The sequence below is a fragment of the Streptomyces sp. NPDC054794 genome (assembly GCF_053611585.1).
Genome location: NZ_JBSHAQ010000028.1, coordinates 1 through 56,794 on the forward strand (window position 1 = coordinate 1; position 56,794 = coordinate 56,794).

Annotated in this window: 50 protein-coding genes and 1 pseudogene (1 of these 51 cut by a window edge); 29 read left to right on the plus strand and 22 right to left on the minus strand. The window is 71.1% G+C overall.

The window, feature by feature from the left end; all coding sequences use genetic code 11:
• Positions 1-144: 144 nt before the first annotated feature.
• Positions 145-1,917: an acetyl/propionyl/methylcrotonyl-CoA carboxylase subunit alpha gene (locus ACWGKT_RS27235; protein WP_356143393.1), complete on the minus strand. Its 1,773-nt coding sequence runs from the start codon at positions 1,915-1,917 to the stop codon at positions 145-147.
• 374 nt (positions 1,918-2,291) lie between these two features.
• On the opposite strand from ACWGKT_RS27235, the pseudogene ACWGKT_RS27240 reads away from it, so the two are divergent.
• A pseudogene (locus ACWGKT_RS27240) lies at positions 2,292-2,774 on the plus strand (hypothetical protein); the annotation flags it as partial.
• A gap of 1,176 nt (positions 2,775-3,950) precedes the next feature.
• Here ACWGKT_RS27240 and ACWGKT_RS27245 read toward each other — a convergent pair.
• The 4 genes from ACWGKT_RS27245 to ACWGKT_RS27260 form a co-directional block, all read right to left on the minus strand.
• On the minus strand, positions 3,951-4,571 hold the full coding sequence (locus ACWGKT_RS27245) for a Maf family protein (RefSeq protein WP_453275784.1): 621 nt from the start codon (positions 4,569-4,571) through the stop codon (positions 3,951-3,953).
• Positions 4,572-4,603: 32 nt separating this feature from the next.
• The gene (gene mmpB / locus ACWGKT_RS27250) at positions 4,604-4,732 is read right to left on the minus strand and encodes a morphogenic membrane protein MmpB (RefSeq protein WP_268835669.1); all 129 of its coding nucleotides are present in this window, start codon (positions 4,730-4,732) and stop codon (positions 4,604-4,606) included.
• 102 nt (positions 4,733-4,834) lie between these two features.
• Positions 4,835-5,044, minus strand: a complete 210-nt coding sequence (locus ACWGKT_RS27255) for an acyl-CoA carboxylase epsilon subunit (protein WP_235459813.1) — start codon at positions 5,042-5,044, stop codon at positions 4,835-4,837.
• Positions 5,045-5,071: 27 nt separating this feature from the next.
• A complete protein-coding gene (locus ACWGKT_RS27260; protein WP_356143387.1) occupies positions 5,072-6,664 on the minus strand; it encodes an acyl-CoA carboxylase subunit beta in 1,593 nt (530 codons plus the stop codon).
• A gap of 110 nt (positions 6,665-6,774) precedes the next feature.
• Here ACWGKT_RS27260 and ACWGKT_RS27265 point away from each other — a divergent pair, with 110 nt between their 5' ends.
• Positions 6,775-7,641, plus strand: coding sequence for a biotin--[acetyl-CoA-carboxylase] ligase (locus ACWGKT_RS27265; protein ID WP_453275785.1), 867 nt, complete (start codon positions 6,775-6,777; stop codon positions 7,639-7,641).
• 161 nt (positions 7,642-7,802) lie between these two features.
• A complete protein-coding gene (locus ACWGKT_RS27270; protein ID WP_453275786.1) occupies positions 7,803-8,927 on the plus strand; it encodes an adenylate/guanylate cyclase domain-containing protein in 1,125 nt (374 codons plus the stop codon).
• Here the strand turns inward: ACWGKT_RS27270 and ACWGKT_RS27275 are convergent.
• Positions 8,924-10,114: a hypothetical protein gene (locus ACWGKT_RS27275; RefSeq protein ID WP_453275787.1), complete on the minus strand. Its 1,191-nt coding sequence runs from the start codon at positions 10,112-10,114 to the stop codon at positions 8,924-8,926. The genes ACWGKT_RS27270 and ACWGKT_RS27275 overlap by 4 nt on opposite strands.
• 591 nt (positions 10,115-10,705) lie before the next feature.
• Here ACWGKT_RS27275 and ACWGKT_RS27280 point away from each other — a divergent pair.
• From ACWGKT_RS27280 to hutH, 3 genes are all read left to right on the plus strand, one after another.
• A complete protein-coding gene (locus ACWGKT_RS27280; RefSeq protein WP_453275788.1) occupies positions 10,706-11,500 on the plus strand; it encodes an enoyl-CoA hydratase/isomerase family protein in 795 nt (264 codons plus the stop codon).
• A gap of 83 nt (positions 11,501-11,583) precedes the next feature.
• Positions 11,584-12,741, plus strand: a complete 1,158-nt coding sequence (locus tag ACWGKT_RS27285; protein ID WP_453275789.1) for a diguanylate cyclase domain-containing protein — start codon at positions 11,584-11,586, stop codon at positions 12,739-12,741.
• Positions 12,742-12,805: 64 nt separating this feature from the next.
• On the plus strand, positions 12,806-14,344 hold the full coding sequence (gene hutH, locus ACWGKT_RS27290; RefSeq protein ID WP_356143456.1) for a histidine ammonia-lyase: 1,539 nt from the start codon (positions 12,806-12,808) through the stop codon (positions 14,342-14,344).
• 54 nt (positions 14,345-14,398) lie between these two features.
• Here the strand turns inward: hutH and ACWGKT_RS27295 are convergent, their stop codons facing one another.
• Together ACWGKT_RS27295 and ACWGKT_RS27300 are read right to left on the minus strand one after the other, a co-directional pair.
• The gene (locus tag ACWGKT_RS27295; protein WP_356143376.1) at positions 14,399-15,196 is read right to left on the minus strand and encodes a hypothetical protein; all 798 of its coding nucleotides are present in this window, start codon (positions 15,194-15,196) and stop codon (positions 14,399-14,401) included.
• A gap of 42 nt (positions 15,197-15,238) precedes the next feature.
• Positions 15,239-15,565, minus strand: a complete 327-nt coding sequence (locus ACWGKT_RS27300) for an LPXTG cell wall anchor domain-containing protein (protein WP_453275790.1) — start codon at positions 15,563-15,565, stop codon at positions 15,239-15,241.
• A 109-nt stretch (positions 15,566-15,674) separates the two neighbouring features.
• Between ACWGKT_RS27300 and ACWGKT_RS27305 the strand changes: the two genes are divergently transcribed.
• From ACWGKT_RS27305 to ACWGKT_RS27330, 6 genes are all read left to right on the plus strand, one after another.
• Positions 15,675-16,019, plus strand: a complete 345-nt coding sequence (locus ACWGKT_RS27305) for a hypothetical protein (protein WP_235455590.1) — start codon at positions 15,675-15,677, stop codon at positions 16,017-16,019.
• Between the two features lie 204 nt (positions 16,020-16,223).
• Positions 16,224-17,486 (plus strand): L,D-transpeptidase, encoded by a 1,263-nt coding sequence (locus tag ACWGKT_RS27310; protein ID WP_453275791.1) that lies wholly within the window; start codon positions 16,224-16,226, stop codon positions 17,484-17,486.
• A gap of 160 nt (positions 17,487-17,646) precedes the next feature.
• Positions 17,647-19,113 (plus strand): ABC transporter permease, encoded by a 1,467-nt coding sequence (locus ACWGKT_RS27315; protein ID WP_453275792.1) that lies wholly within the window; start codon positions 17,647-17,649, stop codon positions 19,111-19,113.
• Between the two features lie 71 nt (positions 19,114-19,184).
• Complete coding sequence (locus tag ACWGKT_RS27320) at positions 19,185-19,868, plus strand: ABC transporter ATP-binding protein (RefSeq protein ID WP_453275793.1); 684 nt, start codon at positions 19,185-19,187, stop codon at positions 19,866-19,868.
• Positions 19,869-20,110: 242 nt separating this feature from the next.
• On the plus strand, positions 20,111-23,419 hold the full coding sequence (locus ACWGKT_RS27325) for a S8 family peptidase (protein WP_453275794.1): 3,309 nt from the start codon (positions 20,111-20,113) through the stop codon (positions 23,417-23,419).
• A gap of 82 nt (positions 23,420-23,501) precedes the next feature.
• A complete protein-coding gene (locus tag ACWGKT_RS27330) occupies positions 23,502-24,272 on the plus strand; it encodes a group II truncated hemoglobin (RefSeq protein ID WP_356143363.1) in 771 nt (256 codons plus the stop codon).
• A gap of 28 nt (positions 24,273-24,300) precedes the next feature.
• On the opposite strand, the gene ACWGKT_RS27335 is transcribed toward ACWGKT_RS27330, so the two are convergent.
• The gene (locus tag ACWGKT_RS27335) at positions 24,301-25,197 is read right to left on the minus strand and encodes a helix-turn-helix domain-containing protein (protein WP_356143361.1); all 897 of its coding nucleotides are present in this window, start codon (positions 25,195-25,197) and stop codon (positions 24,301-24,303) included.
• Positions 25,198-25,367: 170 nt separating this feature from the next.
• On the opposite strand from ACWGKT_RS27335, the gene ACWGKT_RS27340 reads away from it, so the two are divergent.
• From ACWGKT_RS27340 to ACWGKT_RS27360, 5 genes are all read left to right on the plus strand, one after another.
• Positions 25,368-26,411: an NAD(P)-dependent alcohol dehydrogenase gene (locus ACWGKT_RS27340; RefSeq protein WP_356143359.1), complete on the plus strand. Its 1,044-nt coding sequence runs from the start codon at positions 25,368-25,370 to the stop codon at positions 26,409-26,411.
• Positions 26,412-26,505: 94 nt separating this feature from the next.
• On the plus strand, positions 26,506-26,889 hold the full coding sequence (locus ACWGKT_RS27345; protein WP_356143357.1) for a VOC family protein: 384 nt from the start codon (positions 26,506-26,508) through the stop codon (positions 26,887-26,889).
• Positions 26,890-27,100: 211 nt separating this feature from the next.
• Positions 27,101-27,292 carry a putative ATP-grasp-modified RiPP gene (tgmA, locus tag ACWGKT_RS27350; protein WP_235455581.1) on the plus strand — a complete coding sequence of 64 codons (192 nt, stop codon included), beginning with the start codon at positions 27,101-27,103 and terminating at the stop codon, positions 27,290-27,292.
• Positions 27,293-27,306: 14 nt separating this feature from the next.
• Positions 27,307-28,272 carry an MvdC/MvdD family ATP grasp protein gene (locus ACWGKT_RS27355; protein ID WP_453275795.1) on the plus strand — a complete coding sequence of 322 codons (966 nt, stop codon included), beginning with the start codon at positions 27,307-27,309 and terminating at the stop codon, positions 28,270-28,272.
• 31 nt (positions 28,273-28,303) lie between these two features.
• Positions 28,304-28,972: a hypothetical protein gene (locus tag ACWGKT_RS27360; RefSeq protein ID WP_453275796.1), complete on the plus strand. Its 669-nt coding sequence runs from the start codon at positions 28,304-28,306 to the stop codon at positions 28,970-28,972.
• A gap of 46 nt (positions 28,973-29,018) precedes the next feature.
• On the opposite strand, the gene ACWGKT_RS27365 is transcribed toward ACWGKT_RS27360, so the two are convergent.
• From ACWGKT_RS27365 to ACWGKT_RS27375, 3 genes are all read right to left on the minus strand, one after another.
• The gene (locus ACWGKT_RS27365; RefSeq protein WP_453275797.1) at positions 29,019-31,028 is read right to left on the minus strand and encodes a calcium-binding protein; all 2,010 of its coding nucleotides are present in this window, start codon (positions 31,026-31,028) and stop codon (positions 29,019-29,021) included.
• Positions 31,029-31,274: 246 nt separating this feature from the next.
• On the minus strand, positions 31,275-31,988 hold the full coding sequence (gene msrA, locus ACWGKT_RS27370; protein ID WP_356143349.1) for a peptide-methionine (S)-S-oxide reductase MsrA: 714 nt from the start codon (positions 31,986-31,988) through the stop codon (positions 31,275-31,277).
• A gap of 93 nt (positions 31,989-32,081) precedes the next feature.
• On the minus strand, positions 32,082-33,260 hold the full coding sequence (locus ACWGKT_RS27375) for a hypothetical protein (protein WP_453275798.1): 1,179 nt from the start codon (positions 33,258-33,260) through the stop codon (positions 32,082-32,084).
• 163 nt (positions 33,261-33,423) lie between these two features.
• Between ACWGKT_RS27375 and ACWGKT_RS27380 the strand changes: the two genes are divergently transcribed.
• Positions 33,424-34,578 (plus strand): cystathionine gamma-synthase, encoded by a 1,155-nt coding sequence (locus tag ACWGKT_RS27380; RefSeq protein ID WP_356143345.1) that lies wholly within the window; start codon positions 33,424-33,426, stop codon positions 34,576-34,578.
• A 5-nt stretch (positions 34,579-34,583) separates the two neighbouring features.
• Here ACWGKT_RS27380 and ACWGKT_RS27385 read toward each other — a convergent pair whose 3' ends face one another.
• From ACWGKT_RS27385 to ACWGKT_RS27395, 3 genes are all read right to left on the minus strand, one after another.
• Complete coding sequence (locus ACWGKT_RS27385; RefSeq protein ID WP_356143343.1) at positions 34,584-34,832, minus strand: hypothetical protein; 249 nt, start codon at positions 34,830-34,832, stop codon at positions 34,584-34,586.
• 52 nt (positions 34,833-34,884) lie between these two features.
• Positions 34,885-35,391, minus strand: coding sequence for a sigma factor-like helix-turn-helix DNA-binding protein (locus ACWGKT_RS27390; RefSeq protein ID WP_453275799.1), 507 nt, complete (start codon positions 35,389-35,391; stop codon positions 34,885-34,887).
• A 109-nt stretch (positions 35,392-35,500) separates the two neighbouring features.
• Complete coding sequence (locus tag ACWGKT_RS27395) at positions 35,501-36,007, minus strand: MarR family winged helix-turn-helix transcriptional regulator (RefSeq protein ID WP_235455573.1); 507 nt, start codon at positions 36,005-36,007, stop codon at positions 35,501-35,503.
• A gap of 161 nt (positions 36,008-36,168) precedes the next feature.
• Here ACWGKT_RS27395 and ilvA point away from each other — a divergent pair, with 161 nt between their 5' ends.
• From ilvA to ACWGKT_RS27410, 3 genes are all read left to right on the plus strand, one after another.
• On the plus strand, positions 36,169-37,398 hold the full coding sequence (gene ilvA, locus ACWGKT_RS27400) for a threonine ammonia-lyase (RefSeq protein ID WP_453275800.1): 1,230 nt from the start codon (positions 36,169-36,171) through the stop codon (positions 37,396-37,398).
• 222 nt (positions 37,399-37,620) lie between these two features.
• Entirely contained in the window at positions 37,621-38,640 is a 1,020-nt protein-coding gene (locus ACWGKT_RS27405) for an ATP-binding cassette domain-containing protein (protein WP_453275801.1), read from the plus strand.
• Complete coding sequence (locus ACWGKT_RS27410) at positions 38,637-39,437, plus strand: ABC transporter permease (protein WP_453275802.1); 801 nt, start codon at positions 38,637-38,639, stop codon at positions 39,435-39,437. The genes ACWGKT_RS27405 and ACWGKT_RS27410 overlap by 4 nt, the downstream gene beginning before the upstream one ends.
• Before the next feature lie 92 nt (positions 39,438-39,529).
• Here ACWGKT_RS27410 and greA read toward each other — a convergent pair whose 3' ends face one another.
• Both greA and ACWGKT_RS27420 read right to left on the minus strand, forming a co-directional pair.
• Positions 39,530-40,030, minus strand: a complete 501-nt coding sequence (gene greA / locus ACWGKT_RS27415; RefSeq protein WP_356143335.1) for a transcription elongation factor GreA — start codon at positions 40,028-40,030, stop codon at positions 39,530-39,532.
• A 196-nt stretch (positions 40,031-40,226) separates the two neighbouring features.
• Positions 40,227-40,625: a DUF4307 domain-containing protein gene (locus ACWGKT_RS27420; RefSeq protein ID WP_453275803.1), complete on the minus strand. Its 399-nt coding sequence runs from the start codon at positions 40,623-40,625 to the stop codon at positions 40,227-40,229.
• 168 nt (positions 40,626-40,793) lie between these two features.
• Here ACWGKT_RS27420 and mca point away from each other — a divergent pair, with 168 nt between their 5' ends.
• Complete coding sequence (gene mca, locus ACWGKT_RS27425) at positions 40,794-41,654, plus strand: mycothiol conjugate amidase Mca (protein WP_356143452.1); 861 nt, start codon at positions 40,794-40,796, stop codon at positions 41,652-41,654.
• Position 41,655: 1 nt separating this feature from the next.
• Positions 41,656-41,889: a hypothetical protein gene (locus ACWGKT_RS27430; protein WP_235455568.1), complete on the plus strand. Its 234-nt coding sequence runs from the start codon at positions 41,656-41,658 to the stop codon at positions 41,887-41,889.
• A 6-nt stretch (positions 41,890-41,895) separates the two neighbouring features.
• Here ACWGKT_RS27430 and ACWGKT_RS27435 read toward each other — a convergent pair whose 3' ends face one another.
• Together ACWGKT_RS27435 and ACWGKT_RS27440 are read right to left on the minus strand one after the other, a co-directional pair.
• Entirely contained in the window at positions 41,896-45,096 is a 3,201-nt protein-coding gene (locus ACWGKT_RS27435) for a tetratricopeptide repeat protein (RefSeq protein ID WP_453275804.1), read from the minus strand.
• Between the two features lie 32 nt (positions 45,097-45,128).
• On the minus strand, positions 45,129-45,527 hold the full coding sequence (locus tag ACWGKT_RS27440) for a hypothetical protein (RefSeq protein WP_453275805.1): 399 nt from the start codon (positions 45,525-45,527) through the stop codon (positions 45,129-45,131).
• 91 nt (positions 45,528-45,618) lie between these two features.
• Here ACWGKT_RS27440 and ACWGKT_RS27445 point away from each other — a divergent pair, with 91 nt between their 5' ends.
• The 6 genes from ACWGKT_RS27445 to ACWGKT_RS27470 all read left to right on the plus strand — a co-directional run bounded on the left by ACWGKT_RS27445 (position 45,619) and on the right by ACWGKT_RS27470 (position 54,898).
• Positions 45,619-46,197, plus strand: a complete 579-nt coding sequence (locus ACWGKT_RS27445; protein WP_453275806.1) for an ArsR/SmtB family transcription factor — start codon at positions 45,619-45,621, stop codon at positions 46,195-46,197.
• Entirely contained in the window at positions 46,178-48,205 is a 2,028-nt protein-coding gene (locus ACWGKT_RS27450; RefSeq protein ID WP_356143325.1) for a thioredoxin domain-containing protein, read from the plus strand. Before ACWGKT_RS27445 ends, ACWGKT_RS27450 begins: the two co-directional genes overlap by 20 nt.
• A 189-nt stretch (positions 48,206-48,394) precedes the next feature.
• A complete protein-coding gene (locus tag ACWGKT_RS27455) occupies positions 48,395-49,663 on the plus strand; it encodes a glycosyltransferase (protein ID WP_453275807.1) in 1,269 nt (422 codons plus the stop codon).
• A complete protein-coding gene (locus ACWGKT_RS27460; protein ID WP_453275808.1) occupies positions 49,660-51,312 on the plus strand; it encodes an ArnT family glycosyltransferase in 1,653 nt (550 codons plus the stop codon). Before ACWGKT_RS27455 ends, ACWGKT_RS27460 begins: the two co-directional genes overlap by 4 nt.
• The gene (locus ACWGKT_RS27465) at positions 51,309-52,499 is read left to right on the plus strand and encodes a glycosyltransferase (RefSeq protein ID WP_453275809.1); all 1,191 of its coding nucleotides are present in this window, start codon (positions 51,309-51,311) and stop codon (positions 52,497-52,499) included. The genes ACWGKT_RS27460 and ACWGKT_RS27465 overlap by 4 nt, the downstream gene beginning before the upstream one ends.
• Positions 52,496-54,898 carry a galactose oxidase-like domain-containing protein gene (locus tag ACWGKT_RS27470; RefSeq protein ID WP_453275810.1) on the plus strand — a complete coding sequence of 801 codons (2,403 nt, stop codon included), beginning with the start codon at positions 52,496-52,498 and terminating at the stop codon, positions 54,896-54,898. Before ACWGKT_RS27465 ends, ACWGKT_RS27470 begins: the two co-directional genes overlap by 4 nt.
• On the opposite strand, the gene ACWGKT_RS27475 is transcribed toward ACWGKT_RS27470, so the two are convergent.
• The 3 genes in view from ACWGKT_RS27475 to ACWGKT_RS27485 are tightly spaced (at most 33 nt apart) and all read right to left on the minus strand, a layout consistent with a single transcriptional unit that may run on beyond the window.
• Complete coding sequence (locus tag ACWGKT_RS27475) at positions 54,895-55,626, minus strand: Mut7-C RNAse domain-containing protein (protein ID WP_453275811.1); 732 nt, start codon at positions 55,624-55,626, stop codon at positions 54,895-54,897. The two genes, ACWGKT_RS27470 and ACWGKT_RS27475, sit on opposite strands and share 4 nt — an antisense overlap.
• A 33-nt stretch (positions 55,627-55,659) precedes the next feature.
• A complete protein-coding gene (locus ACWGKT_RS27480) occupies positions 55,660-56,289 on the minus strand; it encodes a TetR/AcrR family transcriptional regulator (protein WP_453275812.1) in 630 nt (209 codons plus the stop codon).
• Between the two features lie 5 nt (positions 56,290-56,294).
• Positions 56,295-56,794: the final stretch of an MFS transporter gene (locus tag ACWGKT_RS27485; RefSeq protein WP_453275813.1), read on the minus strand. Its footprint extends 1,084 nt past the window's final position; the window shows 500 of its 1,584 coding nt (coding positions 1,085-1,584); the start codon falls outside the window, past its right edge; its stop codon occupies positions 56,295-56,297.

The following is a 56,794-nucleotide window of genomic DNA, read 5'->3' on the forward strand; positions in this document are numbered from 1 at the left end:
CCCGTTGGCCCTGGGGGGCTTATTACCGTGGGCGTGGTTGCCCGTCGGGCGCCGGTCGCCGGTGGCGGTCCGGCGTGGGAACCGCGGCCCCCCGCGCCCCGGATCTCCGGTCGCGCGGGGCGCCTCGACACCTCTGGTGGTGGGTCAGTCCTTGATCTCGCAGATCGCCGCACCGGACGTGAGGGACGCGCCGACCTCGGCGACGAGGCCCTTGATGGTGCCGGCCTTGTGCGCGTTCAGCGGCTGCTCCATCTTCATGGCCTCCAGGACGACGACCAGGTCGCCCTCCTGGACCTCCTGGCCCTCCTCGACGGCGACCTTGACGATCGTGCCCTGCATCGGGGAGGCGAGGGTGTCGCCGGAGGCGACGGGGCCGGACTTCTTGGCCGCGCGGCGCTTCGGCTTGGCACCGGCCGCCAGGCCCGTGCGGGCCAGGGTCATGCCGAGCGACGCCGGGAGGGAGACCTCAAGACGCTTGCCGCCGACCTCGACGACGACCGTCTCACGGCTGGTGTCCTCCTCCGCCTCGGCGTCGGCCGGGGCGGCGAAGGGCTTGATCTCGTTGACGAACTCGGTCTCGATCCAGCGGGTGTGGACCTTGAACGGCTCCTGCGAGCCCTCCAGCTCCGGCGCGAACGCCAGGTCCTTCACCACCGCGCGGTGGAACGGGATGGCCGTGGCCATGCCCTCCACCTGGAACTCCTCCAGCGCGCGGGCGGCCCGCTCCAGGGCCTCCTTGCGGGTGCGGCCGGTGACGATCAGCTTCGCCAGCAGCGAGTCCCAGGCCGGGCCGATGACCGAGCCGGACTCCACGCCCGCGTCCAGGCGGACGCCCGGACCCGACGGCGGGTCGAAACGGGTGACCGTGCCGGGCGCCGGGAGGAAGTTGCGGCCCGGGTCCTCGCCGTTGATCCGGAACTCGAACGAGTGACCGCGCAGCTGCGGGTCGTCGTAGCCGAGCGCCTCGCCGTCGGCGATGCGGAACATCTCGCGCACCAGGTCGATGCCGGCGACCTCCTCGGTCACCGGGTGCTCGACCTGGAGCCGGGTGTTGACCTCCAGGAAGGAGATCGTGCCGTCGTTGCCGACCAGGAACTCCACCGTGCCGGCGCCGACGTAGCCGGCCTCCTTCAGGATGGCCTTCGAGGACGAGTACAGCTCGGCGACCTGGGCCTCGGACAGGAACGGCGCCGGGGCCTCCTCGACCAGCTTCTGGTGGCGGCGCTGGAGCGAGCAGTCACGCGTCGACACGACGACCACGTTGCCGTGCTGGTCGGCCAGGCACTGGGTCTCCACGTGCCGCGGCTTGTCCAGGTAGCGCTCCACGAAGCACTCGCCGCGACCGAAGGCGGCGACCGCCTCGCGCACCGCGGACTCGTACAGCTCCGGCACCTCTTCGAGGGTCCGAGCGACCTTCAGACCACGGCCACCGCCACCGAAGGCGGCCTTGATGGCGATCGGCAGCCCGTTCTCCTCGGCGAAGGCGACGACCTCGTCGGCGCCGCTCACCGGGTCGGGCGTACCGGCGACCAGCGGGGCACCGGCGCGCTGCGCGATGTGACGGGCCGCCACCTTGTCACCCAGGTCGCGGATGGCCTGCGGCGGCGGGCCGATCCAGATCAGACCCGCGTCCAGCACCGCCTGGGCGAAGTCGGCATTCTCAGAGAGGAAGCCGTACCCGGGATGGATGGCGTCCGCGCCGGACTCGCGCGCGGCGTTCAGTACCTTTTCGATGTCCAGGTAACTGGTGGCCGGGGTGTCACCACCCAGGGCGAACGCCTCATCCGCGGCGCGGACATGCAGAGCGTCCCGGTCCGGGTCGGCGTAGACGGCCACGCTCGCGATCCCGGCGTCCCGACAGGCCCGGGCCACGCGGACAGCGATTTCGCCACGGTTGGCGATGAGCACCTTGCGCACGATTGAGGCTCCCTCCTTGAAACAAGCCGAGTTTAGGGACTGCCGACACGGCACTTCGACCCGTCCCCAATGGTGAGCTTGCCCACACGGAGCGTGATTCGAGGCTCGCTCGACCCGCGAAAGCCCTTGTCGCACCTCGGTACGCAGGACTCTTCCGGGCAACCCTAGCCCTGTGATGTGGTCAAGGTCTCTGTGAGAGCGTGCCGCGCCCCACTCCGTTTCTTTGTTGAGTCCCTACGAATGGCCCAACGATTCTTTGCCTGCGACCGGACCCTTGTCCCGGGGTTTACCCGTTAGTAGCGTTCGCGATGTCTCGAACGTACTTCAGGTAACAGCAGCCGACTCGGGCTGAGGTCGAAAGTGGGTGGGGGCCGGTGGTGCGCAGACCGGTGGCGTGGGTCGTGGCGGTCGTCCTCTTCGTGGAGGGGCTCGGCATCGCGGCACTGAACTGGTTCATGGGGGTGGTGGTCGACCGCCAGGACATGTCCCTCGCCGGCCTCGACCCGGACGTGATGTCGCTGTCGTCGAAGATCGGGGGAGTGGTCTTCGGTCTCTACTTCGCGCTGTGCGGCCTGGTCGCGCTGCTCGTGGCGATACGGAACCGGGCGCCGGCCGGTTTCGGCCGCGTCCTGCTGATCAGCGTGGCGGTGGTGCACGGCCTGCTGGGCGCGTTCGTGTGGGGCCTGGTCGGGTGGCGGGCGTTCCTGTTCATGGTGATCGTGCTGGGCCTCGTCGTACTGCTCCTGATGACGTACGACCGCGAGGAGGGCGAGGCTCGGACGGCCCCCGGCGCGGGTCCCGTGGGCGGCGACACGCCGGAGTCCGCGAAGACCCCCGACGCCGAGGGGACCACCCCGGAGCCCGAGACCGCCGCACAGCCCGACAGCGGCCCGAAGAAGCCTCAGAACGAGGCCGAGGAGCCCCAGGACGACGTCCCGGCCCTGACGGCGGCAGTCCCGGCCACGACGCCCCTCTGAGGACCGCACCCCCGCTCGGGCGAGTCGGCAGCACCGGCAAGCCCGGTGGCGGCCCCGACGACTCCGCAAGGGCCACGCCGATCTTCACTGGGACGGCCCACAAGAACCGGGACGGACCCGAGCCGGACGGCTCCGCCGGTTCCGCGAGGGGGCCCACCGGCTGCCCGGCTGTCGCTCCGGCGGCGCCTGCAACGCCCGGGAGGGGCGCTCCGGTCGTCGCCGGTGGCGTCCCGCAGGGGCTGCCGTGCTGTGGGCGGCCCTGGCGTTTTGTGGGGGTCGCGTCGGTTTTCGCTGGGGCGGCACCCACGGGTCGCGGAGGGGGCGCGCCGGTATTTGCTGTGGCGGCCCTGGCCCTGGCCCTGGCGACTCGCCGAGGACCGTGCCGTTTCCGCTCGGAAGGTCCGCAGGGGTGGGAGAGGAGCCGCGCCCGTGATTGCTGAGGCTGCTCTCGCGACTCAGCGCGGGTGCTGCGCAGTATCGCTCCGGCGGTGCCCGCGACGTTCGTTGTGTCGGCCCCCCGGCACTCCTGAGGATGTTGCCGCGTCATCGCTTCGGTGGTGCCCAGCACGTTCTGCGGGGCGCTCCGATCACCGTTGGGGCGCCCCTCAGGGCGGCGGCCCTGACACAGCCGTGCCTTCTCCGCTGGGGGCGGCCCTCGCGGCTTCGTGACTCCGTGAGGGAGCTGGCCTGTCCTCGCCCCGGCGGGGCCCGCATCGTTCCTGAGGGGCGCTGTGGTGTCCCGCAGGGCTGTTCGGGGAGGGCCTCAGCGTGACTGCGGAGGCGCCGGCAGCCCGTGAGGGGCGCGCCGGTCTTCGCCGGGGCGAGCCGCATGACTTTGTGAGGGTGCGTGAGGGATGTGTCGGTCATCGCCGCGTAGGCCTCGCCCACATCTCCATGAGGCCCGACCTGTCACCGCTCCGGGGCGCCCACAACCTTCCGAGGGGCGCCCGCAACCCACCGAGGCGCCGGGGCGTTGCTGTGGCGGTCCTGACAGGCCATGCAGCCGTTCGGGGGCCGGCCGTCAAGTTTGCGTGGTCCCCTCGGCCGGCGGCGCGGCTACCTGGTCGGCTGGGTCCACAAGTCCGTGATGTCTACGCCCAGTTCGGACAGGAGGCGGCGGACGAGGGGGAGGCTGATGCCGATCACGTTGCCGTGGTCGCCGTCGATGCCCTCGATGAACGGGGCCGAGCGGCCGTCGAGGGTGAACGCGCCGGCGACGTAGAGCGGTTCGCCGGAGGCGACGTAGGCGGCGATCTCCGCGTCGGTGGGCTCGCCGAACCGGACCACGGTCGAGGCGGTCCCGGACACGTACCGCTTGGCCACCGTGTCCCAGATGCAGTGCCCCGTCTGGAGCGTCCCCGCCCGCCCGCGCATCGACTTCCAGCGGGCGGTGGCCTCCTCCGCGTCCGCGGGCTTGCCCAGCGCCTGGCCGTCGAGCTCCAGCACCGAGTCGCAGCCGATCACCAGCGCGCCGTACACCTCCGGCCGCGCCGCCACCACGGAGGCCTTCGCCTCGGCCAGGGCCAGTGCCAGCTCGGCGGGGGTGGGCGCGCTGACCGCGTCCTCGTCGACGCCGCTGACGATCACCTCGGGGTCGAGCCCGGCCTGCCGGAGCAGTCCGAGCCGGGCGGGGGACTGTGAGGCGAGCACGAGTCGCCTGGGCGGATTGGCAGTCATGCGGTCAGGTTAGCCACGTGGTGCCGCCACGCTCACCTCAGGCCGATGACGATCATCGCCAGGACCATGGCCAGAGCCATGAGGAGACCGAGCCGCCGCAGCATGTTCTGCATGTCGCGCATTTCTTCGGGCGGCTCGTTCTCAGGGTCTGACCACAGCATTCCCCCAGCGTGCCGCCGGGCCGGGGGGCCTGGCCTGAGTACGGGTACTCAAATCGGCCCCCCGGTTGTACCGACGAACGCGGTCGCCCGCGGCCGTTGTCGCTAGCTCGGCCAGTACGTGCGGGTCCACGCCGCCGGACCCGGCTTCGGCAGGTGGTGGCCCGCGATCCGGGACGGGTCCGCCCACGAGTCACGGGGGCCGGGTGCGCCGGACGGCACGGCGGACGCCGCCGCGGCGCGGGCTCGGACCACCGCAAGTGCGGCGGCCAGCTCCTCGGGGGTCGGATTGCCCCGTACGACCCTGATGGTCATGACGCCTCCCAAACGATCGACACAGGGCTAGAGGGGGATGTTGCCGTGCTTCTTCGGAGGCAGGGATTCCCGCTTCGTCCGCAGCTGACGCAGCCCGCGCACGATGTGGCCACGGGTGTCGGAGGGCATGATCACCGAGTCGATGTAGCCGCGCTCGGCCGCGATGTAGGGATTGAGGAGCGTGTCCTCGTACTCCTGGATGACCCGCGCCCGGGTGCCCTCGACGTCCTCCGACTCGGCAATGGTCCGGCGGTGCAGGATGTTGACGGCGCCCTGCGCGCCCATGACCGCGATCTGGGCCGTGGGCCAGGCCAGGTTGAGGTCGGCGCCCAGGTGCTTGGAGCCCATGACGTCGTACGCCCCGCCGAAGGCCTTGCGGGTGATCACCGTGATGAGCGGGACGGTCGCCTCGGCGTACGCGTAGATCAGCTTGGCGCCGCGCCGGATGATGCCGTCGTGCTCCTGGTCGACACCGGGCAGGAAGCCCGGCACGTCGACGAAGGTGATCACCGGGACGTTGAAGGCGTCGCAGGTCCGCACGAAGCGGGCCGCCTTCTCGCTCGCCTTGATGTCCAGGCAGCCGGCGAACTGCATCGGCTGGTTGGCGACGATCCCGACCGGGTGACCCTCCACCCGCCCGAAGCCGGTGACGATGTTCGGCGCGAACAGCGGCTGCGTCTCGAAGAACTCGGCGTCGTCCAGGACGTGTTCGATCACCGTGTGGATGTCGTACGGCTGGTTGGCGCTGTCCGGCACCAGCGTGTCCAGCTCGCGGTCCTCGTCGGTGACGGTGAGGTCCGCCTCCTCCGGGAAGACCGGGGCCTCGCTGAGGTTGTTGGACGGCAGGTACGACAGCAGCTGCTTGACGTACTCGATGGCGTCCTTCTCGTCACCGGCCATGTGGTGCGCCACGCCGGAGACGGAGTTGTGGGTCCGCGCGCCGCCCAGCTCCTCGAAGCCGACGTCCTCGCCGGTGACGGTCTTGATGACGTCCGGGCCGGTGATGAACATGTGCGAGGTCTGGTCGACCATGACCGTGAAGTCGGTGATGGCCGGGGAGTAGACCGCGCCGCCCGCGCAGGGGCCGACGACCAGGCTGATCTGCGGAATGACGCCGGAGGCGTGGGTGTTGCGGCGGAAGATCTCGCCGTACGCGCCGAGCGAGGCCACACCCTCCTGGATGCGGGCGCCGCCCGAGTCGTTGATGCCGATGACCGGGCAACCGGTCTTCAGCGCGAAGTCCATGACCTTGACGATCTTCTGCCCGTAGACCTCGCCGAGCGCACCGCCGAAGACGGTGAAGTCCTGCGAGAACACGGCCACGGGACGCCCGTCGACGGTCCCGTACCCGGTGACGACCCCGTCGCCGTACGGGCGGTTCTTCTCCAGACCGAAGTTGGTGGAGCGGTGCCGGGCGAACTCGTCGAGCTCGACGAACGAGTCCTCGTCGAGCAGCAGGTCGATCCGCTCACGCGCCGTCAACTTGCCCTTGGAGTGCTGCTTTTCGACGGCGCGTGCCGAGCCGGCGTGCGTCGCTTCCTGGATGCGGCGCTGGAGATCCGCGAGCTTGCCCGCGGTCGTGTGAATGTCGATCTCGTGGCGCTCTTCCGGCTCGGACATCGGGATGCGGCTCCCTGCCTGCTCAAAAGGGGGGACGGTTACTCATCCGTAGCGTAGTGGTGGCCCCATCAATCGGCAGTGCGGCGTTTACCACACCTAGGGTGGCTTGCATGACGCCGCGAGATGCATCAGACGCGAACGACAACCCGTGGTCCGACCTGGACCGTCCGCCCCTCAACGCCGAGGCGCTGCGGCGCGGGGTGCTGCGCGAGGGCGGGTTCTACCGCGACCTTCGGGTGGTGCCGCGGACCGGTTCCACCAACTCCGAGCTGGTGGCCCTCGCGGAGACGGGGAACGCCGACGAGGGCGCGGTCCTGGTGGCGGAGGAACAGACGGCGGGGCGGGGCCGGCTGGACCGCCAGTGGACCGCCCCGCCCCGCTCGGGCCTCTTCTTCTCGGTGCTGCTGCGGCCGGCCGACGTCCCGGTCTCCCGCTGGGGCTGGCTCCCGCTGCTCACGGGCGTGGCGGTGGCGACCGGCCTGTCCCGGGCGGCCGGCGTCGACACGGCACTCAAGTGGCCCAACGACCTGCTGGTGACCGTCGGTGACGAGGAGCGCAAGGCCGGCGGCATCCTGGCCGAGCGGGCCGGCGACGACGGGGTCGTGGTCGGCGTCGGCATCAACGTCACGCTCCGCGCGGACGAACTGCCGGTGCCCCAGGCGGGCTCGCTGGCCCTGGCCGGCGCCGTGAGCACCGACCGGGACCCGCTGCTGCGGGCGATGCTGCGGTCCCTGGAGGAGTGGTACGGGCGCTGGCGCGCGGCCGGGGGCGACCCGGCGGCCAGCGGCCTCCAGGAGACGTACGCGGCGGGCTGCGCGACGCTCGGCCGGGTCGTGCGGGCGGAGCTGCCGGGCGACCGGGCGATCACCGGCGAGGCGGTGGCGATCGACGGCGACGGACGCCTGGTCATCGCCACCAAGGAGGGCGTGCAGGAGCCGGTGGGGGCCGGGGACATCGTGCACTTGAGGCCCGCGTGAGCGCGCCCGGGGTCCGCCGAGCGGACGACCCGGCTCCGGCCCGCCGCACCGGTGCCGGACACCTGATCACCGGCCCCACCTGACGGAGTGAGCTGGCGCACACCTGCCGTAGAGTTGAGGCCGGTCGTACCTGACCGTGGCAGATCGGAAGGGCAGCAGGCGTGACCGTCGACGACACGGGCTCCGGCGCGGGCGCGGACGGCCGCGTGGACCCCCACGCCGCCGACTCCGGCGAGGACCCGCTCGCCCTGCGTCTCGAACAGCTCATCCTGGGCGCCGAGCGCCGCTACACGCCCTTTCAGGCGGCCCGCAGCGCCGGGGTCTCCATGGAGCTGGCCTCCCGCTTCTGGCGGGCCATGGGCTTCGCCGACATAGGGCAGGCCAAAGCCCTCACGGAGGCCGACGTCCTCGCGCTGCGCCGTCTCGCCGGTCTGGTGGAGGCGGGCCTGCTGAGCGAGGCGATGGCCGTACAGGTGGCCCGGTCCACCGGGCAGACCACCGCCCGTCTGGCCGAATGGCAGATCGACTCCTTCCTGGAGGGGCTGACCGAGCCGCCGGAGCCGGGCATGACCCGCACCGAGGTGACGTACCCGATCGTCGAGCTGCTCCTGCCCGAACTGGAGGAGTTCCTCGTCTACGTCTGGCGCCGCCAGCTCGCCGCCTCCGCCGGGCGGGTCGTGCAGGGCGCGGACGACGAGGAGATGGTGGACCGGCGGCTCGCGGTCGGCTTCGCCGACCTCGTCGGGTTCACGCGGCTGACCCGGCGGATGGAGGAGGAGGAGCTCGGGGAACTCGTCGAGGCCTTCGAGACCACCGCCGCCGACCTGGTCGCCGCGCGCGGCGGCCGGCTCATCAAGACGCTGGGCGACGAGGTGCTGTACGCCGCCGACGACGCGGGCACGGCGGCGGACATCGCGCTGCGGCTGGTCGAGACGATGGCGAACGACGAGACGATGCCGGAGCTGCGGGTCGGGATGGCGTTCGGCACGGTGACCACCCGAATGGGCGATGTCTTCGGTACGACCGTGAACCTCGCCTCCCGGCTCACCTCGATAGCGCCGCGCGACGCCGTCCTCGTCGACAGCGACTTCGCCGAGGAGCTCATCCGCAGCGGCGAGGCGCCCGCCTCGGAGGCGGAGGCGGCGGAGGCCGCGGCCGCCGCGGAGAAGGAGGGCGAGGAGCCGCCGACGTACCGCTTCGCACTCCAGCCGATGTGGCAGCGGCCGGTCCGTGGCCTCGGCGTGGTCGAGCCCTGGCTCCTGACCCGACGCGACGCCGAGGCCTAGTCCCGCCGGAGCGGGTCGACGCAGAGCCCGATGATGGGCAGGCATATGCCTCCCGGGAGGTTCGGCGGGGGCGCCGGGGCCGCCGTGGAGTGGCTCGGGGCGGGCTCCGGCGCGGAGGCCGTCGCGCTGGGCACGGGGTGCGTGGCGGTCGCCGTGGGCGTCGCCGTGACGCGGGGCGCGGTCGGAGCTTCGGTCGTACGGGGCACGGTGGTCGGGATCGTCGAGGGTAGGTCTGTCGGGAGAGCCGCGGGCGTGGTCGAGGCGGGCGTGCCGCTCACCCCGCCCATGACGGCGGTGACCGAAGGCAGCGCCGTCGGGGCCCCCGTGCTCGCGCCGGCGTCGGCCGACCGCCCGTCGCCGCCGCCCGCATCCAGCCGCGGTTCGGCCTCGGCCGTGCCCGGCGCCCCGACCCTGGAGTCGGGCGCCATCCTCACGAGGCTGAGCACACCGGCAGCCAGAGCAAGCCCCCCGGCGGCCAACACGACCCTCCGAGGCCGAGGCCGACGATGCCGCCCCCGCCGCAGCCCCCGCCAACCCCCGGCCGCATCAGCGCCCCTGAACGTTTCACCAACCACATCACCGGTGACGGTCTGCGCGGCACCGGAGCCCACCGCGCCGGCTTCCGCCGTGGAGGCGCTCGCCTTGCCGCTGTCGGTCGTGCGGCCTTCCGCCCCGGCGGCACCGGAGCCCGCCGTGGCGGCTTCTGCCGTGGTGGTGCTTGCCTTGTTGTTGTCGGTCGCGTGGGCTTCGGCTCGGGTGGTTCCCGCGGCATCGGTGCCTGCGGCGTTGCGGCCCGCCGTGGCGGCTTCTGCCGTGGTGGTGCTTGCCTTGTTGTTGTCGGTCGCGTGGGCTTCGGCTCGGGTGGCTCCCGCGGTACCGGTGCCTGCGGCATTGCGGCCCGCCGTGGCGGCGCTCGCCTCGTCGCCGCCGCTTGCGTGGACTTCCGCTCCGGTGGCACTCGCCCCGTCGACGCCCGCGACGTCGCCATCTGTGGCGTGCGCATCCGCCCCTGCACCATCCGCCGCGTCGGCAACGGCGACCTTCGCACCGCCGGCCCCCGCCTTGGACGCCTCTGCACTGGCCGCCTTCGCCGCTGACGCTTCGGCGTGCACCGCCCCTGCGCTCGTCGGCTTCGCACTGGGTGCCCCGGCACCGACCACCTTGGTCGCCGGCTTCACGACGCGCACCGGTCCGGCGCTCGCAGGCCTCGCGCTCACCGGCCCCCCACCGGGCGCCCCGGCACCGGCCGCCTTGGTCGCCAGCCTCTCGACGTGCACCGGCCCCGTGCTGGCAGGCCCCGCGCCCACCGGCCCCCCACCGGGCGCCCCGCCACCAACCGCCTTCCCCGCCGCCCCCTCGGCGTGTACCGGTCCCGCGGTCGTCGCCTTCGTGCAGGCAAGCCCCGCGCCCATCAGGCCGATACCGGGCGCCTGAGTACCGGACACACCGGACACCCCCGTACCGGCAGGCTTGGACGCCGACGCCTCGGCGTCCCCCGCCCCCGTCCGTCCCGCGCCCGTCCCCACGGGCCCACCCACAACCGACTCCGTGTCGGTCGGCTTTGTGTTCGCCATGGTCATCCCTCCCCGCCGTGCGCCCCCCCCCCGATGCGCCGAGGCGGAGCGCACGTTATGCGCTCTCGTGGGCGGTGTGGTGGGTGTGGGGCGGGATGTCACTCGAACGGGGTATCGGGCCGGGCCTTTCCCCGACAGGGCGCGGCTGCGATGATCGGGGCGTCAGGAAGTTAACCCGCGTTAACGCGTCGACCGGAGGGTGTCATGAGCGAGGAGCGGTTCGGGGAGTTCGTGCTGGTGCGGCGGCACGACCATGTCGCGGAGCTCGTACTGGACCGGCCGAAGGCCATGAACGCCGTGTCGACGCAGATGGCCGGGTCCATCGCTCAGGCGTGCGCCGCGCTGGCCGCCGACCGCGACGCCCGCGTCGTGGTGCTGACCTCGTCGCACGAGCGGGCGTTCTGCGTCGGCGCCGACCTGAAGGAGCGGAACTCCTTCACGGACGCCGAGCTGGTACGGCAGCGACCCCTCGCGCGGGGCGCGTACACCGGCGTACTGGACCTCCCGATGCCGACGATCGCCGCCGTGCACGGCTTCGCGCTGGGCGGCGGCTTCGAGTTGGCGCTCTCCTGCGACCTGATCGTGGCCGACCGCACGGCGGTCGTCGGCCTGCCCGAGGTGTCCGTCGGTGTGATCCCGGGCGGCGGCGGTACGCAGCTGCTGCCCCGCCGGGTCGGCGCGGCCCGCGCGGCCGAGCTGATCTTCTCGGCGCGGCGGGTGGAGGCTGCCGAGGCGCGTGAGCTGGGCCTGGTGGACCAGCTGGTGGCGGAGGGCGGGGACCGGGACGAGGCGCTGGCCCTGGCCGCCCGGATCGCCGGCAACTCCCCGGTCGGCCTGCGCGCGGCGAAGCGTGCGCTGCGCCTGGGGCACGGCCTGGATCTGCGGGCCGGGCTGGAGGTCGAGGACGCGGCCTGGCGGTCGGTGGCGTTCTCCGGGGACCGGGCGGAGGGCGTCGCGGCGTTCAACGAGAAGCGGAAGCCGGAGTGGCCCGGGGAGTGACCGCGACAGCGAACGCGAAGTGCGGTCCACCTGATCGGCACACCAATGTCCCCGTTCATACCAAACGTCCCTAACCTGGAGTGATGGGTGAGGACGAGCGGCTCGCCGCCGTGGTGGCGCTGGCACAGGGGATGGCGGCGGCGCACACCCCGCGGGAGTCATGGCGCGCCGCGGCACTCGGCGCGTGCCGCGCACTGGACGGGAGCTTCGCCGCGCTGTCGGCGTGGGAGCGGGAGCTCGGCCGGTTGCGGGTCCTGGTGAACGTGGGGGAGCGCGCCCCGGACGAGGAGGAGTTCCCGGACGGCGAGGCCTACCCCGTGCACCAGTTCCCGGAGATCACCGAGTTCCTGCACGAGCGGTGGGCGCTCGGCGGCGGCCCCAACGCCTGGGTGGAGACCGCCGAGGGGCTCGCCGCCGGCCGCCCCGGCTACACCCACCAGCGCGTGGCCGCCCTGCGCCGTCGCGGGCGCGGCTGTTGCGTGGTCGCGCCGATCGTCCTCAACGGCCGTGCCTGGGGCGAGTTGTACGTGGCCCGCGCGCTCGGCGTCCCCGTCTTCGACCGGTCCGACGCCGACTTCGCCACCGTGCTCGCGGCCGTCGCCGCCGCCGGGATCGCGCAGACCGAGCAGGTGGAGGAGGCCCGTCGGCTCGCGTACACCGACGCCCTGACCGGACTGGCCAACAGGCGCGCGGTCGACGTACGTCTCGACGAGGCGATCGAGCGGCACCGTCAGGAGGGTGTCGCGGTCGGCCTGGTCGTCTGTGATCTCAACGGGCTCAAGCGGGTCAACGACACCCAGGGGCACGCCGTAGGCGACCGTCTCCTGGAACGCTTCGGCTCGGTGCTGTCGCTGTGCGGGGCGATGCTGCCCGGGGCCCTCGCGGCCCGCCTGGGCGGGGACGAGTTCTGTCTGCTGGCGGTGGGGGCGCCGGCCGACGAGGTGGTCAAGGCGGCCGACGAACTGTGCCGCAGGGCAGCGGAGTTGGAACTGGGCGAGGGGGTGGCCTGCGGGGTCGCCTGCACCGAGGACCCCATCGGTCCGGTCCGCTCGGCCCGCCGTCTGTTCCGCCTGGCCGACGCCGCCCAGTACCGGGCGAAGGCCGTCCGGGCCGACAAGCCGGTCGTCGCCGGCCGCGAGGGTCCCGACGATCCGGTCGTACGGCTGGCGGACGCGCCGCCGCCCGCCCGGGCCGAGCGGCGCAGCTTCCGCGGGCGCCTGCCGGGCGGCGAAGCCGGGTAAGGGGCTCTCCCGCACTCCACTAGTGACATCCCCGCATTCAATGCGTACGCTCCTGAATATGGATATGCACACTGTGGTGGTGGGGACGTCCGGTGTCACGGCGTCCGACGTTCTCGCCGTGGCGCGCGGCGGCGCCCGGATCGAGCTGTCGACGGAGGCGGTGGCGGCCCTCGCGGCGGCCCGCGAGATCGTGGACGCGCTGGCGGCCAAGCCGGAGCCGGTCTACGGCGTCAGCACCGGCTTCGGTGCCCTGGCGACCCGGCACATCAGCCAGGAACTGCGCGCGCAGCTGCAGCGCAACATCGTCCGCTCGCACGCCGCCGGCATGGGCCCGCGCGTGGAGCGGGAGGTCGTCCGGGCTCTGATGTTCCTGCGGCTCAAGACGGTCTGCTCCGGGCACACGGGCGTGCGTCCCGAGGTCGCCCAGACCATGGCCGACGTGCTGAACGCCGGGATCACCCCGGTCGTCCACGAGTACGGCTCCCTCGGCTGCTCCGGTGACCTCGCCCCCCTGTCGCACTGTGCGCTCACCCTCATGGGAGAGGGCGACGCCGAGGGCCCGGACGGAACCGTCCGCCCCGCCGGCGAGCTCCTCGCCGAGCACGGCATCGCCCCCGTCGAGCTGCGCGAGAAGGAGGGCCTCGCCCTCCTCAACGGCACCGACGGCATGCTCGGCATGCTGATCATGGCCCTCGCCGATCTCGACGCCCTCTACAAGTCCGCCGACATCACCGCGGCCCTCAGCCTGGAGGCGCTGCTCGGCACGGACAAGGTGCTCGCCCCCGAACTGCACGCCATCCGCCCGCACCCGGGCCAGGGCGCGTCGGCCGCCAACATGCTGGCCGTGCTGAAGGGTTCGCAGCTCACCGGGCACCACCAGGACGACGCGCCCCGCGTCCAGGACGCCTACTCCGTGCGCTGCGCCCCGCAGGTGGCCGGCGCCGGACGGGACACCCTCGCCCACGCCCGCCTGGTGGCGGAGCGGGAACTCGCCTCCGCCGTCGACAACCCCGTGGTCCTGCCCGACGGCCGCGTCGAGTCCAACGGCAACTTCCACGGCGCCCCGGTCGCCTACGTCCTCGACTTCGTCGCCATCGCCGCCGCCGACCTCGGCTCCATCGCCGAGCGCCGCACCGACCGGCTGCTCGACAAGAACCGCAGCCACGGCCTGCCGCCGTTCCTCGCGGACGACGCCGGTGTCGACTCCGGGCTCATGATCGCCCAGTACACCCAGGCCGCCCTGGTGAGCGAGATGAAGCGGCTCGCCGTACCGGCCTCCGCGGACTCGATCCCCTCCTCCGCCATGCAGGAGGACCACGTGTCCATGGGCTGGTCGGCCGCGCGCAAGCTGCGCACCGCCGTCGACAACCTCACCCGGATCATCGCCGTCGAGCTGTACGCCGCCACCCGCGCCATCGAGTTGCGCGAGGGTCTCACCCCGGCGCCCGCCTCGCGGGCCGTCATCGAGGCCGTACGGGCCGCGGGGGTGCAGGGCCCGGGGCCGGACCGGTTCCTGGCGCCGGACCTCGCCGCCGCCGACGCCTTCGTGCGCCACGGCGGTCTGGTCGCCGCCGCGGAGTCGGTCACCGGACCTCTCCAGTAGGGGGACGAACACCGAACACCGAAGGCCCCGCGGTCGCGCGGGGCCTTCGGCACGTCACTTCAGCTTGGCCGCCTGGGCCTTGATGACCGCGGCCGGCACCGCGTAGTCCTTGTGGGCCATCATCGCGCCGATGTTCATCGTGTAGTACGCCGCGAGGGTGTTGCCGTGCCGTACGACCTCGGCGTGCACCGGAGCCGTGTCGCCGTCCATGTCGCCGGTCGTGGCGAAGGCCACCGACGCGTCACCCGTGCCCGAGGACTTCTCCTCGGTGACCTTGGTGAACTTCTCCTTGTCGCTGCCCGAGCCGCCCGTGAAGCCGCCCGCGCAGGCCTTGACCGCGTCGGAGACCGACTTGAGCGCCTTCTCCGCGCCGTCCCCGTCGTAGGAGGACAGGGACACCAGGCTGACGTCCAGGTCCATCGAGGCCTTGAGCGTGTCCTCGAACTTGCCGTCGGCCAGGTCGTCCATGGACGTCGCCTTGTCCGTCGGGTCCTTCTTGTTCTCCGAGACCGTGCGGTTGGTCTCCGCCGCCGCGTCGGCCGGCGCGTGGCCGCTCATGACGTAGAGCAGCGGCTTGCACTGCTCCTTGTCCGCCGTGATCGCGCTCTTGGCCGGGGCGGCCTTGTCCACCGGCTCGACCTTGTAGCCGGCCGCCTCGCCCTGAGCGAGGATCAACTTGTCCAGCTCGGCGGCGGTGCGCGCCTTCGCGGCCGAGGACGAGCCGGAGCCCTTGCCGTCCTTGGCGTCGCCGGAGTCCTTCGAACCCCCGTCGGAGCAGCCCGTGATGAGGGCGAGCGACAGCACGCTCACTGCCGCGGTGGCGCACAGCCGTACGCCCGATGATCTCTTCATGAGCGGACTATGAGATGCCGGTCAAAGAAACGTCAAGTCGAATTAAAATCCGAGGCGTTCCCGACGTACCGAATACACCACGAAACCGGCGCCCACGCCGAGGAAGAGCGTGCCCGCGACGACGTACGGCGTGGTGTCGAAGCTTCCGGTGTCGGCCAGCTCGGTGCCGTCGGCGGTGTCGGACGCGGCCTCCTGCGCCGCCTCCGACAGCGCTCTGGCCTGCTGCGTGACCTGCGTCGTGGAGGTCACCGAGGTGGCCTCTCTGGACCCGTCGGCCTGCGTCGCGTTGGCGGACGGGACGAACCACAGGGCACCGAGCAGGGTGCCCGCGGCGGTGGCGGTCAGCAACGAGCGGCGAGCGGATGACACGGAATATCGATCCCCTTGTGACGCTGGCGAATTGGCCGTGTGGGGCGATGTTAGTGAAAGGCGCGGGTCACAGGAAAGTCACGGGAGGTTTCGGCCGTACGCTCCGGGCATGAGCACTCCAGAGACTTCACGTTTTGTACGCCTTCGGGTGGAGCTGGTCCTCGAAGTGGAGGACGCCGACGCCCTCACCAAGCGGGCGCTCGCGCACATCGCGGGCGACGCCGAGATGCCGGACGACGAACGGGCCCACGCCGAGAACGCTGTGACGGAAGACACTGCCGAGGCCGTGGCGTACCTCGTGGATCCGTTCGACCTGGTCAGCGAGGTGCCCGGGGTTGAGCTCCAGCAGGCCTCCTGGTCCAGTGAACGGGTCGACTACGACCCGGACTCGCCGGACTGGGACCTCGACGGGGAAGATGTCGAAGGCGACGACGAAGAAGACGGCATCGGCTGAGCGTCTTGGGGAAACCGTGATCCCGGACGGCAACCGCCGTCCGGGGTCACGTCGTCTCAGGGGGCGCACGGACCGTCCTCCGCACCACCCGCCCCGGCGGACGTGGTGTGTCCCACACATCCGAAGAATGTGGAACGGGAAGAGGCGGCCGTAGCGTTGAGGTTTTCGACGGGGGCTCTCGGGGTTTTTGCGGATTCGGCAACGATGGAGAAGCGTGTGATGACGGACAGTAAGCGGCGCAGGGGTCTGATGGCCGCGTCCGCACTGCTCGGCGGTCTGCTGGCACTGACGGCGTGTTCCGGTGGCGACGACGCCAAGGCCACCGGCAGCGACGACACCTCGCAGGCCAAGGCGGACGAGGCGGCGGCCAAGAAGTCGTCCGAGGCCCAGATCACGATCACGCCCAAGGACGGCTCGAACAGCGCCTCCATCAACAACTCGGCCGCCGTCAGGGTCGCCAAGGGCACCCTCACCAGCGTGTCCATGACCACGGCCGACGGAAAGGCCGTCGCCGGCGCCCTGTCCGCCGACAAGACGAGCTGGAAGCCCAGCGCCCAACTGGAGCGGTCGACCACCTACAAGGTCGCCGCGGAGGCCAAGGACTCCGCGGGCCTCGTGGCCCACGAGAACGCCACCTTCACCACGGTCTCGCCGTCCAACAGCTTCATAGGCAACTTCACGCCGGAGGACGGTTCCACCGTCGGCGTGGGCATGCCCGTGTCGATCAACTTCGACAAGGCGATCACCAACAAGGCCGCGGTCCAGAAGGGCATCACGGTCACCTCCAGCAGCGGCCAGGAGGTCGTCGGCCACTGGTTCAACGCGAACCGCATCGACTTCCGCCCCGAGGCGTACTGGCAGGAGAACTCCACCGTCACGCTGAAGCTCGCCCTCGACGGCGTCCAGGGTGCCGCCGGCGTCTACGGCGTGCAGCAGAAGACGGTCACCTTCCACATCGGCCGCAACCAGGTCTCCTACGTCGACGCGCAGACCAAGCAGATGAAGGTCACGCAGGACGGCAAGACCATCAAGACCATCCCGATCTCCGCCGGATCGCCCGAGAACAAGACGTACCAGGGCGTCATGGTGATGTCGGAGAAGTTCAAGGAGACGCGCATGAACGGCGCGACCGTGGGCTTCACCGACGACGACGGCAAGGGCGAGTACGACATCAAGGACGTGCCGCACGCCATCCGCCTGACCAGCTCCGGCACCTTCCTGCACGGCAACTACTGGGGCGCCAAGTCCGTCTTCGGCAGCGTCAACACCAGCCACGGCTGTGTGGGCCTGTCCGACACCAAGGGCGCGAACGACCCCAACACGCCCGCCGCGTGGATGTACAACCACTCGATCGTCGGTGACGTGGTCGTCGTGAAGAACACCGGCGACAAGACCGTCGCCCCGGACAACGGCTTCAACGGCTGGAACATGGACTGGGCGCAGTGGAAGGCCGGTTCGGCCGTCTGACACAGCCCTCCCACAGCTGACCGATGCCGCCCCCGGTGAGGGGCGGCATCGGCGTTTCCGAGCCCCTTCCGAGCCCCTTCCGGGGTCGGCCACAGCCTTCTCATCGTTCTCTTATTGGGGCCTTATCGAGTCATCAGGGTGCGTCCCTAGCTTGCGGGCCATGTTCTTCACCTACCTGAGGCGCGAACTGCGCCGCCGCAGAAAGGCGGCCCTCGTCGTCGCCTCCGGCCTCGCGCTGGGCATCGCGCTGGTCATCGTGGTCAACTCCGTGTCCAACGGCATGGGGAAGGCACAGGACAAGGTCCTGCAGTCGCTCTACGGCCTCGGGACGGACATGACCGTCACCAAGGCGGCGTCCGCCTCCAGTGGCGCCGCCCAGCGTCCTCGCTTCCAGTTCGACGCGCGGGGCAACGACGACGACTCCAACCAGAGCAGCGACCGCGTCATGGTGCAGGGCTTCCAGACGCTGTCCACCTCGGCGGTGAGCGAGGTCGGCGCGCAGTCCGGCGTCTCGGACGCGGTCGGCGGGTTGAGCCTGCAGGTCATCAAGGTCAGCGGCCAGTTCAAGCGGGGCCAGTTCCAGCAGAAGGGCGAGGGCAACGCCCAGCGCGGCGGCCCCGGCGCGACCGCTCAGCCGCCGGGCGAAGTGCTGGGCGGCGGCGCCGACTTCGACGTCAACAACTACTCCGTCTACGGCACCGACGTCACCAAGCCGGCCCTCGGCCCGCTGACCTCCTCGAAGATCACCAGCGGCCGTACCTTCAGGACGACGGAGACCGATGCCAAGGTCGTCGTCGCCGACTCCGCCTACGCCAAGGAGAAGAAGTACGAGGTCGGCTCCACCGTCACCGTCAAGGGCGTCAAGTTCGAGGTGATCGGCATCGCCACCGCCGACAGCGGTGACGCGGCGGCCAACCTGTACATCCCGCTCAAGCAGGCGCAGACGCTCAGCGACTCGAAGAACAAGGTCACCACGATCTACGTCAAGGCGACCGACTCGCAGCGGATCGGCAGCGTCAAGTCGGCGATCCAGAAGAACGTCTCGGGTACGACGGTCACCACCTCCGCCGACCTCGCGGACACCGTCTCCGGCTCCCTGTCCACGGCCTCCTCCCTCGCCACCAACGTCGGCAAGTGGCTGTCCATCGCGGTGCTCGTGGCCGCGTTCCTGGTCGCCGGCCTGCTCACCTCCTCGGCCGTCTCCCGCCGCGTGCGCGAGTTCGGCACGCTCAAGGCGCTCGGCTGGAAGTCGGGCCGGGTGACCCGCCAGGTGGTCGGCGAGGCCGTCGTCAACGGCCTGGTCGGCGGCGCCCTCGGCATCGCCCTCGGCCTGGCCGGCGCGTACGCGGTCACCGCGATCAGCCCCAGCCTGCAGGCCCAGCTCGGGGGCGGCGCCGGTGGTGGTGGCGGGGGCTTCGGCGGCGGCCCGGGCGGTGGTGGCGGTTTCCCCGGCGGTCCCGGCCGCACGGCCAAGACGCTGGAGGTCGCCCTCACGGCCCCGGTGAGCGTCACCACGATCGTGTTGGCGGTGGGGCTCGCGGTGGCGGGCGGCCTGATCGCGGGCGCGTTCGGCGGTTGGCGGGCGTCGAGGCTGCGCCCGGCGGACGCCCTGCGGCGCGTGGAGTAGCCCAGCCTCTCGGCGGGACCGGCCGTTGCACCCCCGCCGCCCCGCAGCCAAAGACGATCTCAGGAGCCACCATGTACGACCTCAGAAACGTGACCAAGCGCTACACCAAGGGCAAGGAGACCGTTCACGCCCTCGACGGCATAGACCTCACCATCGGGGACGGCGACCGCCTGGTCATCCAGGGCCCCACCGGCGGCGGCAAATCCACGCTGCTGCAAATGCTCGGCGGCCTGGACCGCCCCACCTCCGGCGAAGTCGTCCTGGACGGCACCGACTTGGCCAGGCTTCCCGAGGCCCGGCTGACCCGAGTGCGCAGCGAGAACATCGGCTTCGTCTTCCAGTCCTTCAACCTGATCCCCACGCTCACCGCGCAGGAGAACGTGGAAACCGCTCTCGTACCGCTCGGTGTGAAGGCGCGGGACCGGCGCGAACAGGCCGCCGAGGCGCTGGAGTCGGTCGGGCTGGGGGAGCGGCTGGGGCATCTGCCCTCCGAGCTGTCCGGCGGCCAGCAGCAGCGCGTGGCCATCGCCCGTGCGCTGGTCAAGAAGCCGAAGGTGCTGCTCGCCGACGAGCCCACCGGCAACCTCGACGAGGGCATGCGCGACGAGATCATGGACGTACTCGAACGCATGTGGAAGGAACACGGGCTGACCTTCGTCATGGTCACCCACGACTCCGCGATCGCGAAGAAGGCCCAGCGGCTGGCCACGATCCGCAAGGGGAAGATCACCGTGAGAGAGAACGCGGGCGCCTGAGGGCGCGGCACACCGAATTGCGGCGCTCAACTTCTCGGTTTCGTAACGGTGTTCCACCCGGCGCGTAACAGTTCGCGGTAGCGCTTTCACACCCTCCTCTCATCTATTGAGCCGTCAGATCACCCCCCGGCATACTGCCAAGTCCGGGGGGTCGACGCTCATGCGTACGAAGCTGCCCCCGGCCGGGTGAACGGGGAAATTCGCCCGGCACTCCATCTCCAGGGGGAGTTTTGCGCAGACAAGTGAAGAATGCGGCCGCGGCCACAGTGGCCACGGCCGCAGCCGTCGCCCTCGCCGCAGGAATGACCACCCCGGCGTCGGCGAAGCCCGAGCAGCGCGCCACCGTCGCCGCCTCGGCCCTCACCGCGAAGCACCGCATCACCCTGATCACCGGCGACCGGGTCGCCGTCGACGGCAAGGGCCGCGTCGTCGGCCTGGAGCGGGCCAAGGGGCGCGAGCACATACCCTTCGAGGTCCGCAAGGTCGACGGGCACACCCTCGTCATCCCCTCCGACGCGGCCCGCCTGGTCGCCGTCGGCAAGCTGGACCGGCGGCTGTTCGACGTCACCGAGCTGAACAAGGCCGCCACCCGCAAGTCCCTGAAGAAGGGCCTGAAGGTCATCGTCGGCTACAGCGGCGCCGCCACGGCGACCAAGGCCGACGTCCGGGACGCGGGCACCCTGCGCCGCAGCCTGAGGGCGCTGAACGCGGACGCGGTGCAGACCCCGGTCAAGGACACGCCCGAGCTGTGGGACGCGGTCACCAACGGCGACAAGGCCGCCTCCGGCATCGCGCACGTCTGGCTCGACGGCGTCCGCAAGGCCAGCCTCGACAAGTCCGTGCCGCAGATCGGCGCCCCCAAGGCGTGGGCGGCCGGCTACACCGGCAAGGGTGTGAAGATCGCCGTCCTGGACACGGGTGTCGACGCGACGCACCCGGACCTCAAGGACCAGGTGATCGAGGCCAAGAACTTCTCGGGCGCCGCCGACGCCACCGACCACTTCGGCCACGGCACGCACGTCGCGTCCATCGTGGCGGGCACCGGCGCCAAGTCGGGCGGCAAGTACAAGGGTGTCGCGCCCGACGCGAAGATCCTCAACGGCAAGGTCCTCGACGACACCGGCTCCGGCGACGACTCCGGCATCATCGCCGGTATGGAGTGGGCGGCCCAGCAGGGCGCCTCCGTCATCAACCTGAGCCTGGGCGGTTACGACACTCCGGAGATCGACCCGCTCGAGGCCGAGGTCAACAAGCTCTCCGCCGACAAGGGCATCCTGTTCGCGATCGCCGCGGGCAACGAGGGCCCCGAGTCGATCGGTTCGCCGGGCAGCGCGGACGCCGCGATCACCGTCGGCGCCGTCGACAAGAAGGACAAGCTGGCCGGCTTCTCCTCGACCGGCCCGCGCGTCGGCGACGGTGCCATCAAGCCGGACGTCACCGCGCCCGGCGTGGACATCACCGCCGCCGCGGCCAAGGGCAGCGTCATCGACAAGGAGGTCGGTGAGAAGCCCGAGGGCTACCTGACCATCTCCGGTACGTCGATGGCCACGCCGCACGTCGCGGGCGCCGCCGCGATCCTGAAGCAGGAGCACCCCGACTGGGGCTACGCCGAGCTGAAGGCCGCCCTGACCGGCTCCGCGAAGGACGGCAAGTACTCGCCGTTCCAGCAGGGTTCGGGCCGGATCCAGGTCGACAAGGCCATCAAGCAGAGCGTGATCGCCGACCCGGTCTCGGTGAGCTTCGGTGTGCAGCAGTGGCCGCACACCGACGACAAGCCGGTCACCAAGCAGGTCTCCTACCGCAACCTCGGTGACAAGGACGTCACGCTCGACCTGTCCGCCACGGGCAGCAACCCCAAGGGCCAGGCGGCACCGGCGGGCTTCTTCAAGCTGGGCGCGACGAAGGTCACCGTCCCGGCCCACGGCAAGGCCACCGTCGACCTCACCGTCAACACCAAGCTGGGCGGCACCCTCGACGGCGCCTACTCCGCCTACGTGACCGCGACCGGCGGCGGCCAGAGTGTCCGCACGGCCGCCGCGGTGCAGCGCGAGGTCGAGTCGTACGACGTCACGCTGAAGTTCATCGGGCGGGACGGGAAACCGACGCCGAACTACAACGCCGACCTGACCGGCGTCGCGGGCCTGGCCGGCGGCAAGGGCTACGCGCCCTACGACGCCTCCGGCACGGTGAAGGTGCGCGCGCCCAAGGGCACGTACATCCTCAACTCCGCGTTCTTCGTGGACCCGAAGGACGCCACCAAGGGCATCGACTGGATCGCGCAGCCGAAGCTGACCGTCACCAAGAACACGACGATCACGCTGGACGCGAGCAAGGCCAAGCCGGTGGACATCACCGTCCCAGACGCGGCCGCCAAGTCGGCGTTCGCCTCGCCGGAGTTCGACATCTCGGTGGGCGACGGCTCGTACGGCTTCGGCTGGTTCCTGGACTCGTACGAGAACTTCCACACCGCGGGCCTCGGTCCGCAGATCACCGACGGTTCGCTCTACCAGCAGTGGGACGGGCACTGGACCAAGGGTGACAACGAGGAGTACGCCACCGTCGTCGGCGGCAACGTCAAGCAGCTCGCCACCGGTTACACCAAGCACTACAAGGCCGCCGACCTGGCCACGGTGAAGGCCCACCTGGGTGCCGCCGCCAGCAACAAGAAGGGCTCGCTCGGCGCGGTCGGCTGGCTGCCCCGGAGCAGCGGTGCCTCCTCGATCAGCATCCAGCAGTCCCTCCCCGCCACCCGCACCCTGCACCTGTCGGCGCAGGGCGGCGTGAAGTGGGAGTTCGACTTCGAGCAGGACGGCGGGGTCGACCCGGACGGCTTCCCGATCGCCGAGGCCTTCTACTCGGTGGGCAGCCAGGCCTACAGCGCGGGCAAGACCTACGACAAGACGGTCAACACCGCGGTCTTCGGCCCGCACCTGAACTCCACCTTCGGTCTGTACCGCGACGGCAACGAGATCTCCGGCCTGCTGCCGCTGTACGCCGACGGCCGCCAGAACGTCGGCTCGTCGGACTACACCTCGGTGAACACGACCCTGTACCGCAACGGGACCAAGGTCGGCTCCAACAAGGACCCGCTGATCGGCGACGAGACCTTCAAGGTCCCGGCCGGTGACGCCGAGTACAAGCTGACCACCTCGGTCAAGCGCACGGTCAAGGTCGCGGCCGCCTCCACGCGGATCGACGCGAGCTTCACCTTCCACTCGAAGAAGCCGTCCGGCACCAGCCCGGTCAAGCTCGCCGCCTCCACGGTCCGCTTCAACGCCAACACCGGCCTGGACAGCCGCGTCGAGGCCGACAAGTCGGTCACCTTCCCGGTCACCGTCGAGGGCTCGGCCGCCGGCCGCAACCTGAAGTCGCTGGCGGTGTACGTGTCGTACGACTACGGCCAGACCTGGAAGAAGGTCGAGGTCCGCAACGGCAAGATCACCGTCAAGAACCCGGCCAAGGGCAAGGCCATCTCCTTCCACGCCAAGATCGCCGACAAGAAGGGCAACAAGTCGACGATCTCGATCTACAACGCGTACTACGGCAAGTGAGGCGTAGTGCCTGAGTAGGCCGACAGCGAACGGCCCACCGGAAGAGCAGCTTCCGGTGGGCCGTTCGTGTTTGTGTGCGGGCATGACGGCTCACACGGTCGAATACATCCGGTATCAGATCCCCGAGCAGCGGTCGGCCGAGTTCCTGGCTGCCTACACCCGTGCCGCCGCCCGGCTGGCGGCGGCGCCGCAGTGCGTCGACTACGAGCTGACGCGCTGCGAGGAGGACGCCGAACACTACGTCCTGCGCATCACCTGGACCTCGACGCGGGACCACCTGGAGGGCTTCCGCACCTCGGAGCACTTCCCACCGTTCCTCGCCGAGATCCGCCCCTACGTCGAGAACATCGAGGAGATGCGCCACTACGCGCCGACCCCGGTCCACGGCACGGGCTCGGCCGGCCCCAGCCTCTACGCCTGGGCGGGCGGCGCGGACGCCTTCGCCCGGCTGACCGAGGTCTTCTACGACAAGGTCCTCAAGGACGACCTCCTGGCCCCGCTCTTCGCCGGTCTGGCCGCCGAGCACGCCGCCCATGTGGCCCTGTGGCTCGGCGAGGTCTTCGGTGGGCCCGCCCGGTACTCCGAGACCCAGGGCGGTCACGGACACATGGTCGCCAAGCACTTCGGCAAGCACATCACCGAGCCCCAGCGGCGGCGCTGGGTCAACCTCGTCCAGGACGCGGCGGACGAGGCCGGTCTGCCGACGGACGCCGAGTTCCGGTCGGCCTTCCTGGCGTACGTGGAGTGGGGCACGCGCCTTGCCGTGTACTTCTCCGGCCCGGACGCGAAGCCGCCGGCCGAGCAGCCGGTACCGAAGTGGAACTGGGGGGCCGCGCCGCCGTACCAGGGGTGAGCCGGACGGCGGGGCCGCGGCCGTGGCCTCAGGCCGAGGGCACGACCCGCGCCGCGTCCCTGCCCCAGCTGGCCAGCAGCCGCAGACCGTCGGCCGACGGCGAGCCCGGTTCCGCGTGGTAGGTGAGCAGGGACTGGTCGCTGTCGTCCGGCAGACGGAACGACTCGAAGTTCAGGGACAGCTCGCCCACCAGCGGATGGTGCAGCCGCTTGACCCCGTGGGACTTCTCCTTGACGTCGTGCGTCGCCCACAGCCGCCGGAAGTCCGCGCTCTTCACGGAGAGCTCCCCGACGAGCGCGGACAGGCGCGGGTCGTCGGGATAGCAGCCGGCGTCCATCCGCAGGGCGCAGACGATGTCGATCGCCTTCTGCTCCCAGTCGACGAAGAGATCGTGGTAGTCGGGATGCAGGAACACCAGCCGCGCCCAGTTGCGCTCCGCGACCGGCAGCTGCTCCCAGTCACCGAAGAGCGCCGCGGCCATCCGGTTCCACGCCAGGATCTCCGCCCGCCGCCCCACCACGTACGCGGGCACGCCGTCCATCATGTCCAGCAGCTGCCGCAGCGAGCCGCGCACCTGCTGCGGCCGCGCCGACGCCTTCCGCTTGTGCTGCTTGCCCTTGGCGAGGTGGGTGAGATGCGCGTGCTCGGCGTCCGTCAGCCGCAGCGCCCGCGCGATCGAGTCCAGCACCTCCACCGACACGTTCCGCCCGTTGCCCTGCTCCAGCCGCGTGTAGTACGCCACGGACACCCCGGCCAGCTGCGCCAGCTCCTCGCGACGCAGCCCGGGCACCCGGCGGTGCCGCCCGAAGTCCGGCAGCCCCACGTCCTCTGGCTTCAGCCGGGCCCGCCGGGTGCGCAGGAACTCGCTGAGTTCGGCACGCCGGTCCAGCGGCCGGGCGGGGGCGGATTCGGGCAGTTCTTCCATACCTCCAGTATTCATGGTCGTACGCAGGGGAGCCTGACCCCGCCGGTGGTAGGACCGGCGGACGTACGCAGAAGCGTGGACTGGGTGATGTCCGCGCACGTGAGGCAGGGTGGAGGTGTGCCCGGCGGGAAGGCAGCCGGGTGCGCACGACCCACTAGGAGAACCCCGCCATGACCACTGTTGCCGCGTATGCCGCGCCCGCCGCGAAGGCCCCGCTGGAGCGGACCACGATCGAGCGGCGCCCGGTCGGCGAGTTCGACGTCCTGATCGACATCAAGTTCGCCGGCATCTGTCACTCCGACATCCACCAGGCCCGGGAGGGCTGGGGCACCGCGATCTTCCCGATGGTGCCCGGCCACGAGATCGCGGGCATCGTCTCCGAGGTCGGCTCGGGCGTCACGAAGTACCAGGTCGGCGACCGGGTGGGCGTCGGCTGCATGGTCGACTCCTGCCGCGAGTGCGACAACTGTCTGGCCGGCCTGCAGCAGTACTGCTCCAAGGGCGGCCCCGTCTGGACCTACAACGCCGTCGGCAAGGACGGCGAGCCCACCTACGGCGGCTACTGCGAGAACATCGTCGTCGACGAGGGCTTCGTCGTCCGCATCCCCGACGGCCTCTCCCTGGACGTGGCCGCCCCGCTGCTCTGCGCCGGCATCACCACGTACTCCCCGCTGAAGCACTGGAACGCCGGCCCCGGCAAGAAGGTCGCCGTCGTCGGCCTCGGCGGCCTCGGCCACATGGGCGTGAAGATCGCGCACGCGCTCGGCGCGGAGGTGACCGTCCTGTCGCAGTCCCTGCGCAAGAAGGACGACGGCCTGCGGCTGGGCGCCGACCACTACTACGCCACCGGCGACGAGAACACCTTCAAGGATCTGGCGGGCACCTTCGACCTGATCCTCAACACGGTCTCGGCGCCGCTCGACTTCGACGCCTACCTCTCGTTGCTGCGCACCGACGGCGCGATGGTCAACGTGGGCATCCCCGAGGAGCCGGTCCACATCCTGCTCTCCTCGGTGTTCGGCAACCGCCGCAGCCTGAGCAGCTCCGGCATCGGCGGCATCCCGGAGACCCAGGAGATGCTCGACTTCTGCGCCGAGCACGGCCTGGGCGCCGAGATCGAGCTCATCCGCGCCGACCAGATCAACGAGGCGTACGAGCGCGTGGTGGCGAGCGACGTCCGCTACCGCTTCGTGATCGACACCGCCACGATCTGATCCGCGGTCCCGTGCGCCCGTACTCCGGCGCCGGTCAGGGCAAGGTCTGCCCCGGCCGGCGCCGGAGTACGTTGGACGCGAGGAGGTCAGAACGATGACCGTGCAGCTGAACCACACCATCGTCGCCGCGCATGACAAACATGCCTCGGCCAGGTTCCTCGCCGACATCCTGGGGCTCGAAGTGAGCCCGGAGTTCGGCCCGTTCGTCCCCGTCGAGCTGCCGGGCGGCGTCTCCCTGGACTACATGGACACACCGGGGGAGGTCGCTCCGCAGCACTACGCGTTCCTGGTGTCCGAGGCCGACTTCGACGCGATATTCGCCCGCATCCGGGAGGCGGGGCTGACCTACTGGGCGGACCCGCACCACTACCGTCCCGGCGAGATCAACACGAACGACGGCGGCCGCGGCGCGTACTTCGACGACCCCGACGGTCACCGGCTGGAAATCCTCACGAGGCCCTACGGAAGCGGGAGTTGAGCCCGGGCGGTCACGTGTGACGGAGCCGTTACGGCCTGTCCTCGAGTGACACATCTGATGTGCCATCCGATGTGTGAGTCGTGGGGAAGATGTGACCAGTGTGATCAGTGGTGCAGAAGTGGTGACGCCGATGTGTGTGCGGCACCCGGCACGCCGATGGCGCTCCCCTGACGGACAGAAACCGGCAAAGTACACCCGCGGAGGCTCCAGCGTGCGACCGTTCACCCTCAACTACGCCTTGCCCACAAGGCTTCAGCCCGTGGTGACGCCGTACCACTTCGACGCGTCGCTCCAGCTCAACGTGTTGTCCGACGGCCGCCCGGCCGTCAGCGACCCGGAGCTGCTGATGGCCGTCGGTACGACCACGTCCACCGCCGGGTCCCAGACGCACTTCGACGACTGACGACCCCCGACCGTATGAGCGTACTGATCCTCACGTCCGAGGAGGACGTGACCGCCGACATGGTGGTGGCCGAGCTGCACGCGATGGGAACCCCGTTCCTGCGGCTGGACCCCGCCGACGTACCGGACAAGGTCGTGCTGTCCGCCCACTACGCCCACGGCGACTTCGAGGGCCATCTGTCGGCGAACGGACAGGTGCTCAGCATGGAGGGCCTGGGCGCCGTATGGATGCGCAGGCCCGGCGAACCGGCGGCCAACGCGGCACACCCCTCGCCGTGGCTGACCGCCGAGGCCCGGCAGGCGCTGTTCGGGATGCTCTTCGCCGCCAACGCACGATGGATGAACCACCCGCGCAACGCCGACCGGGCCCGGCTCAAGCCGTGGCAGATGCGCGTCGCCCACCTCAGCGGCTTCGCCGTACCGCCTACCGTCTTCACCACGGCCCCCCGGCTCGCGCGGCAGTTCGCCGAGGAGCACCGGGAGGTGGTGGTGAAGTCCGCCTCGGGACCCCCACCCGGTGACCCCGGGCTGAGCCTGCCCACGACCCTGATCGGGCCCGACGCGGACTTCTCCGCCGTCGCGGCCGGCCCCGCGCTGCTGCAGCGCTACGTGCCCAAGCGTGCCGACATCCGGCTGACCTGCGTCGGCACCCGGCTGTTCGCGGCCCGCAAGACGGCCGCGCCCGACCAGGTCGACGGCCGCTACGGCGCCACCGAGCACGCCTGGGAACCGGTCCCCGTCCCCGAACGCGTCAGCAAGTCGGTGGACACCTACGTAGCGCTCGCCGGCCTGGCCTACGCCGCCTTCGACTTCGCCGAGGACGAGGACGGCATCTGGTGGTTCCTGGAGTGCAACCAGGGCGGCCAGTTCGGCTTCATCGAACTCGAAACCGGCCTGCCGATCGCGGCGGCGGTGGCCCTGTGGCTCTCCCCACGCAAGCCCTTGGGCCACCGCCAGGTCGAAGGCGCCTGGGGGGCTTGAGGGCCCGACCGGCAGCCACTTCGATGAAGCCGTGACCAGTGCACCCATGGACGGCGGCGGAACCATCGCGGGCCGGACCGTACACGAGCTCATGCACAGCCTGCGCCGCCACAGGCCGGTCTTCCACTCCGAGGCCGACCTCCAGCACAGCTTCGCCCGGGTCCTGTGGGAACTGGCGCCGGAGGTCCACTCCAGGCTGGAGGTGCGCCAAGGAGCGTCGGGCAGGGCCGAGTACCTGGACCTCCTGTGCCTCGGCCCCTCGACCCGGACGGCGATCGAGTTCAAGTACTTCACGCGGGGCTGGACGGGCACGGCCGGCACTCCCGCCGAGGACTACGCCCTGAAGGACCACGCCGCCACTGATCTCGCCCGCCTGCACTTCGTACGGGACATAGCCAGGCTGGAGCGCTTCTGCCACGGCTCCGACCAGAACGGGCTCGCTCTCATGCTGACCAACGAGCCGTCCCTGTGGACCGCGCCGGTCCCGGGCCGTCGGCGTACCCGGGACCACGCCTTTCGCATTCACCACGGGCGTGAGCTCGCCGGGACGCTGTTGTGGGCCGAGGGTGCGTACGAGCCGAACACGTGCATGCTGCGCGGTGCGTACGACCTGGCGTGGGAGCCGTACTCCGAGCTGGGCGGGGCGGGAGGCGAGTTCCGTTGGCTCGCCGTGCATGTCGGTGCCCTGACTTCCCCCTGAGGCGGGCGGGCAGGGCGACGGCGCGCCCTGCCCGGCACGGCAGGCGCTAGGGACAGCTGATCCGGGTGTCGCCCGGGTCCGTCGTGCAGGTGTCGAAGCCGGGGCCGCCGTTGGCGGTGTCGTTGGCGGAGACGTTGTCCACGGTGTTGAGGCTGTCGTTGCCGTAGGAGCCCGTCAGGGTGTCGCTGCCGGGTCCTCCGTTCAGGGTGTCGTTGCCGTAGCCGCCGTCGACGCGGTCATTGCCGTGGCCGGCGTACACGGTGTCGCCGCCGTAGCTCGCGTTGACGGTGTCGTCTCCGCCGAGGGCGCAGATCACGTCGTTGCCGAAGGTGCCGTCGATGACGTCGTTGCCGCTGGTGCCGACGCGGGTGCAGCCGTGGGCGTTGTCGACCGCGGTGGCCGCCGTGGCGGTGTTGTTGCCGGGCACCGGGTCGGTCTGCGTGGCGCTGACCGTGGCCCGGTCCGTGAGGGTGCCGGTGGCCCGGGGCTCGACGGCGATCTGGACCGTGACACTGGCACCGGGGGCGAGGGTGCCCAGCGAGCAGCTCGCGCCGGAGGCGCCGACGGTGCAGGACCCCGTGCCGGCACTCGCCGAGACCACCGAGGCGGCGGGACCGGTGAGCGCGTCGGACAGCACCACACCGGTGGCGGAGGCCGTCGTGCTGGTGTTGGTCACGGTCACGCCGTACGTGGCCCGGTCACCGATGCTGACCGTGGCGGAACCGGTCTTCCTGACCGACAGGTCCACGCCGGCCGGGGGCGGTGGCGTGCCGTCGACCCGGTAGCGGACCAGACCGCGGTCGTCGCCGGTGTTGCCGGACGCGACGATCCTCCCGTCGGCCTGCACCGCCACCGCGCTCGCCGAGTCGAAGAACCCGTTGTCCACGTCGGTGGTCACCTTGCCGCCGGTCCCGAACCCGCCGTCCAGGCCGCCGTCGGTGTTGTAGCGGGCCACCGCGAAGTCGCTGTTGCTGATGCCGGCGGAGACGATCTTCCCGTCGGACTGCAGCGCCAGGTCGGAACTCCCGTCCTGGCTGCCGGTCCCGAAGTCGGTGGTGACCTTGCCGTCACCGCTGAAGCCGCTGTCGAGGGCGCCGTTGGCGTTGTAGCGGGCCAGCGCGAAGTCGAAGTCGCTGGATCCGCCGGCGACGATCTTCCCGTCGGACTGCACCGCCACCCCGCCGGCCACGTCGGCCTGGGCGAAGGGGGTGGTCACCCGGCCGTCACCGTCGAACCCGGTGTCCAGGCTGCCGTCGGCGTTGTAGCGGGCGAGAGCGAAGTCGGAGGCGTTCGCCGGATAGTTGTACCCCGCACGGCCCGCGGCGACGATCTTGCCGTCCGACTGCAGCGCCACGTCGAAGGCGGTCGCCGCGCCGCCCGCGAAGGCGGTGGCCACCTTGCCGTCTCCGTCGAAGCCGGTGTCGGGGCTGCCGTCGGCGTTGTAGCGGGCCACCGCGACATCGGAGCCGCTCATGCCCGCGGCGACGATCCGGCCATTGGGCTGCAGCTCCACGCCGAAGGCCTCCGAGGGGCCACCGGTTCCGAAGTCCGAGACCACCGTTCCGCCGGTGCCGAAACCGGTGTCCAGGGTTCCGTCGGCGTTGTAGCGGGCCACCGTGAACTGGGGGAGGAAGGTCTCGGCGTCCGAGGTACGGCCGACCACGACGATCTTTCCGTCGGCCTGCACCGCCACCGCGTCGGCGATGTCCTCGCCGCCGCGGAAGTCGGTGATCACCTGGCCGCCGGTGCCGAATCCCAGGTCCGGGCTGCCGTCGGAGTTGTAGCGGGCGAGAGCGAAGTTGACCTCTCCGCTCTCCGGCGGCTGGTTGAGGCCCACGGTGACGATCCTGCCGTCGGCCTGGACCGCCACGCCGCGGCTCTCGTCGTAGCCGCCGAAGTCGGTGACGACCTTGCCGTCGCCGCCAAAGCTCGTGTCGAGGTCGCCCGGCAGGGCGAACGCGGCGTGGGGCACGGTGAGCGCGAGCGCCAGGCCGGTGGCCGCCGCGACGCCGGTTCGCCCCAGCGCCGTGCGCAGACCGGAAATGAATGTGGACATACGGGCTTTCCGCCTCTCATCCCCGCGCAGTGGTCTCTGCGTCCAGTGACAGCCCAAAGCCTGTTGGCGCCCCTGCGGCGAGCCCGTCAGGGCTGGCTGCGCTGCGCTCAGTGGACGCCGAGATCCACCCCCAGGGGTGAGGTCCCGCGAGCGGTGCGCCGGCGGCACACGAAACCGGCCGCCGCCGGTGTGAACGGCGACGGCCGGTGCGGGGTCTCGGCGGCGATCAGAGATCGGACACGGCGGCTACTTCTCCGCCGCCTCCGGCGCCGGGGCGATGCCCGTCGGGCAGGAGGCGCCCCAGTTCGTCTCGAACGGCTCGGCCAGCGTGACGCCGGTGCCGCCCAGGCCGCAGTACCCGGCCGGGTTCTTGTCCAGGTACTGCTGGTGGTAGGCCTCGGCCGGGAAGAAGGTACGGCCGTCGGCCGGCAGGATCTCCGTGGTGATCGCGCCGTGCCGCGCGTCCGTCAGGACCTTCTGGTACGCGTCGCGGGACGCCTCGGCCGCGGCGGCCTGCTCGGGGGTGTGGGTGTAGATCGCCGAGCGGTACTGGGTGCCCACGTCGTTGCCCTGGCGGAAGCCCTGGGTGGGGTTGTGGGACTCCCAGAAGGTCTTGAGGAGTCGGTCGTACGAGACGAGCTTCGGGTCGTAGACCACGCGGACCGCCTCCGTGTGGCCGGTCAGGCCCGAGCAGACCTCCTCGTAGGTGGGGTTCTCGGTGTAGCCGCCCTGGTAGCCCACCAGGGTCGTCCAGACGCCCGCGGGGAGCTGCCAGAACTTGCGCTCGGCGCCCCAGAAGCAGCCCAGACCGAAGTCGGCGACCTCCAGGCCCTCGGGGTAGGGGCCGAGGAGGGGGTTGCCCAGGACGGTGTGGCGCTCGGGGACCTCGAAGGCGGGCGCGGGCCGACCCTTGAGCGCCTGCTCAGGGGTGGGCAGCTGGGGCGTGCGGCCGAAGAGCATGGGGTCTCCCTGTCGTTCCGGGGTGGGGTCGCCGCCTCGCCGGGCGGCACCTGGCACAACGCCCGAGGCGCCGCCATCATTCCGCCCGGGCGGTCAGCTGAGCAGGGTCGCCGGGCTGCCGCCGTTCGCCTCGTACCCCGCCACCGCGAGGGCGCGGTAGACGGCGAACTCCGCGGCCGGGTCGGCGGACAGCGACCAGGGCAGGGCGCCGACGTGGCCGTCGACGAGTATCAGCTGCTGCATGGCCTCCGCCCAGCGCTCGGCGCGGACCAGGAAGAAGACCAGCAGGTGGCGGACGTGCGCCGACATCGGGTCGTCGGGGCGGGCGGCGTGCACCGCGTGCAGCGCGCCGTGCATCGCCCGGGTCACGACCTCGCTCTGGTAGAAGCCGCGCACCAGGTTCACCTCGGGCAGATGCTCGAAGACCGCGAACAGCGGCATGGCGGCGAGCAGCGAGCCCTGGGGCGCGCGTGCGGCGGCGGCCTCGGCGAAGGAGTAGGCCAGCTCGCGCGAGCCGTGCCACTTCTCGCACCAGTAGTGCAGGGCGCCGAGATGGGCGCCCATGTGGGCGGGCGCGCGGTCCAGGATCTTCAGCCACAGCGCCTCGAACTCCGGCCGCGTGTAGCCGAGTCCGCGCGCGACGGACAGCTCGATGATGTACGGGACCGGGTCGCCGGGGGACAGCAGCGCCGCCTGGCCGCAGGCGTCCCTGGCCTCCTCCATGATGATCCGGAACTCGTCCGTGCCCGGCGTCGAGGTGCGCCACGCCTGCTGCACCAGGAATTCCGCGTGCACGGCCGCCCCGCCCGCGTCCTTGGGCTGCTCGGCCCGCCAGACCCGCAGCCACTGCCCGCCCGGTGTCTCGTGCACCCCGCCGGGCCGCCGCTGCAGCTCCAGCGCCGCCGCGCCCGCGAAGGCCTGTACGCGCTGCCAGCGCGGCTCGCCCTCGGTCTCGGTGCCGGCCAGCAGCTGGGAGGCCGCGCGGTAGTCCTGCGTGCGCTGCACCAGGTCCAGGACGTCGAGCAGGTCCTGATCGGGGCCGGGCATCCGAATGTCCAGCTCCTCCTCGCGCGCGAAGCCGTAGTTCGCCGGGTCCGCGGCGTCCGGGTGGTCCGGGGCGACCTGCTCGATGCGGTTGTTCCTGCGGAACAGGAACGGGCTCGGCACGAAGTTCGGCGTGCGTGTCCGGACGCGGCCGTTCCTGAACCGCAGCAGCGGGCGCAGCACGAAGACGACCATGACCAGCGCCATCAGGACCCAGAGAATCTCCATGCCGCAAGCGAACCAGACACCGCCGACAATTGGCCAACCTGCCCCGACGGCCTGTGGAAAACCGTCGTGACGGGCCCGGGGCGCCGGGGGAAAACCCTCGTTCCAGGCCGTCCGGAGCCCCGCGTCCGGCACCGGCGGCGCGAGCGCACTACGCTCGGTGCCCATGAGCGACAGGCACATCAGTCAGCACTTCGAGACTCTCGCGATCCATGCGGGCAACACCGCCGATCCCCTCACCGGCGCGGTCGTCCCGCCGATCTACCAGGTGTCGACCTACAAGCAGGACGGCGTGGGCGGCCTGCGCGGCGGCTACGAGTACAGCCGCAGTGCCAACCCGACCCGTACCGCCCTCGAAGAGAACCTCGCCGCCCTGGAGGGCGGCCGGCGCGGCCTCGCGTTCGCGTCCGGCCTCGCGGCCGAGGACACCCTGTTGCGTACGCTGCTCAGCCCCGGTGACCACGTGGTCATCCCGAACGACGCGTACGGCGGCACGTTCCGCCTGTTCGCGAAGGTCGTCTCGCGGTGGGGGGTGGAGTGGTCCGTCGCCGACACCAGCGACCCCGCGGCCGTACGGTCCGCGATCACCCCGAAGACCAAGGCCGTCTGGGTGGAGACCCCCTCCAACCCGCTGCTCGGCATCACGGACATCGCCACCGTCGCTCAGATCGCCCATGACGCGGGTGCGAAGCTCGTCGTCGACAACACCTTCGCCACGCCGTATCTGCAGCAGCCGCTCTCGCTCGGCGCGGACGTCGTCGTGCACTCCCTGACCAAGTACATGGGCGGCCACTCGGACGTGGTCGGCGGTGCGCTGATCGTGGCCGACCAGGCACTGGGCGAGGAGCTGGCGTACCACCAGAACGCGATGGGCGCGGTCGCCGGGCCCTTCGACTCCTGGCTGGTGCTGCGCGGCACCAAGACGCTCGCGGTGCGCATGGACCGGCACAGCGAGAACGCCACGAAGATCGCCGACATGCTGACGCGGCACGCGCGCGTGACGCGCGTCCTGTACCCGGGCCTGCCCGAGCACCCCGGTCACGAGATCGCCGCCAAGCAGATGAAGGCGTTCGGCGGCATGATCTCCTTCCAGGTCGAGGGCGGCGAGGAGGCGGCCGTCGAGGTGTGCAACCGCGCCAAGGTGTTCACGCTCGGCGAGTCCCTGGGCGGCGTCGAGTCGCTCATCGAGCACCCCGGCCGCATGACGCACGCCTCCGCGGCCGGCTCGGCCCTGGAGGTCCCCGCCGACCTCGTCCGCCTCTCCGTGGGCATCGAGAACGTCGACGACCTGCTGGAGGACCTGCAGCAGGCCCTCGGCTAGGTCAGTCACCACCCCGTCAGCGGTGGAGTCGTCTGGGACGGCGGCTCCACCCAGGGGCGGGCGGTCAGTGCCCAGACGGTGAAGGCCACGGTCGCGGCGAACAGCGCCAGCCACAGCAGGCGGCGCGCCACGGTCCGGCGGCGCAGCATGCGGGCCCCGCGGCGCAGGACCTCCCCGTAGAGCTCGGGCGGCACGGGGGGCGGCACCTGCTCCATGAGCCGCCGCACGGTCGCCTCACGCTCGGTCCGGTTCACCCGTGTCTCCCCGTTCCGCCGTGGCTCCGGGTCTCCCCGTGGCTCCGGCGCCTCATGACGGTGCCACCTTCGCGCTCGCCACCGCCGGTGTCTGGCTCCGTCGCGGATGCAGCAGCGTGGCCGTCGCGCGGTCGCAGATCGTGTGGACGCGTTCCGTCGGCAGGCCCAGCAGTGCCGCCGCCTGTTCCTGCGCGACCCCCTCGTACAACCGGAGGACGACGATCAGGCGTTCCTGGGGCGTGAGGACGGCCAGGGGACTGCGGGGGTGGGGGCGGCCTCGGCCCGGACCGCCGCCGTACTGGTGCCACGCCCCGCGCGCGAAGCGGGTGGCGAGGTACTGACGGCTGTGGTCGTACGGGTCCTCGCCGCGCATCCGGTCCCAGCACGCGTACGTGTGCGCGAGCGCGAGGGTCAGCAGTCTCCGCGCGCGCGGGTTGTCGTCCGGCGCCTCGCCGGTCAGCAGTGTGGCGGCATGCAGCAGTCGCCCTGCCGCGCCCGCGACGAACGCCTCGAACTCCCGGGCCCGGCGGGCGTTGTGGGACGCCTGCCGTTCTCGCACCGCGCCTCCCGCCTGAGGGGGCCCAGCCCGTACGGGATGCGGAACCGTGTACGACGAGGACCCGGTCTCATATGAGGCCAGCGGCGGCCCAAGGTCAAGAGTCCGGCGCTCAGGAGGCGGGCGGAGTCTCCGGCGCGGGCACGCCCGGGACCGCCATGCGGGCGGAGAGCGCGGTGTTGAAGCGCGTCAGGAGCGCGCAGAACGCCTCGCGCTCCTCCGGCGCCCAGTCGTGGGTCAGCTCGGCCATCAACTGACGCCGGGAAGAGCGGACTTCGTCCAGCCGGGACAGCCCGCGCGGGGACAGCTGGAGCACCACGGCCCGCCCGTCCTCGGGGTGCGAGGTGCGCTTGACGAGCCCGGTGTCGACCAGCGGAGCCACCTGCCGGGTGACCGTCGACGAATCGATCCCCATGCTCGCGGCGAGCGCCTTGACGCCCATCGGGCCTTCCTTGTCGAGCCGGTTGAGCAGCAGGTACGCGGCGCGGTCCATGGAGTTGCGCACCTGCCCGACGCCACCGAGCCGGGTCTGTTCGGCACGGCGGGCGAACACCGCCACCTCGTGCTGCAGCGTGTCGAGGAGACCGGTGTCACCGACGGTCGTCATGTCCATCGACATTTCAGGTGTTGTGGGCATGGCCGGGGGCTCACTTCATGAAGAGTGCTGGGTTGGGGGACAGGGTACGCGGCCGGGCGGCGGGCCGTACCGGCGCTGCGCAATCCGGTCTCGGAGCTTGGTCACACCGGATCCGTACGACTGTGAACTGCGAGACTGGTGTCATGAGCTACAGCAGGGCTGACTCCTTGCGGCCCGTCACGCTCGACGACGTGCGCGGCGCCCAGAAGATGCTGTCGGGAGTGGCGCGGGTGACCGCGATGGAGGGCAGCAGGCACCTGTCGCAGCTGGCGGGCACGCCGGTGCACCTCAAGTGCGAGAACCTCCAGCGGACGGGATCGTTCAAGCTGCGCGGCGCGTACGTCCGGATCGCCGGACTGCTGCCGGAGGAGCGGGCCGCCGGTGTGGTGGCCGCCAGTGCCGGCAACCATGCGCAGGGCGTGGCCCTGGCCTCGTCGCTGCTCGGCGTGCACGCCACCGTGTTCATGCCGAAGGGCGCGCCGCTGCCGAAGATGAGCGCGACCCGGGAGTACGGCGCGGAGGTGCGCCTGCACGGTCAGGTGGTGGACGAGACGCTGGCCGCCGCGCAGGAGTACGCGCGGGAGACCGGCGCGGTCTTCATCCACCCCTTCGACCACCCCGACATCATCGCGGGGCAGGGCACGGTGGGCCTGGAGATCCTGGAGCAGTGCCCGGAGGTGGGCACGATCCTCGTCGGCATCGGCGGCGGCGGGCTCGCGGCCGGCATCGCGGTCGCGGTGAAGGCGTTGCGGCCGGACGTGCGGATCGTCGGCGTGCAGGCGGAGGGCTCGGCGGCGTACCCGCCCTCGCTCGCGGCCGGGCGGCCGGTGGTGATCGAGAACCCGGCGACGATGGCCGACGGCATCAAGGTGGGGTGCCCCGGCGACGTGCCGTTCGGGATCATCAGGGAGCTGGTCGACGAGGTGCGCACGGTCACCGAGGACCAGCTGTCGGCCGCGCTGCTGCTGTGCCTGGAGCGGGCCAAGCTGGTCGTGGAGCCGGCCGGCGCGAGCCCGGTCGCCGCCCTGCTGGGCGCGCCCGGCACCTTCCCGGGACCGGTCGTCGCGGTGCTGTCCGGCGGCAACGTCGATCCGGTGCTGCTGCAGCGCGTGCTCCGGCACGGCATGGCCGCGCAGGGCCGCTACCTGGCCGTTCGGCTGCGGCTGACGGACCGGCCGGGCGCCCTCGCCACGCTCCTCGGGGCGTTGTCAGTGGTGGACGCTAACGTCCTCGACGTGAGCCATGTACGGACCGATCCCCGGCTCGGGCTCACCGAGGCGGAGGTGGAGCTGCACCTGGAGACGAAGGGCCCGGCGCACTGCGCCGAGGTCGGTCAGGCCCTGCGCGAGGCGGGTTACACGGTCATCGATTGAGGTCGGAGACCTCGTCGTCACTTTTCCGTCATCTCGCTCGGGCACCGTCGAGCTCACCATCACACTCGGGCACGTCGAGCCGCGGCCTCTCGTTCGGGCGTCGCCGATACGCGGCGACGCAGCGAAAAACCGTTGAGAGACGCGATATGTCGCGTTACGGTGTCTCGCACTGCAGCCACCCCCTGCCTTTTTCGCCCCATCCCCAAAGACGTGGAGACTCATATGCCAGGCGCCATCTATGCCGAAGGTCTGGTGAAGACCTTCGGTGACGTAAGGGCACTGGACGGCGTCGACCTCGATGTCCCCGAGGGCACGGTCCTCGGCCTGCTCGGGCCGAACGGCGCCGGCAAGACGACGACCGTCCGCTGCCTGACGACCCTGCTGCGCCCCGACAGCGGCAAGGCCGTGGTCGCGGGCGTCGACGTCCTCAAGCAGCCCGATGCGGTGCGCCGCAACATCGGCCTGTCCGGACAGTTCGCGGCGGTCGACGAATACCTCACCGGCCGCGAGAACCTGCAGATGGTCGGCCGCCTGTACCAGATGGGCGGGAAGGCGGCGAAGGCCCGGGCGGTGGAGCTGCTGGAGCAGTTCAACCTCACGGAGGCCGCCGACCGTCCGGCCAAGACCTACTCCGGAGGCATGCGCCGCCGGCTCGACCTCGCGGCCGCGCTCGTGGTGTCGCCGCCCGTGATGTTCATGGACGAGCCGACCACCGGCCTCGACCCCCGCAACCGCCAGCAGCTGTGGGAGGTCATCAAGCAGCTGGTCTCCGGCGGTACGACGCTGCTGCTCACCACCCAGTACCTCGAAGAGGCCGACCACCTCGCCCACGAGATCGCGGTCGTCGACCACGGCCGGGTGATCGCCAAGGGCACCTCCGACCAGCTCAAGGCCCGCACCGGCGGCGAGCGCGTCGAGGTCGTCGTGCACGAGCGCGAGCACATCACGACCGCCGAGGAGGTGCTGCGCGGCTTCGGCAAGGGCGACACCAAGGTCGAGGAGCACACCCGCAAGCTGACCGTGCCCGTCACCGGCGGCGCGAAGCTCCTCGCCGAGGTCATCCGGGAGCTGGACAACCGCGGCATCGAGATAGACGACATCGGACTGCGCCGCCCCACCCTCGACGACGTCTTCCTGTCCCTGACGGGACACGTGGCCGAGGAGAAGGACACGGACAACGGCGCGGACGACGGCGCTCGGGCGAAGAACGCCCAGGCCAAGAAGAAGGAGACCGTGAAGTGAGCGCCGCCAGCGATTCCCTGATCATCGCCCAGCGGAATCTGATCCGCATGGGCCGCATCCCCGAGATGATCATTTTCGGGCTGATCCAGCCCATCATGTTCGTGGTGCTGTTCACCTATGTGTTCGGCGGCTCGATCAAGGTCGGCTCGTCCACCTCCACCCAGGCCTACCGCGAGTTCCTGATGGCCGGCATCTTCGCCCAGACCGTCACGTTCGCCACGGCGGGCGCGGGCGCGGGCATCGCCGACGACATGCACAAGGGCCTCATCGACCGTTTCCGCTCCCTGCCGATGGCACGCGGAGCGGTGCTGACCGGCCGCACCCTGGCCGACCTGGTGCAGACGGCGCTCACCGTCGTCGTCCTGGCGGTCGTCGCCCTGATCGTCGGCTGGCGCACGCACGAGAACCTGGGCAAGGTGCTCGCCGGTTTCGGGCTGCTCCTGCTGCTCGGCTACGCGTTCTCGTGGATCGGCGCGCTCATCGGCCTGTCCGTGCGCACTCCCGAAGCGGCGACCTCGGGCGGTCTGATCTGGCTGTTTCCGCTGACGTTCCTCTCGAACGCGTTCGTGGACGCCAACCAGATGCCGGCCTTCCTGCAGCACGTCGCCAACTGGAACCCCTTCAGCGCCACGGTGCAGGCGTCCCGCGAGCTCTTCGGCAACCTGCCCCCGGGCTTCCAGGCGTCCGACGCCTGGCCGATGCAGCACCCCGTGTGGGCCTCGCTGCTCTGGTCGGTCGTGATCATCCTGGTCTTCCGCACGCTCGCGGTCCGCAAGTACCGCTCGGCGACGGCATGACACCGCTCCGGTGCTGATGTCGGCCCGGACAGGACGATGCCCCCGGCGTCACGCGGACGCCGGGGGCTCGTCGGGAAACTGTCCGGTCGGGGTCAGCCCGAGTACGGCTCGGCCTTGAGGATCTTCACCGAGGCCTTCTTGCCGTTCGGCAGCTCGTACTCCGCGTCCTCGCCGACCTTGTGGCCGATCACGCCGGAGCCCAGCGGGGACTGGGGCGAGTACGTCTCGACGTCGGCGCTGGCGTACTCGCGCGAGGCGAGCAGGAACGTCATCGTGTCGTCCTCGTCACCGTCGAAGGCGATCGTCACGACCATGCCGGGCGCCACCGCACCGTCCGTCGAGGTCGGCGCCTCGCCGACCTTGGCGTTCTCCAGGAGCTGGGTCAGCTGGCGCACACGGAGCTCCTGCTTGCCCTGCTCCTCCTTGGCCGCGTGGTACCCGCCGTTCTCGCGCAGGTCGCCCTCCTCGCGCGCGGCCGCGATCTTGGCGGCGATCTCCGTGCGCGCAGGACCAGACAGGTACTCCAGCTCGGCCTTGAGCTGGTTGTACGCCTCCTGGGTCAGCCAGGTGACGTTCTCGCTGGTCTGGGTCACAGGTGCTCCTCGTAGGTACTGGGAATACAAAGCATCGCCCTACCCAGAAGAATGTTCCTTCACGGATGGGCGAAACCACGAGCCTAACAATTCAACGGCCGAAGGGGGAGGACATAAGCCATGAGAATCGCGTCAACGCAGGTCAGCACCTACGTATTCCGGTCGAAGTCCGGCGGGTCAGCCGCCCTCGGCCGGGTCAGCCGGCGTGACAGCCGAGCAGTTCGGCCGTCGTGCCCCGGGCCGTCGTGCGCAGCGTGACGACCTTGTCGATGCGCGTGGCCGAACCGGTGAAGCGGAAGTCCGCCCGGCCCACCTCGGCGCCGTCGGCCGCCTGGGAGCGCAGCGTGCAGTAGCCCTCGGCGCCGGCGTCCTTGTGGACCTCCAGATGGATCCGCACGGCGTCGTCCGAGGCCTGGAAGGCGATCACCTGGGCGCTGATCTCGTTCTGCGCGACGTAGTGGTAGCCGAAGTAGCCGATCAGGACGAGCAGGGCACCGCCGAATACGGTCCCGGCGATCTTGAGTCTGCGGTCGGCGCGCGTGTCCGAGGAACGGCCGTAGCGACCCTCGGGCAGCCGCGTGCTCGCCGTAGTCATGATCGTCCTCTCGGCCGGGGCGGGACGAAAGTCCCGAAAGGGGGCTCCAGGGCGGACCCCGGAATTATTCGCCCCCCGATTCGGTCACTATAGAAGCCGCCGAACGCACCCGGAGACACGGGGCGCCGACATACCGAGGATTGAGTCTTGACTGACCAGTTGCGACTGATGGCCGTTCACGCGCACCCCGACGACGAGTCGAGCAAGGGCGCGGCCACCATGGCGAAGTACGTGTCGGAGGGGGTGGACGTGCTGGTCGTGACCTGCACGGGCGGGGAGCGCGGCTCCATCCTCAATCCGAAGCTGCAGGGCGACAAGTACATCGAGGAGAACATCCACGAGGTACGCAAGAAGGAGATGGACGAGGCCCGGGAGATCCTGGGCGTCAGCCAGGAGTGGCTCGGCTTCGTCGACTCCGGCCTGCCCGAGGGCGACCCGCTGCCTCCGCTGCCCGAGGGCTGCTTCGCCTTGGAGGACGTGGACAAGGCGGCCGGCGAGCTCGTGAAGCAGATCCGTTCGTTCCGTCCGCAGGTGATCACCACCTACGACGAGAACGGCGGCTACCCGCACCCCGACCACATCATGACCCACAAGATCACGATGGTGGCGTTCGAGGGCGCCGCGGACACCGAGAAGTACCCGGAGTCCGAGTTCGGCCCCGCCTACCAGCCCCGGAAGCTCTATTACAACCAGGGCTTCAACCGCCCCCGCACCGAGGCGCTGCACCACGCGATGCTGGAGCGAGGCCTGGACTCGCCGTACGGGGAGTGGCTCAAGCGCTGGAAGGAGTTCGAGCGCACCGAGCGCACGCTGACCACGCATGTGCCCTGCGCCGACTTCTTCGAGATCCGCGACAAGGCGCTGATCGCCCACGCCACGCAGATCGACCCGGACGGCGGCTGGTTCAAGGTGCCGATGGAGCTCCAGCGGGAGGTCTGGCCGACCGAGGAGTACGAGCTCGCGAAGTCTCTCGTGGATACGTCCATCCCCGAGGACGACCTCTTTGCGGGCATCCGCGACAATGCCTGACATGAGCGCGAGCCTGGCACTGACACACTTCGTCCCCCTCGCCAAGGAGGTCGACCAGAACAAGGTCACCCCCGGCGTCCTCGGCTTCATCGTCTTCGCGGTGATGGCCCTGGCGGTGTGGGGCCTGATGAAATCCATGAGCAAGCACATGCAGAAGGTCGACTTCAAGGAGGTCCCGGACGCCGAGGCGGAGTCCGGGACCCCCGCGGCCGACCCGAAGCCGCAGCGGGGCTGAGCGGGATCACTGCCTGGCCGGCACCGGGACTCCCATCACCTCGCGGGCGTGCCGGTCCGGCACCATGCCCAGCCGCCACGCCTGCCAGCCAGATTCCAGGTTCACCCCGCGTTCCAGCAGCAGTTGGAACGCCCCGGCGTACTCGTTCAGCTTCTCGTCGCGGGCCGGGTGGGCGTCGCGGGTCAGCTGCGCCAGTTCCTCCTGGGCGACGGCGGTGCCGATCTCGACGCCGCCGGGCGCGGCGTACGGCAGCAGGGTGCAGCGCAGGAAGCGGGCCCAGTCGGCGCCGCGCAGGTCGCCGTACGAGGTGAACAGGGCGATGGCCTCGTCGCACAGGGCGAGCGCCTGCCCGGTCCGGGTGTTGCCCGCGTCCACGACGGCCAGCTCCAGGCAGGTCCAGGCCTCGCCGTGGGCGACGCCCATGCGCTGGAAGTCGGCACGGGCGTCGACGAGCAGTTGCCGGGCGAAACCGGAGTTGCGCAGCGAGCCGGTCTGGGCCGCGCGCAGGTCCCGGGTGACGCGGGCCGAGTGGTGCCGGGCGCAGGCCAGGCCGTACACGTCGCGCATCCGGGAGAACATCGTGCGGGATCGTTCCAGCTCGCGGACCGACAGATCCAGGTTGCCGGTTTCCTCCAGGGCCTGGCCGAGGTAGTAGAGCGACCAGGCCTCGCCCCGCGCGTCCTCGTTGTCCCGGTGCAGGCCGGCCGCCTGCCGCAGCCCGTCCACCGCCGGTGACGGGTCGCCCGCCACCAGCCGGGCCCGGGCCAGCTGAGTCAGCGCCCAGGCCTCGCCGCGGGCGTCACGGGTACGGCCGTACCGTTCGAGGGCGGCCCGCAGCTCCGTGTCCGCGCGCGGTACGTCCCCCATCCGCAGCGCCAGCTGGCCCAGCTGGTAGTGCGCCCAGGCCTCGCCGTGCACGGAGCCGCCCTCGCGGTGCAGGACGAGGGAGTGGGTGAGCAGGTCCAGGGCCTCGGGCAGGCGGGCGCGGTCGCGCTGGACTGCGGCCAGCGCGTGCATCGTCCAGGCGCGGTCCGTCGCCAGCTCGGGCGCCTGCTGCAGGTCCAGGGCCTCCTGGAGCTTCGCCGCCGCCTCCGTGAGGTTGCCCTGGTGGTGCAGCGTGATGCCGAGGGAGCACAGGGCGCGCGCGGCGCCGGCGTCGTGGTGCGCCTCCAGATAGAGGTCGACCACCGAGGTCAGGGTGGTACGGGCCTTGTCCAGCTCGCCCAGCTGGCGGGCCGCGATACCGGTGCGCCACTGCACGGAACGGACCAGCAGGCCCTGGTCGACCGCCTGTGCCAGCTCGCTGATCTCACCCAGGCGGTAGAGGTCGCCGCGCAGCAGGCAGTAGTCGCACAGCGCGCCCAGCAGGTTCAGTACGGCCGCCTGGTCGACGCCCTCCGCGTGGCGCAGGGCCGCCGTGATGAAGCTGGACTCGTCGTCCAGCCAGCGCAGCGCCTCGTCCAGGGAGGTGAAGCCGTGCGGGCCGAAGCGGTCCGAGCGGGTCGACATGTTGCCGTCCACCAGGCGGAGCACGGAGTCGGCCAGCTCGGCGTAGTTCACGATCAGGCGCTCCTGCGCCGCCGTGCGCTCGGCGGGCTCCTCCTCGTCCAGGAGCCGGGCCTGGGCGAAGGCGCGGACCAGGTCGTGCAGCCGGTAGCGGCTGCCGCGGACGTGGTCGATCAGGCCGGCCCGCGCGAGGGCCGTCAGGTGGCGGCTCGCCTCCGCCTCGTCCGTGGCGAGGACGGCCGCGGCCGCCGCCGTGCCGAGCGAGGCCCGGCCGACGAGGGCGATCCGCCGGAGCAGCCGGCGCGCCGGTTCCGGCTGGTCGGAGTAGCGCAGCCGGAGGACGCGCTCGACCGGGTCCATCGGGCCGTACGCGGCCAGGTCCGTGGCCAGGGTGCGCGGTGAGCGCGGGCCGAGCGAGGAGCCCGCGACGCGCAGCGCCAGCGGCAGCCCGTCGCACAACTCCCGCACCCGGTCGGCCGATTCGGCGTCGTACGGTCCCGACACGTCCTCGGCGGCCGCGCCCAGCAGTTCCTCCGCGCCCGCCGCGTCCAGGGCCTCGACCGGGAGGTGGTGCACCCAGGCCGGGAGGTCCGCCGGCAGGTCGAGCGCGTCCCGGGCGGTGACCAGGACCAGGCTGTCGGAGCGCTCGGGGACCAGCGCGCGGATCTGCTCGGGGTCGTGGGCGTCGTCCAGCACGATCGTCACCGGAAGGCCCGTCAGATGCTGGTGGTACAGCTCGCTCAGGCGCTTGACCTGCTGGTCGGGGGAGGAGCGTTCGCGGAACAGGAGCTGTTCGCGGGGCGCGCCGAACCGGTTGAGCAGGTGCAGCAGCGCGTCCCGGGTGGTCAGCGGCGGCTCCTCGCGGCTGCCGCCGCGCAGGTCGACGACGACCGCGGCGCGGAAGTGGTCCTTGAGGTCGTGTGCGGCATGGAGGGCGAGGGTGGTGCGGCCGGAGCCGGGCGCGCCGTGCAGGACGACCACCGTGGGCCGCGTCTGCGTGGTCGCGCGGGCGGCCTGCGCCCACTGCCGGATCCGCGCCAGCTCCTGCCTGCGTCCCGCGAACGATCCGTCGGGCCGAGGGAGTTGGGCGAACGACTGCTCCAGCACCGTGCGCCGGCGGGCCGCCGCGCTCTTGTCGGCGCCGCGCAGCCGGGGCCCGGTCTTCTGCGGGCCGGTGGAGGCGCTGAGCACCCGCTGCTGGTCGAGGAAGGGGCGGATGCCGCGCACCTCCAGCGCCGTCAGCCACTGCAGGCGCAACTGCTCGGGGCCGCCCGGCTGTCCGGCCGCGCCGGCGCGGTGATGGGCGGCGGGCAGATGGGAACCGGCCACCTTGACGACCGTGGCGGTCGCGGCGACGACGCCGACGGCCGCGCCCGCGCCGAGCGCCGTGCCCGTGCCGGTGCCCAGGCAGAGGTCGGCGACGGCGGAGGCGACCGCCGCGACCGCCGCCACCAGCAGGGGAGTTCCGGCGCCCTCGCGCGCATACCGCTGGGCGAAGGTGAGCCGGCCGGCCTCCGTCTCGTCGAGGGCGCGGGTGTAGGCCGCGTACTCCTCGGCCGCCGTCTGTGCCATGGCGTCCAGCGCGCCGCGCGCGCGGGCCAGCAGCACCTGGCCGTCCACGCGCCCGCCCGAGCGCCGTACCTCCTCCTCGACGGCCCGCACCACCAGCCGCTCGGCCTCCGCCTGATGGCCGTCCCGCATGTCCCGTCCCCCTCCTGCGACAACTCCTTTGCCTATGAGTGTCCTTCGGGGGAGGCGCCGACGCGAGAGGGGCGACGATCACGAAGGGCCAGGAACACGCAGAGCCCGGCGAGCGCGGCCTCCGCGACCGCGCAGCCCGCGGCCTGCAGCAAGGCCGAGCCCGATGCCGCCGTGGTGAGGTCGAACCAGGCGTCGAGCACCGCGACCGAGGCGGTCGCGGAGGCCGTCAGCCGGGACCGGGAGTCCCTGCGCAGGCCGAGCAGAGCCGTGGTGGCGCAGCCCGTGGCCATCAGCACGTCCAGGCCTATCCAGGCCAGGGACCAGTGCCGGACCTCCGCGTTCGCCGGAAGGGTCAGGCCGAGCAGGACCATCCACGGCACGAGTAATACTGCAGCGGCGCCGAGCAGGATCAGAGTCCAGTTCGTTCGCATGCCTCCACGGTAGACCGCAGAGAAAGCTCTGCAAATAAAATTCTGCAGAAATCCCTCTGGGGTAGGAGAACGGCGGGATACCGTTGGCGGCATGAGCGAGCTGACCAGCGCCGAGCGCACCGCCCTCTACAAGTCCCTCGGCAACCCGCTGCGCCGGCGGATCCTCGACTACCTCGGCCGGCACGGCGAGGCGAACTCCACCGTGCTCGCTCGCGAACTCGGCGAAAGCTCCGGCACCACCAGCTACCACCTGCGCAAACTCGCCGAGCAGCGGCTCATCGAGGAGATCCCGGAGAAGTCCGGGGGCCGCGAGCGCTGGTGGCGCTCCCTGCCCTTCAGTCACACGGCGCCCGACCCGGCCACGATGGCCCCCGAGGAGTACGCGGCCGCGGAACACTTCGCCCTGCTCAAGATCGAGGTGGACACCAGGCTGTTCCGCCACGCCCACCAGCAGTACCGGGGCCCCGAGGGCTGGGCCCAGGTGCAGCGCACCGGCACCTGGATGACCAAGGACGACCTGCACGAGTTCGTACGCGCCTACCAGGCCCTGCTCGACCGGTACGGCCACGCCCCGCAGGACGCCCCGGAGGGGGCGCGCCACATGAGTCTGCGCTTCTACGCCGCCCCCGAGGCCGTGGGAGAGTGGAACGGTGAACCGACTGGCCCATGAGACGTCCCCGTACCTTCTCCAGCACGCCGACAACCCCGTCGACTGGTGGCCCTGGTCGGCCGAGGCCTTCGACGAGGCCCGCAAGGCGAACAAGCCCGTTCTGCTGAGCGTCGGATACAGCAGCTGCCACTGGTGCCACGTGATGGCCCACGAGTCCTTCGAGGACCAGGTCACCGCCGACTTCCTCAACGAACACTTCGTCAGCGTCAAGGTCGACCGCGAGGAACGCCCCGACGTCGACGCCGTGTACATGGAGGCCGTCCAGGCGGCCACCGGTCAGGGCGGCTGGCCCATGACCGTGTTCCTCACCCCGGACGCCGAGCCCTTCTACTTCGGCACCTACTTCCCGCCCGCACCGCGGCACGGGATGCCTGCCTTCCGGCAGGTGCTGGAGGGCGTGCGGCAGGCCTGGAGCGAGCGGCGCGAGGAAGTGACCGAGGTCGCGGGGAAGATCGTGCGCGATCTGGCCGGGCGGGAGCTCGACTACGGGACCGAGCAACTCCCCGGCGAACAGGAGCTCGCCCAGGCCCTGCTCGGACTCACCCGCGAGTACGACCCGCAGCGCGGCGGCTTCGGCGGGGCGCCGAAGTTCCCGCCGTCCATGGTGATCGAGTTCCTGCTGCGGCACCATGCCCGCACCGGCGCCGAGGGTGCCCTCCAGATGGCCCGGGACACCTGCGAGCGCATGGCCCGCGGTGGCATCTACGACCAGCTCGGCGGCGGCTTCGCCCGCTACTCCGTCGACCGCGACTGGGTGGTGCCGCACTTCGAGAAGATGCTCTACGACAACGCCCTGCTCTGCCGTGTCTACGCCCACCTGTGGCGCTCCACCGGCTCCGAGCTCGCCCGCCGCGTCGCCCTGGAGACCGCCGACTTCATGGTCCGCGAACTGCGCACCGCCGAGGGCGGGTTCGCCTCCGCGCTGGACGCCGACAGCGACGACGGTACTGGACGGCACGTCGAGGGCGCGTACTACGCGTGGACGCCCGAACAGCTCGCCGAGGTCCTCGACGACGACGCCGAACTCGCCGCCCAGCACTTCGGGGTGACGGCGGAGGGCACTTTCGAGAACGGCCAGTCCGTCCTCCAACTCCCGCAGGACGAGGGCGTGTTCGACGCCGAGAAGGTCGCGTCCGTCCGGGAACGGCTGCTGCGCGCGCGACAGGAGCGCCCCGCCCCGGGCCGCGACGACAAGATCGTCGCCGCCTGGAACGGGCTCGCCATCGCCGCGCTGGCCGAGACCGGCGCCTACTTCGACCGCCCCGACCTGGTGGAGGCCGCGGTCGGCGCCGCCGATCTCCTCGTACGACTGCACCTGGACGAGCACGCACAGCTGGCCCGCACCAGCAAGGACGGCCGGGTCGGCGCCAACTCCGGTGTGCTGGAGGACTACGCCGACGTCGCCGAGGGCTTCCTCGCGCTCGCCTCCGTGACCGGCGAGGGCGTCTGGCTGGAGTTCGCCGGGCTGCTCCTCGGTCATGTGCTCGCCCGCTTCGCCGACCCCGACAGCGGCGCCCTCTACGACACCGCCGCCGACGCCGAACGGCTCATCCGCCGCCCGCAGGACCCCACCGACAATGCCACCCCCTCCGGCTGGACCGCCGCCGCGGGCGCCCTGCTGGGCTACGCCGCCCACACCGGCTCCGCACCCCATCGCAACGCGGCCGAAAAGGCTCTTGGCGTCGTCAAGGCGCTCGGACCGCGCGTGCCGCGGTTCATCGGCTGGGGGCTCGCCGTCGCCGAGGCCCTGCTCGACGGCCCCCGCGAAGTCGCCGTCGTGGTACCGGAGTTCGGTGACGAGTCCTCAAAAACCTTGCTCCGTACGGCACTTCTGGGTACCGCACCCGGCGCGGTGGTCGCGTTCGGAGTGCCGGGAAGCGACGAATTCCCCCTCCTCGCCGACCGGCCGCTAATCGACGGCGAGCCGGCCGCGTACGTCTGCCGAAACTTCGCCTGCGACGCCCCGACGACCGACCCGGAGCGCCTGCGCGCCGCGTTGAACAGCTGAAAGGGCATCGAACCAACTGCCTTAAACGTTACTAGCGTTCGAATTACTCATCGAGGACGCGCATTGTGGTGAAACACGCTCTTCACTGAAAAGGTGTGCGGGCTTCACAGATCACTCATAATCTCTCCCTGACGCGACAGGTGGGGTGCCATGTCGCGCCGGGGGATTTGGGATCTGGGGGGATCTTTTGTGCTGACGTCCGTCTTCATCGCTGCCGTTTCACTGGCTCTGTTCTGGATGGCTGCCTTCACTTTGTGGTGGCAGATGCACGCGTGGCGCACGCCCGAGGTGCTCGCCTCCACCCGGTTCAGCAGACCGGACGGGGACGAACATGTCTCGTTCTCGCTGTTGCTGCCGGCGCGCCACGAACAGGCCGTGCTCGACCACACCATCCAGCGGCTGCTGGAGTCCACACACACCGACTTCGAGATCATCGTGATCGTGGGGCACGACGACCCCGAGACCACGGCGGTGGCCGAGCGGGCAGCCGCACGCGACCCGCGGGTCCGGGTCGTCGTCGACACCCACGAGAAGAAGAACAAGCCGAAGGCCATGAACACGGCGCTGCCGCACTGCCGCGGCGACGTCGTCGGGGTCTTCGACGCCGAGGACCAGGTCCACCCGGAGCTCCTCGCCCACGTCGACCACGCCTTCCGCACCACCGGCGCGGACGTCGTCCAGGGCGGCGTGCAGCTCATCAACTTCCACTCCAGCTGGTACAGCCTGCGCAACTGCCTGGAGTACTTCTTCTGGTTCCGCTCCCGGCTCCACCTGCACGCGCAGAAGGGGTTCATCCCGCTCGGCGGCAACACCGTCTTCGTCCGCACGGACGTGCTCAGGAAAGCGGACGGCTGGGACCCCAACTGCCTCGCCGAGGACTGCGACCTGGGGGTCCGCCTGTCCAGCGTCGGCAAGAAGGTCGTCGTCGCCTACGACTCCGACATGGTCACCCGCGAGGAGACCCCCGGCTCGCTGATGTCGCTGCTCAAGCAGCGCACCCGCTGGAACCAGGGCTTCCTGCAGGTCTACCGGAAGAAGGACTGGAAGCAACTCCCGGGCTTCGGGCAGCGGTTGCTCGCCCGCTACACCCTGATGACGCCGTTCCTGCAGGCCTTCTCCGGAGTCGTCATCCCGCTCAACGCCGCCGTGGCGCTCTTCCTGGACGTCCCCGTCGGGGTCGCCTTCCTGACCTTCCTGCCGCTGGTCACCGCCGCCGTCACCTTCGTCTTCGAGGTGGTCGGGCTGCACGACTTCGGCAAGCAGTACGGACTCCGTGTCCGCCTCGTCCACTACGTGAAGCTCGTCGTGGGCGGCCCGTTCTACCAGGTCCTGCTCGCAGGGGCCGCGATCCGCGCCGTATGGCGTGAGCAGCGCGGCCGTAACGACTGGGAGTTGACCACCCACGTCGGCGCGCACCTCACCGCGGCCGAGACGATCCGAGAGGACGTTCCTGCGTGACCTCCACCCTTCCCGCGGTGACCACTCCGAAGGTCCCCGCGCAGCGCCGACCTGTACCCATGGAGCGTTCGACCGGTCGAACAACGCCGCCGGCCCGGCTCCGCTCCTCCCGTTCCGACCTGCTCCTGTGCGGTCTGCTCCTGGTGGCGATCCTCGTCGTCCAGGGCTGGAACATCGCCGACTACCCGACCCTCAGCGACGACGAGGGCACCTACCTCGCCCAGGCCTGGGCCGTGCAGCAGGGCAAGGGCCTGGCCCACTACACCTACTGGTACGACCACCCACCGCTCGGCTGGATCCAGATAGCGCTGCTCACCTGGATCCCGTCCGCGGTCAGTCCCGGCGCGATGACCGTCGGCAGCATGCGCGTCGCGATGCTCGTGATCAGCGGCATCAGCGCGGTCCTCGTCTACGTCCTCGGCCGCCGGCTGTCCCTGCCCCGCTGGGCCGCCGGGCTCGGCATGGCGCTCTTCGGGCTCTCGCCGCTGGCCGTCGTGCTCCAGCGCGAGATCTTCCTCGACAACATCGCCGTGATGTGGCTGCTGCTGGCGTTCTGCCTCGCCGCCTCGCCCAGCCGTCACCTCTGGCACCACTTCGGCGCGGGCCTGGCCGCCGCCGCGGGCGTGCTCACCAAGGAGACGATGCTCGTCGTCCTGCCCGCCCTGCTGCTCACCATGTGGCGCCACAGCCACCGCGACACCCGCAAGTTCGCGCTCACCGGAGCCGTCACCGCCTGCGCCCTGGCCGGCTTCTCGTACCCGCTGTTCGCCCTGCTCAAGGGCGAGCTGCTGCCGGGCAGCGGGCACGTGTCGCTCTGGGACGGCATCAAGTACCAGATGTCCAGGCCGGGTTCGGGCTTCATCCTCGACACGTCGTCCGGCTCGTACGGCGTGCTGCACTCCTGGCTGTACTACGACCGCGTCCTGCCCCTCGGCGGTCTGGCCGGGGCGTTGCTGCTGCTGGTCACCTGGCGCTGGTCGATCACCGCCCGCGCCCTCGCCGGACCGGCCCTGACCGTGGCGATCCTGGCTCTGGTGGCGATGCGGCCGAACGGCTATCTGCCCGCCATGTACGTCATCGGTGCCCTGCCCTTCCTCGCGCTGGTGCTCGCCGGGGGCACCGCCTCCGTCGCCCACGCCGTGCTGCGCAGACGGCGGTCCGAGAACGAGAACCGGTATGTCACCGCGGGCCGGTACACGCTCGCCGCCGTCCTCGCCGTCTCCGCCGGCGCCTACGTCGTACCGCACTGGTACGACGGTGACCGCACCGCCGTCACCGCGGACGCCAACAAGCCCTACCGGCAGGCCTCGGCGTGGCTCGGCAGCGAGGTCGAGGACCCGAAGGACACCCGGGTCCTCGTCGACGACGCCCTCTGGCTGGACCTGGTGCACCAGGGCTACCGGCCCGGACTCGGCGCCATCTGGTTCTACAAGGCCGACCTCGACCCGGCCGTGACGAAGACCATGCCGCACGGCTGGCAGGACATCGACTACGTGGTCGCCTCGCCGACCGTCCGGCGGGACGCCCGCGACCTGCCCAACGTCAAGGCCGCGATCCAGCACTCCACCCCGGTCGCCACCTTCGGCACCGGACCCGACCGCATCGAGATCCGGAAGATCCGCACGGCAGCCGTGGGAGGCGAGCGATGAGCAGCCACGAGTACACCGTCCCCGGTGAGCTGGGCGATCCGGCCGTACAGGCGGCGGAGGTCGCCGAGCCCGGTGCCGTCACCATCGTCGTCCCGACGTTCAACGAGTCCGCGAACATCCGGCAGCTGCTGCACCAGATCACCGAGTCGGTGCCCGCCCGGCTGCCCTGCGAGGTCGTCTTCGTGGACGACTCCACCGACGACACCCCCGAGGTCATCCGCCAGGCCGCGCAGGACTGCCCGTTCCCGGTGACGGTGCTGCACCGCGAGGAGGCGGTCGGCGGACTCGGCGGGGCGGTCGTCGAGGGGCTCAAGGCCGCCACCTCGCAGTGGATCGTCGTGATGGACGGCGACTGCCAGCATCCGCCGTCCCTGGTACCGGAGCTGGTCGCCACCGGCGAGCGGACGAGCGCCGGACTCGTCGTCGCCTCCCGGTACATCAAGGGCGGCAGCCGGGCCGGGCTCGCGGGCAGCTACCGCGTCGCCGTCTCACGCGGGGCGACCTGGCTGACCAAGTCCCTCTTCCCGCGCAGACTGCACGGCATCAGCGACCCGATGAGCGGCTTCTTCGCCATCCGGCGCAGCGCGGTCACGGCGGAGGTGCTCAAGCCGCTGGGCTACAAGATCCTCCTTGAGCTCGCCGTACGGAGCCGGCCGCGCGCGGTCGCCGAGGTGCCGTTCGTCTTCCAGGACCGGTTCGCGGGCGAGTCCAAGTCCACCGCGCAGGAGGGCTTCCGGTTCCTGCGCCACCTGGTCGGCCTGCGCACCGCCTCGCCGGTCGCGCGCATGGTCGCCTTCGGGCTGATCGGCGCCACCGGGTTCGTGCCGAACCTGGTCGGTCTGTGGGCGCTGACCGTCCTCGGGATGCACTACGTCCCCGCCGAGATCCTCGCCAACCAGCTCGGCGTCGCCTGGAACTTCGTGCTCATCGAGCACCTGTTGTTCCGCGAGCGGCGCGCGCACCGCCGGTGGTGGGACCGCGTCGGCCGGTTCGCACTGCTCGCCAACGCCGACCTGGTGCTGCGCATCCCGCTGATCGCGCTGCTCGTCGATCGGTTCGGGATGGGGGCGCTGCCCGCCACCGCGCTCGCGCTGGTGACGACGTTCGTCCTGCGCTTCGTCGGGACCGAAGCGCTGGTCTATCTCCCGCGCCGCGGGGCGCGCAATACCGCAAGGAGAGCCGTGTGAACAAACACCGCAGACGGACCGCGCTGGCCGGGGTCGGGGCCCTGACCGCCGGACTCCTCCTCACCTCGCCCCAGTCCGCCGAGGCCGCCAATCTCGTCAAGAACGCCGGCTTCGAGACGGCCGGCACCGACGGCATGCCCTACTGCTGGGAGAAGTCCGGCTGGGGCGACAACGACTTCAGCTTCGCCACCGTCGCCGACGCCCACTCCGGCTCCAAGGCCATGAAGGTCACGCTCACCCGCCGCGTCGACGGCGACCGCAAGGCGCTGATCACCGAGTCCACCGAGTGCGCGCCGACGGTCACGGCGGGCAAGCAGTACGACCTCTCGCTCTGGTACAAGTCCACGACCCCCGACACCGCCGTCACGCTCTTCCGGCACGACACGACGGCGGGCTGGCAGTACTGGACCGACCTCAAGACGCTGGACATGGCCTCGGCCTACACGCAGGCCACGGTCCGCACCCCCGAGGTCCCGGCCGGCACCGACCGCATCACCTGGGGCGTGTCGGTGTACGGCACGGGCTCGGCGACCACCGACGACTACTCCATGGAGCAGGTCCCCGACACGCTCCCGCCGCCCCAGTGCACCGGCACCAACGATCAGTGCGCCAACGGCAGTTGGTCGGTGCAGCCGACGCAGAACCCGGTCCGCTCCATGCACTCCGTCGTCCTCAACAACGGCAAGGTGCTGCTGATCGCCGGCTCCGGCAACAGCGAGGAGAACTTCAACGCGGGCACGTTCACCAGCGCGGTGTACAACCCGGCCACCGGCACGTACAAGGTCGTCCCCACGCCGAAGGACATGTTCTGCGCGGGGCACATCCAGTTGCAGGACGGGCGCGTGCTCGTCATGAGCGGCAACAAGGCGTACCCGGTCCCGGGCGGGCACGGCTACGAGGGCTTCAAGGACTCGTACGTCTTCGACCCGAAGACCGAGACGTACAGCAAGACCAACGACCTGAACGACGGCCACTGGTACCCCTCGGCGACCGAGCTGGGCAACGGTGACGTGATCTCCTTCGGCGGCCTGCGCGAGGACTCCTCCGGTTCGGTCACCGCCGAGTACTGGTCGGACAAGGACCAGCAGTGGCAGCCGCTGTGGAAGGTCAACCAGACCTGGTCGTTCTGGGGTCTGTACCCGTCGATGATCCTGATGCAGGACGGCCGCCTCTTCTACTCGGGCAGCCATGTCTTCGGCAACAACATCCCGGGCACCGGGTCGGCGGTCTACGACTACAACGCCAACACGGTCACGCAGGTCCCGGGCCTGCAGAAGAAGGACGAGCGCGACCAGTCGGCGAGCGTGCTGCTGCCACCGGCGCAGGACCAGCGGGTCCTCACGCTCGGCGGCGGCAACATCGACTCCAACCCGGACGGCAACCGGCTGACCGACCTCATCGACCTCAAGCAGGCCAACCCGGCCTACACCGCGGGCCCGCTCCTCCCGCAGGGCACGGTCGACCTCGGCAACGGCAAGGTCCCCGAGACCGGCGCCCAGGGCAAGATGTACGTCTCCGCGGTGCTGCTGCCCGACGGCAAGGTGCTGGAGACGGGCGGCGGCCTGCACAACCGGGCCAACCCGGTCTACGAGTCGTCGCTCTACGACCCGGACGGCAACACCTTCGACCCGGTGGCCGCCGACCCCGAGGCCCGGGGCTACCACTCCTCCGCGTTCCTGCTCCCCGACGGCCGGGTGATGGCCACCGGTGACAACCCGGGCAACGGCAGCTGGAACCACAACGTGTCGATCTACACGCCGCCCTACCTGTACAAGGGCTCTCGCCCGACGATCACCTCGGTGATCAACCAGGAGTGGAAGTACGGCGACACCCAGCGGATCACGGTGGACCGCCCCATCGCCAAGGCGGAGCTGATCCGCCCGGCCGCGGTCACCCACTCCTCCGACCCCAACCAGCGGTTCGTCGACCTCCCGCTCTCGGTGGACGGCAACAACGTCGACCTGAACGTGACGAGCAATCCCAACCTGGCCCCGCCCGGCTGGTACATGCTCTTCGCGGTCGACGCAAATGGCGTGCCGTCGGTGGCGAAGTGGGTGCACCTGCAGGGTCCGGCCGCGCTCAGCGCCTCGGCCGCCTCCGCGCACGTCCACTCCTTCGCCGACTCCCTGGAGGGCAAGGTCACCGGGCCCGGCAAGAAGCGTGCCTCGCAGAAGGTCAGCCCCACCCTCGCGGGCTGCGACCGGCACTACGGCTCGGTCAACGTCTGCGTGCCGACGGTCTTCCCGCCGCAGGTGAAGAAGACGGCGGCCGCGCGGTGCGGCTGGCTCAAGCAGAACCACTACGGCCGGCTGAAGGTCAACGGCGAGGACGACCCGCTCGGCCTGGACCGCGACCGGGACGGAACGGCCTGCGGAAAGCGTGATGTGAGAAGGCGTTAGCCGCGTTCCGAGTGCTCCGCCAGGGCGCGTGCCACGACAGCTTCCAGCTGCTCGTGGTGCGCGCCCTTCCAGTACACCCGCTCGCACTGCGAGCACTGGGCGAAGACGTCGTACGACCGCTGCGTCCCGCCCTTGAGCCGGTCGGCCACCTGATCCTTGGTGGCCTCCGTGAGCAGGCCGTTGCACGCGGTGCAGCGCGTCCAGGGGCGCAGTTCGGGGGCGAAGCGGCCGAGGACGTCGCGGAGTTGGTCCTCGGGGCGGGTGCTGTAGACATAGGCGCCCGCCCACAGCTCGCGACGGCGCAGCAGTCCGCGGTCGCGGCTGAGCATGACCCGCTTCTCGGCGGCCGAGCGCGCGGCCAGCGCCGGGTCGCCGATGTCCGTCGACTCGTACGCCGCGTCCACGCCGAGCAGCCGCAGCCGGCGGGCGAGGGTACCGAGGTGGACGTCGAGGAGAAAGCGCAGGGGCGCGCCGGGCACCCGCTGGGGCCGCCCCACCGCCCGTACCTCCACGGACTCGCCCGCCGCCGGGACGTGCGACACCGGCACCTCACGGCCGTCCACGACCAGCGCGCCGACCTCGGTGAGCGGGACGCCGAGGGACTCGACGACATGGCCCAGGGTCGAGACGCCGTCGGTGGCGAGGGGGGTCGCGCCGTCGCGGCGGGTGTGCGGGACGAACAGGCACAGCTCGGGGGCGACTTCGACGCGGATCTCGGGACCGTTCACCTGGCCAGGATGTCACGGGCCGGGGAGCTCGGGTCAGGGACTTTCCCTGGGCAGGCCGTGTTCCAGGACGTCCAGCGTGCGGTCGATGAGGTCCGCCAGGTCCTCCCGGTGGCCGTTCTCGGCCCAGTACAGGGAGGTCTCCATCAGGCCGCCGATCAGGGACATGGCGTAGACCCGTACCTCCAGGCTGTCCGGGTCCCGGCCGGTGCGCTCGGCGACGGCCTGGCAGAGCATGCGGCCGGTGACCGACATGCTCTCCATCATCCGCGAGCGCACCGCAGGCACCTCCACCATCAGGCGGGTCCGCAGCCGGGACACCGTGGCGTCCTCGTCGACGCCGAGCTGGACGGCCCGCCGCATCACGTACCGGACGGACTCGGTCCAGGGCTCCTCGGCGGGCCGGCCCCTGAGTTCCTCCATGATGAGCGGGTCGTACTCGTCCGTGAGGACGATGTCCTCCTTGGTCGGGAAGTACCGGAAGACGGTCGACGGCGACACCTCGGCGCGCTCGGCGATCTGGTCGATCGTCGTGGCGTCGTACCCCTGTTCCTCGATCAGTTCGTACGTCGCGGTGCGGATCGCCTCGCGAGTCTTGATCTTCTTGCGTTCGCGCAGACCCGGGCGCGGGCGGTCGGCGGGGGTGGAGGTGCGTGCGGCCGTCATGAAGGTCATTGTCGGACATCCTCCGTCGGGGTGACCACGGGCCGGTCCGCCCCGGTGGCATCCTCGTCCGTCGCGCTCCGCCGCTTTGGTGCGCCGCCGGGCAGGAACGCCGCGGCCAGCAGCGCGGCCACCAGGGACGCGGCGCCGCAGACCAGCAGGACCAGGCCCATGCCGTGGACGTACGCGCCGTTCGCGGAGGCCGCCAGGTGGGCGGAGCCCGCGCGCTCGGCGACCAGGTGCGCGGCCACCACGGACTCCCCGGCGGTGTGCGCGGCCCCGCCGGGCAGCCCGGTGACGTCGAGCCGGTCGCGGAAGGCGCCGGCGAGCAGGCTGCCGAGCAGCGCGATGCCGATGGCGCCGCCGAGCTGGCGCAGGGTCATGAGCAGCCCGGAGCCGCTGCCGGCCCGGTCGGCGGGCAGGGCGGCCAGCGCCCCGTCCATCGCGGGCACGACCGAGAAGCCGAAGCCCAGACCGGCGATCGAGAGCCACAGCGCGGTGAAGCCGT

Coding starts and splice junctions, on each gene's coding strand:
- ACWGKT_RS27380 (WP_356143345.1), top strand. CDS start 33,424: ATGAGCGACAGGCACATCAGTCAGCACTTCGAGACTCTCGCGATCCAT.
- ACWGKT_RS27435 (WP_453275804.1), bottom strand. CDS start 45,096: ATGCGGGACGGCCATCAGGCGGAGGCCGAGCGGCTGGTGGTGCGGGCC.
- ACWGKT_RS27395 (WP_235455573.1), bottom strand. CDS start 36,007: ATGTCGATGGACATGACGACCGTCGGTGACACCGGTCTCCTCGACACG.
- ACWGKT_RS27255 (WP_235459813.1), bottom strand. CDS start 5,044: ATGACCATCAGGGTCGTACGGGGCAATCCGACCCCCGAGGAGCTGGCC.
- msrA (WP_356143349.1), bottom strand. CDS start 31,988: ATGCTCTTCGGCCGCACGCCCCAGCTGCCCACCCCTGAGCAGGCGCTC.
- hutH (WP_356143456.1), top strand. CDS start 12,806: ATGCACACTGTGGTGGTGGGGACGTCCGGTGTCACGGCGTCCGACGTT.
- mmpB (WP_268835669.1), bottom strand. CDS start 4,732: ATGCTGTGGTCAGACCCTGAGAACGAGCCGCCCGAAGAAATGCGCGAC.
- ACWGKT_RS27260 (WP_356143387.1), bottom strand. CDS start 6,664: ATGTCCGAGCCGGAAGAGCGCCACGAGATCGACATTCACACGACCGCG.
- ACWGKT_RS27445 (WP_453275806.1), top strand. CDS start 45,619: ATGAGCGAGCTGACCAGCGCCGAGCGCACCGCCCTCTACAAGTCCCTC.
- ACWGKT_RS27305 (WP_235455590.1), top strand. CDS start 15,675: ATGAGCACTCCAGAGACTTCACGTTTTGTACGCCTTCGGGTGGAGCTG.
- ACWGKT_RS27465 (WP_453275809.1), top strand. CDS start 51,309: ATGAGCAGCCACGAGTACACCGTCCCCGGTGAGCTGGGCGATCCGGCC.
- ACWGKT_RS27480 (WP_453275812.1), bottom strand. CDS start 56,289: ATGACGGCCGCACGCACCTCCACCCCCGCCGACCGCCCGCGCCCGGGT.
- ACWGKT_RS27340 (WP_356143359.1), top strand. CDS start 25,368: ATGACCACTGTTGCCGCGTATGCCGCGCCCGCCGCGAAGGCCCCGCTG.
- ACWGKT_RS27280 (WP_453275788.1), top strand. CDS start 10,706: ATGAGCGAGGAGCGGTTCGGGGAGTTCGTGCTGGTGCGGCGGCACGAC.
- ACWGKT_RS27365 (WP_453275797.1), bottom strand. CDS start 31,028: ATGTCCACATTCATTTCCGGTCTGCGCACGGCGCTGGGGCGAACCGGC.
- ACWGKT_RS27320 (WP_453275793.1), top strand. CDS start 19,185: ATGTACGACCTCAGAAACGTGACCAAGCGCTACACCAAGGGCAAGGAG.
- ACWGKT_RS27330 (WP_356143363.1), top strand. CDS start 23,502: ATGACGGCTCACACGGTCGAATACATCCGGTATCAGATCCCCGAGCAG.
- ACWGKT_RS27315 (WP_453275792.1), top strand. CDS start 17,647: ATGTTCTTCACCTACCTGAGGCGCGAACTGCGCCGCCGCAGAAAGGCG.
- ACWGKT_RS27285 (WP_453275789.1), top strand. CDS start 11,584: ATGGGTGAGGACGAGCGGCTCGCCGCCGTGGTGGCGCTGGCACAGGGG.
- ACWGKT_RS27295 (WP_356143376.1), bottom strand. CDS start 15,196: ATGAAGAGATCATCGGGCGTACGGCTGTGCGCCACCGCGGCAGTGAGC.
- ACWGKT_RS27245 (WP_453275784.1), bottom strand. CDS start 4,571: ATGACTGCCAATCCGCCCAGGCGACTCGTGCTCGCCTCACAGTCCCCC.
- ACWGKT_RS27335 (WP_356143361.1), bottom strand. CDS start 25,197: ATGGAAGAACTGCCCGAATCCGCCCCCGCCCGGCCGCTGGACCGGCGT.
- ACWGKT_RS27375 (WP_453275798.1), bottom strand. CDS start 33,260: ATGGAGATTCTCTGGGTCCTGATGGCGCTGGTCATGGTCGTCTTCGTG.
- ACWGKT_RS27345 (WP_356143357.1), top strand. CDS start 26,506: ATGACCGTGCAGCTGAACCACACCATCGTCGCCGCGCATGACAAACAT.
- ACWGKT_RS27430 (WP_235455568.1), top strand. CDS start 41,656: ATGAGCGCGAGCCTGGCACTGACACACTTCGTCCCCCTCGCCAAGGAG.
- ACWGKT_RS27310 (WP_453275791.1), top strand. CDS start 16,224: ATGGAGAAGCGTGTGATGACGGACAGTAAGCGGCGCAGGGGTCTGATG.
- ilvA (WP_453275800.1), top strand. CDS start 36,169: ATGAGCTACAGCAGGGCTGACTCCTTGCGGCCCGTCACGCTCGACGAC.
- ACWGKT_RS27440 (WP_453275805.1), bottom strand. CDS start 45,527: ATGCGAACGAACTGGACTCTGATCCTGCTCGGCGCCGCTGCAGTATTA.
- mca (WP_356143452.1), top strand. CDS start 40,794: ATGGCCGTTCACGCGCACCCCGACGACGAGTCGAGCAAGGGCGCGGCC.
- ACWGKT_RS27405 (WP_453275801.1), top strand. CDS start 37,621: ATGCCAGGCGCCATCTATGCCGAAGGTCTGGTGAAGACCTTCGGTGAC.
- ACWGKT_RS27265 (WP_453275785.1), top strand. CDS start 6,775: ATGACGCCGCGAGATGCATCAGACGCGAACGACAACCCGTGGTCCGAC.
- ACWGKT_RS27355 (WP_453275795.1), top strand. CDS start 27,307: ATGAGCGTACTGATCCTCACGTCCGAGGAGGACGTGACCGCCGACATG.
- ACWGKT_RS27420 (WP_453275803.1), bottom strand. CDS start 40,625: ATGACTACGGCGAGCACGCGGCTGCCCGAGGGTCGCTACGGCCGTTCC.